Origin of the sequence: Arthrobacter sp. AG258 (genome assembly GCF_004364695.1) — a bacterium.
GTDB lineage: Bacteria > Actinomycetota > Actinomycetes > Actinomycetales > Micrococcaceae > Arthrobacter.
This window is the reverse complement of sequence record NZ_SOBI01000004.1, coordinates 56,520-114,190: the sequence shown is the minus strand read 5'-3', so window position 1 is coordinate 114,190 and position 57,671 is coordinate 56,520. Positions and strand designations below refer to the sequence as shown.

General features: G+C 66.7%; 49 protein-coding genes (2 of these 49 cut by a window edge). 12 read left to right on the top strand and 37 right to left on the bottom strand.

The window, feature by feature from the left end:
• The 17 genes from DFO47_RS09715 to DFO47_RS09635 form a co-directional block, all read right to left on the bottom strand.
• On the bottom strand, positions 1-289 hold the 5' portion of the coding sequence (locus DFO47_RS09715; RefSeq protein WP_018761261.1) for an RNA polymerase-binding protein RbpA. The gene continues 107 nt to the left of window position 1, outside the view; only the first 289 of its 396 coding nucleotides appear in the window; its start codon is at positions 287-289; the stop codon falls past the left edge of the window.
• A gap of 136 nt (positions 290-425) precedes the next feature.
• Positions 426-683, bottom strand: a complete 258-nt coding sequence (gene secG, locus DFO47_RS09710; protein WP_018761260.1) for a preprotein translocase subunit SecG — start codon at positions 681-683, stop codon at positions 426-428.
• A gap of 48 nt (positions 684-731) precedes the next feature.
• Positions 732-1,547, bottom strand: a complete 816-nt coding sequence (gene tpiA / locus DFO47_RS09705) for a triose-phosphate isomerase (RefSeq protein ID WP_133831520.1) — start codon at positions 1,545-1,547, stop codon at positions 732-734.
• A 102-nt stretch (positions 1,548-1,649) separates the two neighbouring features.
• Positions 1,650-2,876 (bottom strand): phosphoglycerate kinase, encoded by a 1,227-nt coding sequence (locus tag DFO47_RS09700; RefSeq protein ID WP_018761258.1) that lies wholly within the window; start codon positions 2,874-2,876, stop codon positions 1,650-1,652.
• 10 nt (positions 2,877-2,886) lie between these two features.
• Positions 2,887-3,897: a type I glyceraldehyde-3-phosphate dehydrogenase gene (gene gap, locus DFO47_RS09695; protein ID WP_018761257.1), complete on the bottom strand. Its 1,011-nt coding sequence runs from the start codon at positions 3,895-3,897 to the stop codon at positions 2,887-2,889.
• A 259-nt stretch (positions 3,898-4,156) separates the two neighbouring features.
• Positions 4,157-4,783 carry a superoxide dismutase gene (locus DFO47_RS09690; RefSeq protein WP_026264449.1) on the bottom strand — a complete coding sequence of 209 codons (627 nt, stop codon included), beginning with the start codon at positions 4,781-4,783 and terminating at the stop codon, positions 4,157-4,159.
• A gap of 99 nt (positions 4,784-4,882) precedes the next feature.
• Positions 4,883-5,863, bottom strand: coding sequence for a DNA-binding protein WhiA (whiA, locus tag DFO47_RS09685; protein WP_015937022.1), 981 nt, complete (start codon positions 5,861-5,863; stop codon positions 4,883-4,885).
• Between the two features lie 9 nt (positions 5,864-5,872).
• On the bottom strand, positions 5,873-6,889 hold the full coding sequence (gene yvcK, locus DFO47_RS09680) for a uridine diphosphate-N-acetylglucosamine-binding protein YvcK (protein ID WP_133831519.1): 1,017 nt from the start codon (positions 6,887-6,889) through the stop codon (positions 5,873-5,875).
• Positions 6,889-7,812: an RNase adapter RapZ gene (rapZ, locus tag DFO47_RS09675; RefSeq protein ID WP_018761254.1), complete on the bottom strand. Its 924-nt coding sequence runs from the start codon at positions 7,810-7,812 to the stop codon at positions 6,889-6,891. The genes yvcK and rapZ overlap by 1 nt, the downstream gene beginning before the upstream one ends.
• 68 nt (positions 7,813-7,880) lie before the next feature.
• A complete protein-coding gene (gene uvrC / locus DFO47_RS09670) occupies positions 7,881-9,881 on the bottom strand; it encodes an excinuclease ABC subunit UvrC (protein WP_018761253.1) in 2,001 nt (666 codons plus the stop codon).
• A gap of 44 nt (positions 9,882-9,925) precedes the next feature.
• Positions 9,926-10,594, bottom strand: a complete 669-nt coding sequence (locus tag DFO47_RS09665) for a lysophospholipid acyltransferase family protein (protein ID WP_026264445.1) — start codon at positions 10,592-10,594, stop codon at positions 9,926-9,928.
• On the bottom strand, positions 10,581-11,297 hold the full coding sequence (locus tag DFO47_RS09660; RefSeq protein WP_026264444.1) for an HAD hydrolase-like protein: 717 nt from the start codon (positions 11,295-11,297) through the stop codon (positions 10,581-10,583). Before DFO47_RS09660 ends, DFO47_RS09665 begins: the two co-directional genes overlap by 14 nt.
• A gap of 82 nt (positions 11,298-11,379) precedes the next feature.
• Positions 11,380-14,304, bottom strand: a complete 2,925-nt coding sequence (gene uvrA / locus DFO47_RS09655) for an excinuclease ABC subunit UvrA (protein WP_109044632.1) — start codon at positions 14,302-14,304, stop codon at positions 11,380-11,382.
• A gap of 47 nt (positions 14,305-14,351) precedes the next feature.
• The gene (locus tag DFO47_RS09650; RefSeq protein ID WP_018761249.1) at positions 14,352-14,732 is read right to left on the bottom strand and encodes a GntR family transcriptional regulator; all 381 of its coding nucleotides are present in this window, start codon (positions 14,730-14,732) and stop codon (positions 14,352-14,354) included.
• Positions 14,729-16,540, bottom strand: coding sequence for an ABC transporter ATP-binding protein (locus tag DFO47_RS09645; RefSeq protein ID WP_018761248.1), 1,812 nt, complete (start codon positions 16,538-16,540; stop codon positions 14,729-14,731). The genes DFO47_RS09650 and DFO47_RS09645 overlap by 4 nt, the downstream gene beginning before the upstream one ends.
• Positions 16,537-18,324 carry an ABC transporter ATP-binding protein gene (locus DFO47_RS09640; RefSeq protein WP_166651704.1) on the bottom strand — a complete coding sequence of 596 codons (1,788 nt, stop codon included), beginning with the start codon at positions 18,322-18,324 and terminating at the stop codon, positions 16,537-16,539. The genes DFO47_RS09645 and DFO47_RS09640 overlap by 4 nt, the downstream gene beginning before the upstream one ends.
• A 137-nt stretch (positions 18,325-18,461) precedes the next feature.
• Positions 18,462-19,241: a trans-aconitate 2-methyltransferase gene (locus DFO47_RS09635; RefSeq protein ID WP_133831517.1), complete on the bottom strand. Its 780-nt coding sequence runs from the start codon at positions 19,239-19,241 to the stop codon at positions 18,462-18,464.
• 96 nt (positions 19,242-19,337) lie between these two features.
• Between DFO47_RS09635 and DFO47_RS09630 the strand changes: the two genes are divergently transcribed.
• From DFO47_RS09630 to DFO47_RS09620, 3 genes are all read left to right on the top strand, one after another.
• A complete protein-coding gene (locus tag DFO47_RS09630) occupies positions 19,338-21,881 on the top strand; it encodes a DEAD/DEAH box helicase (RefSeq protein WP_133831516.1) in 2,544 nt (847 codons plus the stop codon).
• Positions 21,882-21,907: 26 nt separating this feature from the next.
• The gene (locus DFO47_RS09625; RefSeq protein ID WP_018761244.1) at positions 21,908-22,423 is read left to right on the top strand and encodes a GNAT family N-acetyltransferase; all 516 of its coding nucleotides are present in this window, start codon (positions 21,908-21,910) and stop codon (positions 22,421-22,423) included.
• A 61-nt stretch (positions 22,424-22,484) separates the two neighbouring features.
• The gene (locus tag DFO47_RS09620) at positions 22,485-23,768 is read left to right on the top strand and encodes an alpha/beta fold hydrolase (protein WP_133831515.1); all 1,284 of its coding nucleotides are present in this window, start codon (positions 22,485-22,487) and stop codon (positions 23,766-23,768) included.
• Here DFO47_RS09620 and DFO47_RS09615 read toward each other — a convergent pair.
• A complete protein-coding gene (locus DFO47_RS09615; protein ID WP_133831514.1) occupies positions 23,754-25,097 on the bottom strand; it encodes an MFS transporter in 1,344 nt (447 codons plus the stop codon). The two genes, DFO47_RS09620 and DFO47_RS09615, sit on opposite strands and share 15 nt — an antisense overlap.
• Before the next feature lie 97 nt (positions 25,098-25,194).
• Positions 25,195-26,223 (bottom strand): TerC family protein, encoded by a 1,029-nt coding sequence (locus DFO47_RS09610; protein WP_109044638.1) that lies wholly within the window; start codon positions 26,221-26,223, stop codon positions 25,195-25,197.
• A 294-nt stretch (positions 26,224-26,517) separates the two neighbouring features.
• On the opposite strand from DFO47_RS09610, the gene DFO47_RS09605 reads away from it, so the two are divergent.
• On the top strand, positions 26,518-27,837 hold the full coding sequence (locus tag DFO47_RS09605) for an extracellular solute-binding protein (protein ID WP_243835429.1): 1,320 nt from the start codon (positions 26,518-26,520) through the stop codon (positions 27,835-27,837).
• A 129-nt stretch (positions 27,838-27,966) separates the two neighbouring features.
• Here DFO47_RS09605 and uvrB read toward each other — a convergent pair whose 3' ends face one another.
• Together uvrB and coaE are read right to left on the bottom strand one after the other, a co-directional pair.
• Positions 27,967-30,066, bottom strand: a complete 2,100-nt coding sequence (gene uvrB, locus DFO47_RS09600) for an excinuclease ABC subunit UvrB (protein ID WP_018761239.1) — start codon at positions 30,064-30,066, stop codon at positions 27,967-27,969.
• Between the two features lie 80 nt (positions 30,067-30,146).
• Positions 30,147-31,361 (bottom strand): dephospho-CoA kinase, encoded by a 1,215-nt coding sequence (gene coaE / locus DFO47_RS09595; RefSeq protein WP_133831513.1) that lies wholly within the window; start codon positions 31,359-31,361, stop codon positions 30,147-30,149.
• Between the two features lie 105 nt (positions 31,362-31,466).
• Between coaE and DFO47_RS09590 the strand changes: the two genes are divergently transcribed.
• Positions 31,467-32,156, top strand: a complete 690-nt coding sequence (locus DFO47_RS09590) for a YigZ family protein (protein WP_026264436.1) — start codon at positions 31,467-31,469, stop codon at positions 32,154-32,156.
• Positions 32,140-32,640 (top strand): GNAT family N-acetyltransferase, encoded by a 501-nt coding sequence (locus tag DFO47_RS09585; RefSeq protein ID WP_133831511.1) that lies wholly within the window; start codon positions 32,140-32,142, stop codon positions 32,638-32,640. The genes DFO47_RS09590 and DFO47_RS09585 overlap by 17 nt, the downstream gene beginning before the upstream one ends.
• A gap of 121 nt (positions 32,641-32,761) precedes the next feature.
• On the opposite strand, the gene rpsA is transcribed toward DFO47_RS09585, so the two are convergent.
• The 3 genes from rpsA to polA form a co-directional block, all read right to left on the bottom strand.
• Positions 32,762-34,237 carry a 30S ribosomal protein S1 gene (rpsA, locus tag DFO47_RS09580; RefSeq protein WP_018761235.1) on the bottom strand — a complete coding sequence of 492 codons (1,476 nt, stop codon included), beginning with the start codon at positions 34,235-34,237 and terminating at the stop codon, positions 32,762-32,764.
• A 232-nt stretch (positions 34,238-34,469) separates the two neighbouring features.
• Positions 34,470-35,768, bottom strand: a complete 1,299-nt coding sequence (locus DFO47_RS09575; protein WP_133831510.1) for a GNAT family N-acetyltransferase — start codon at positions 35,766-35,768, stop codon at positions 34,470-34,472.
• Positions 35,769-35,844: 76 nt separating this feature from the next.
• Positions 35,845-38,685, bottom strand: coding sequence for a DNA polymerase I (gene polA / locus DFO47_RS09570; RefSeq protein WP_133831509.1), 2,841 nt, complete (start codon positions 38,683-38,685; stop codon positions 35,845-35,847).
• Positions 38,686-38,704: 19 nt separating this feature from the next.
• Between polA and DFO47_RS09565 the strand changes: the two genes are divergently transcribed.
• Positions 38,705-39,169: a hotdog fold thioesterase gene (locus DFO47_RS09565; RefSeq protein WP_018761232.1), complete on the top strand. Its 465-nt coding sequence runs from the start codon at positions 38,705-38,707 to the stop codon at positions 39,167-39,169.
• 1 nt (position 39,170) lies between these two features.
• On the opposite strand, the gene DFO47_RS09560 is transcribed toward DFO47_RS09565, so the two are convergent.
• From DFO47_RS09560 to DFO47_RS09540, 5 genes are all read right to left on the bottom strand, one after another.
• Complete coding sequence (locus DFO47_RS09560) at positions 39,171-39,737, bottom strand: dihydrofolate reductase family protein (RefSeq protein WP_133831508.1); 567 nt, start codon at positions 39,735-39,737, stop codon at positions 39,171-39,173.
• Between the two features lie 61 nt (positions 39,738-39,798).
• Entirely contained in the window at positions 39,799-40,020 is a 222-nt protein-coding gene (locus DFO47_RS09555; RefSeq protein WP_018761230.1) for a hypothetical protein, read from the bottom strand.
• Positions 40,017-41,282: an inorganic phosphate transporter gene (locus DFO47_RS09550; RefSeq protein ID WP_018761229.1), complete on the bottom strand. Its 1,266-nt coding sequence runs from the start codon at positions 41,280-41,282 to the stop codon at positions 40,017-40,019. Before DFO47_RS09550 ends, DFO47_RS09555 begins: the two co-directional genes overlap by 4 nt.
• A 256-nt stretch (positions 41,283-41,538) precedes the next feature.
• Positions 41,539-42,225 (bottom strand): hypothetical protein, encoded by a 687-nt coding sequence (locus DFO47_RS09545; protein ID WP_051083433.1) that lies wholly within the window; start codon positions 42,223-42,225, stop codon positions 41,539-41,541.
• A 121-nt stretch (positions 42,226-42,346) separates the two neighbouring features.
• The gene (locus DFO47_RS09540; RefSeq protein WP_018761227.1) at positions 42,347-42,778 is read right to left on the bottom strand and encodes a VOC family protein; all 432 of its coding nucleotides are present in this window, start codon (positions 42,776-42,778) and stop codon (positions 42,347-42,349) included.
• Between the two features lie 174 nt (positions 42,779-42,952).
• Between DFO47_RS09540 and DFO47_RS09535 the strand changes: the two genes are divergently transcribed.
• Entirely contained in the window at positions 42,953-43,573 is a 621-nt protein-coding gene (locus DFO47_RS09535) for an L-threonylcarbamoyladenylate synthase (RefSeq protein WP_133831507.1), read from the top strand.
• Between the two features lie 107 nt (positions 43,574-43,680).
• Here DFO47_RS09535 and ligD read toward each other — a convergent pair whose 3' ends face one another.
• Positions 43,681-44,718 carry a non-homologous end-joining DNA ligase gene (gene ligD / locus DFO47_RS09530; RefSeq protein ID WP_026264433.1) on the bottom strand — a complete coding sequence of 346 codons (1,038 nt, stop codon included), beginning with the start codon at positions 44,716-44,718 and terminating at the stop codon, positions 43,681-43,683.
• 68 nt (positions 44,719-44,786) lie between these two features.
• Between ligD and DFO47_RS09525 the strand changes: the two genes are divergently transcribed.
• Complete coding sequence (locus DFO47_RS09525) at positions 44,787-45,464, top strand: alpha/beta family hydrolase (protein WP_133831506.1); 678 nt, start codon at positions 44,787-44,789, stop codon at positions 45,462-45,464.
• A gap of 77 nt (positions 45,465-45,541) precedes the next feature.
• On the opposite strand, the gene hrpB is transcribed toward DFO47_RS09525, so the two are convergent.
• From hrpB to ribA, 6 genes are all read right to left on the bottom strand, one after another.
• Positions 45,542-48,139: an ATP-dependent helicase HrpB gene (hrpB, locus tag DFO47_RS09520; RefSeq protein WP_133831505.1), complete on the bottom strand. Its 2,598-nt coding sequence runs from the start codon at positions 48,137-48,139 to the stop codon at positions 45,542-45,544.
• A gap of 43 nt (positions 48,140-48,182) precedes the next feature.
• A complete protein-coding gene (locus DFO47_RS09515; RefSeq protein ID WP_243835428.1) occupies positions 48,183-48,716 on the bottom strand; it encodes a hypothetical protein in 534 nt (177 codons plus the stop codon).
• 28 nt (positions 48,717-48,744) lie between these two features.
• The gene (locus DFO47_RS09510; protein ID WP_018761221.1) at positions 48,745-49,047 is read right to left on the bottom strand and encodes a hypothetical protein; all 303 of its coding nucleotides are present in this window, start codon (positions 49,045-49,047) and stop codon (positions 48,745-48,747) included.
• 130 nt (positions 49,048-49,177) lie between these two features.
• Positions 49,178-49,693: a flavin reductase family protein gene (locus DFO47_RS09505; RefSeq protein WP_109044648.1), complete on the bottom strand. Its 516-nt coding sequence runs from the start codon at positions 49,691-49,693 to the stop codon at positions 49,178-49,180.
• Positions 49,694-49,903: 210 nt separating this feature from the next.
• On the bottom strand, positions 49,904-50,842 hold the full coding sequence (locus tag DFO47_RS09500) for a 5'-3' exonuclease (protein WP_208294391.1): 939 nt from the start codon (positions 50,840-50,842) through the stop codon (positions 49,904-49,906).
• 60 nt (positions 50,843-50,902) lie between these two features.
• Positions 50,903-52,759, bottom strand: a complete 1,857-nt coding sequence (gene ribA / locus DFO47_RS09495) for a GTP cyclohydrolase II RibA (RefSeq protein WP_133831502.1) — start codon at positions 52,757-52,759, stop codon at positions 50,903-50,905.
• A 265-nt stretch (positions 52,760-53,024) separates the two neighbouring features.
• Between ribA and DFO47_RS09490 the strand changes: the two genes are divergently transcribed.
• On the top strand, positions 53,025-54,317 hold the full coding sequence (locus DFO47_RS09490) for a BNR-4 repeat-containing protein (protein WP_133831501.1): 1,293 nt from the start codon (positions 53,025-53,027) through the stop codon (positions 54,315-54,317).
• A 130-nt stretch (positions 54,318-54,447) separates the two neighbouring features.
• Positions 54,448-55,377, top strand: coding sequence for a sugar phosphate isomerase/epimerase family protein (locus DFO47_RS09485; protein WP_133831500.1), 930 nt, complete (start codon positions 54,448-54,450; stop codon positions 55,375-55,377).
• A gap of 79 nt (positions 55,378-55,456) precedes the next feature.
• On the opposite strand, the gene DFO47_RS09480 is transcribed toward DFO47_RS09485, so the two are convergent.
• On the bottom strand, positions 55,457-55,690 hold the full coding sequence (locus DFO47_RS09480; RefSeq protein WP_018761214.1) for a hypothetical protein: 234 nt from the start codon (positions 55,688-55,690) through the stop codon (positions 55,457-55,459).
• A 245-nt stretch (positions 55,691-55,935) separates the two neighbouring features.
• Here DFO47_RS09480 and fdh point away from each other — a divergent pair, with 245 nt between their 5' ends.
• Positions 55,936-57,671, top strand: the 5' portion of a protein-coding gene (fdh, locus tag DFO47_RS09475) for a formate dehydrogenase (protein WP_133831499.1). 1,507 nt of this gene lie beyond the right edge of the window; 1,736 of the gene's 3,243 nt are visible here — the first part of the coding sequence; it begins with the start codon at positions 55,936-55,938; its stop codon lies off the right edge, out of view.

Here is a 57,671-nt window from a genome sequence, read left to right as displayed (position 1 = left end):
CGTATTCCAGGTGGCTTTTGTATCCGTCGTCGAACGGATCAGCCAAGGCGGCCGCCTGGCCGTCACGGGAGGCGGGACCCCCGCAGCGGCGGCAGTCCCAGGTCACGGGAATCTGGTCCTCGGGGAGCTTAAGGAAGACTGGCTGGGTCTCGTGTCCCTTCGCGCACCAGTAGGACACCCGGATGCGAGGGAGGGGCTGGGCGGAAGAATCGGTGGACTGCAGGCTCGATCCGGACCCTGCCGTCACCCCGGCGCGGGTCCCCCGAAAGCCCGATGCTGGATGGACCATGACATCTCCTGCCTCGAAGCGGATGGCCGGTTTCGGCAGCTTAAACGCAACTGTGGCCGCCGGTAAACCGACAGCCACAGTTTAGATGCCCGATCCGGGCAGCGGGAGGGCCTCTGGACCCTAGTCAGCGGGACCCTTAGGAGTCGCCACCGCCGCTGAACCGCATAATCAGGCCGAGGGCAATGATTACCACGCCCCACGTAACGCCCAAGACGATGGTGAAACGGTTGAGGTTTCGTTCGGCTACCCCGGAGGAGCTAAGGCCCGAGCTCATGCCGCCGCCGAACATATCGGAAAGCCCGCCGCCGCGACCCTTGTGCAAGAGGATCAGCAGCGTCAGCAGGAGGCTGGTGATGCCCAGGAGGATCTGCAGGATGACATGAAGAACGTCCACGACGGCCTTTCGGAAGTTGGGATGGCGGGAGTTTGTACTGGCGCCGGACTAGTCCGTGACCAGGTGGCTCTCGAACCTGACAATATTAGCAAACTCGGCAGGATCAAGGCTGGCACCGCCCACCAGGACCCCGTCCACGTCGCGCTCCTGCAGGATGGCGGCGGCGTTGTTGGCCTTGACCGAACCGCCGTACAGCAGGCGGGTCTTGGCGGCAACGTCCGCACCGAAGAGGTTGCCGAGCTCCGCCCGGATCGCAGCGCACATTTCCTGCGCATCCTCGGGGCCCGCGACCTCGCCGGTGCCAATCGCCCAGACGGGCTCGTAGGCGACCACCAGTTCGGCGGCCTGGTCGTTGGTGAGCCCTGCAACTCCGGCGCGGAGCTGCTGGAGCGTGTGTTCCACATGGGTTCCCGCCTGGCGGATTTCCAGGCCCTCCCCGACGCACAGGACCGGAGTGACCCCATGCTTGAAAGCCGCCTTGACCTTGGCGTTCAGGACGTCGTCGGACTCGTTGTGGATGGTACGGCGTTCGCTGTGGCCCACCAGGACGTAGGTGCAGCCAAGCTTGGCGAGGAATTGGCCGGAGATGTCGCCGGTGTAGGCTCCGGAGTCGAACTGGGAAAGGTCCTGGCCGCCGTAGGCCACCTGCAGGTCATCGCCCTGGACCAGAGTCTGGACGCCGCGGAGGTCCGTGAATGGCGGGAAAACGGCAACCTCGACCCGGCTGTAGTCGTGCTTGGCATCGGAGAGGGTCCAGGCCAGCTTCTGCAGGAGGGTGATGCCCTGCACGTGGTCCATGTTCATTTTCCAGTTGCCCGCGATGAAGGGCTTGCGGTCGAAGGCGCCGTTCGTTGACGTAGTCACGTGATCTCCATAAAAGTCTTGATATGTGTGCGGCCGGCAGGCTGCCGCGGGCAACCTGCCGGCCGGAGGACTGTCCAGTCCGATACTGCTGTGGCAGTTGTGCTACCGGTCCAGGACGCTGAGGCCGGGAAGCTCCTTGCCTTCAAGGTATTCCAGGCTTGCACCGCCGCCAGTGGAAATATGGCCGAACTGGTCGTCTGCGAATCCCAGCGTACGCACCGCAGCCGCGGAGTCACCGCCGCCCACGACGGTGAAACCCCCGGTTTCCGTCAGCGCCTGCGCGATGGCGCGGGTGCCGGCGGAGAACGCCTCGAATTCGAAGACGCCCATAGGTCCGTTCCAGAAGACCGTGCGGGCTCCCTTGATGCGCTCCGCGAACGCGGCAGCGGTGTTGGGGCCGATATCCAGGCCGATGCCGCTGGCACCGAAGCTGCTGCCTTCGATGGCCTCCGCCGGCACCGTTTCGTGCGCGGCGTCGGCAGCAAACTTCTCTGCCACCACGACGTCCGTGGGCACGACAAACTCGGTACCCGCATCCGCGGCCCGCTTGAGGTAGTCCTGGACCACGGGGATCTGGTCTTCCTCCAGGAGGCTGGAGCCCACCTTGTGACCGGACGCTGCCAGGAAGGTGAACAGCATGCCGCCGCCCACCAGGATGGTGTCGGCTTTGCCAAGCAGGTTGTCGATGACCGCAAGCTTGTCGGAGACCTTGGAACCGCCGAGCACCACGACGTAGGGACGCTGGGTGTCGGTGGTCAGCTTCCGAAGGACTTCCACCTCCGTACGGACCAGGTCGCCCTGGTATGACGGCAACCGGGTGGCGACGTCATAGACGCTGGCGTGCTTGCGGTGGACGGCGCCGAAGGCATCGTCCACGTAAGCGCCGTTGTCGCCGGTGAGTGCCACGAGTTCGTCGGCGAAGGCGCCGCGTTCGGCGTCGTCCTTGCTGGTCTCCCGGGAGTCGAAGCGGACGTTCTCCAGGACCAGCACTTCGCCGTCCTGCAGGGCGGCAGCAGCCTCCTTGGCGGCACCACCCACGGTGTCAGCTGCCAGGGTGACCTTGAAGTCCGCCAGCTCGGCGAGGCGGTCCACGGCGGGGCGAAGGGAATACTTGTCCTCCGGGGCGCCCTTGGGGCGTCCGAGGTGGGCTGTTACCAGCACGCGGGCACCGGCGTCCGTGAGCTTTGACAGCACTGGAAGTGAGGCCTTGATGCGGCCGTCGTCAGTGACTGTAGAGCCGTCGAGCGGCACATTCAGGTCACTTCGAACCAGAATGTACCGCCCGCGGACACCTTCAGCGATCAGTTCGTTGAGGGTGTGAGATGTCATGTGTCTAACCCTAGCCCAGCTTGGATGCCACGAGCTCCGTGAGGTCGACGAGGCGGTTGGAGTAGCCCCATTCGTTGTCATACCAGGAAACAACCTTGACCTGGTTGCCGATGACCTTGGTCAGGCCGGCGTCGAAGATCGAGGACGCAGGGTCGCCAACGATGTCGGAGGAGACGATGGGCTCGTCCGTGTAGGTCAGGAAGCCCTGCAGTTCCTCGGACTCCGAGGCGCGCTTGAGGGCGGCGTTGACTTCCTCCACGGTGGTCTCGCGGGAGACGGTGACGGTGAGGTCGGTGGCGGAGCCGGTGGGCACAGGGACGCGGATGGCGTAACCGTCCAGCTTGCCCTTGAGCTCGGGGAGGACAAGGCCGATTGCCTTTGCGGCGCCGGTGGAGGTGGGGACCATGTTGATCGCGGCAGCACGCGCACGGCGCAGGTCCTTGTGCGGGCCGTCCTGCAGGTTCTGGTCCGCGGTGTAGGCGTGAACGGTGGTCATGAGCCCACGCTCAATGCCGAATTCGTCGTTGACCACCTTGGCCAGCGGGCCGAGGCAGTTGGTGGTGCAGGAGGCGTTGGAGATGATGTTGTGCGTGGCGTTGTCGTAGAGCTTGTCGTTGACGCCCATCACGATGGTGATGTCCTCGTCCGAGGCCGGAGCTGAGATCAGGACCTTCTTGGCGCCTGCATCGATGTGCTTCTGGGCGTCTGCTGCCTTGGTGAAGAACCCGGTGGATTCGATCACGATGTCCACGCCCAGTTCGCCCCAGGGGAGCTTGGCGGGATCGCGTTCGGCCAGGACCTTGACGACGTTGCCGTTGACGACGATGTTGCCGTCCTTGACCTCGATGGTCTCCTTCAGGCGTCCGCCGACGGAGTCGTACTTGAACAGGTGGGCCAGGGCTTCGGGGCTGGTGAGGTCGTTGACGGCAACGATCTCCAGGTCCGCGCCTTGTGCAAGTGCTGCGCGGAAGTAGTTGCGGCCAATGCGGCCGAAGCCGTTGATACCAATACGGGTCGTCACTTTTACAGTCTCCTTGGTGCTTTGAGAAGCACTACTAGTTGAGCGGGCGTTCAAGCCAACTAACAGATCCCGCACGCCATTGGGCAGAGATGATTAACACGGAGGGCGACCAGCCTCATTGCTGAAGGCTAACCGCCTTCCGTGACCCATCTTACGTTTAACTGGGTCCGCCCCCGCAAGTGCGGGGGCGGACCATCCACATCCCGGCCGGTTTAAGTCAGAATGTGAAGTTTGTTACATCGATGTATAACGCAGCTCACTACGGGAGGGTGATGAGTCCCGTGGCGTTGGCGCGTGCAGCCTCGAAGCGCTGGGCGACGTCGGCCCAGTTGACGATGTTCCAGAATGCCTTGACGTAGTCGGCCTTGACGTTGACGTAGTCCAGGTAGAAGGCGTGCTCCCACATGTCCAGCATCAGCAGCGGCGTGGTGCCCAAGGCAACGTTCCCCTGCTGGTCGTACAGCTGCTCGATGACCAGGTTTCCACCGATGGGTTCGTAGGCCAGGAAGCCCCAGCCCGAGCCCTGCAGGCCCAGTGCCGCGGCGCTGAACTGGGCGCGGAACGCATCGAAGGAACCGAACGCGTCGTCGATGGCAGCTGCCAGCTCGCCTTCGGGCTTGTCGCCGCCGTCCGGGGACAGGTTGTTCCAGAAGACCGAGTGGTTGATGTGGCCGCCGGTGTGGAACGCGAGGTCCTTGGAGAGACGGTTGATGTTGGCGAAGTCGCCCTTTTCCCGTGCTTCGGCAAGCTGGGCCAGTGCGTTGTTGGCGCCGGTGACATAGGCTGCGTGGTGCTTGCTGTGGTGCAGCTCCATGATCCGCGCAGAGATGTGCGGCTCAAGGGCGGCGTAGTCGTACTTGAGTTCGGGCAATACGTACTCAGTCACAAAATCCTCCAATATCGTGGACACGCGGTCCGGTTGGTGACTCTCGGATTGTGCATCCGGGCGTCTGGCGCCCGGAATCTTTTTGATTCTATGGGGCGCTTACTCGTCCAGCATTTCCGGCGTCACATTGGCGTCGGTTCCGGGAATGCCCAGGTCAAGGGCGCGTTTGTCCGCCATGGCCAGGAGCCGGCGGATCCGGCCGGCAATCGCGTCCTTGGTCATCACGGGGTCGGCCAGCCGGCCCAGTTCGTCCAGGCTCGCCTGTTTGTGCGCCACCCGCAGTTCCCCGGCGTATTTCAGGTGGTCCGGAACGTCGTCGCCGAGGATCTCCAGGGCCCGGTCCACCCGGGCGCCTGCGGCCACCGCGGCCTGCGCGGAACGGCGCAGGTTGGCGTCGTCGAAGTTGGCGAGCCGGTTGGCCGTGGCACGGACTTCCTTGCGCATGCGGCGTTCTTCCCAGACCATCAACGCGTCGTGGGCGCCCATCCTGGTCAGCAGCGCCGCGATGGTGTCGCCGTCGCGGATGACCACGCGGTCCACTCCCCTGACCTCACGCGCCTTGGCCTGGATGTCCAGGCGGCGGGCCGCCCCGACCAGGGCGAGGGCCGATTCGGGCCCCGGGCAGGTGACCTCCAGCGAGGACGACCGTCCCGGTTCCGTCAGTGAGCCGTGGGCCAGGAACGCCCCGCGCCATACGGCTTCGGCATCGGCCGCCGAGCCGTTGACGACGGCGGACGGCAGCCCCCGCACCGGGCGGCCCCGGCCGTCCAGCAGGCCGGTCTGCCGGGCCAGTGCTTCGCCGTCGCGGACCACGCGGACCACGTAGCGGCTGGCGCGGCGCAGTCCACCGGCCGAGACCACGATGATTTCGCTCTGGTGTCCGTAGACTTCGGCGATGGCGGCGCGGAGCCGGCGGGCCGTGGACGCCAGGTCCACTTCCGCTTCGATGACGATCCGGCCGGAGATGATGTGCAGTCCCCCGGCGAACCGGAGCATGGCGGAGACTTCCGCCTTGCGCACTGATGACTTCTTGATGTCCAGACGGGACAGTTCTTCTTTGACTGATGCTGTCAGTGCCATGGCACCTTCCTAACTGTTCCCAAAAATGTCCTGGTACGCCGTGGCCAGCCGCAGTGGCTCGTGGACTGGGCGGCGTCCCGACGCCCCTACTTTACCCAAGACCACCTCCGCTCCAATCATGGCGGCGGCCTTCTCGAACTCCTGCCGGTCGGGTACTGAAGCGGGATCGGCGAGGACCACGTCCACGCTGAACTCCGGAGCGTAGCGCCGGAGGACGTGGAGATGGTCGGCGGCGCTCATGCCCGACGTTTCTTTGGTATCGGTGGCAAGGTTCATGGTCAGGCAGCGCTTGGCCGGCGTGCTGCACAGTGCCTGGAGCATCTCGGGCAGCAGCAGGTGCGGCAGGACCGAGGTGTACCAGGACCCCGGGCCCAGGACCACCCAGTCCGCCAGCTCGATCGCCGTCAGGGCCTCCGTGCAGGCCGGCGCCGATTTCGGCAGGAGCCGGACTTCTTCGAGCGACCCGGCGACGGCGCAGCGCGCTTGCCCGTGGATGGTCTCCAGCCCCGTTCCGCCGCCGGGGGTGGTGACGCGGACGTCGCCTTCGATCGTGAGCGGGACGGTGGACATGGGCAGCACCTGGCCACGGGCGCCCAGCAGCGCACCGGCCCACTTAAGTCCGGCGACGGCGTCGCCCAGCAGTTCCCACAGGGTGACGATCAGCAGGTTGCCCATGGCGTGTTCATCGAGGGAACCGCCCGGGCCTTTGCCGGCGCGGAACCGGTGCTGCATGACGTCGCGCCAGGTGCGGCCCCAGTCGGTGTCGTCGCACAGGGCGGACAGGGCCATGCGGAGGTCGCCGGGCGGGAGCACGCCGTACTCCTCGCGCAGGCGCCCGGACGAGCCGCCGTCGTCCGCCACGGTGACAATTGCGGTGAGCTCGGAGGTGAGCAGGCGCAGGGCCGACAGGGAGGCCGCGAGGCCGTGTCCGCCGCCCAGTGCTACAACGTTGGGGCCCTTGTCCTGGCCGGGCGACGTACCGCCGGCCGGTGGGACCAGGGGCAGGGCGCCGGTGAAAAGGGCCATTATTCGCGGCCCAGATCCCGGTGCGCGGTGGTCACGGTGACGCGCGGGTACTGGGCGAGCTTCTTGGAAAGTTCGACGGCGACCGCGACGGAGCGGTGCTTGCCGCCGGTGCAGCCAACGGCGATGGTGGCGTAGTGCTTGTTTTCCCGCCGGTATCCTTCCAACACGGGCTCCAGCGCGAGGACGTAGCGGTCCACGAAGTTCTTGACCCCTTCTGCCTCAAGCACGTAGTCACTGACGTCCTTGTCCAGGCCGGTCAGGGGGCGCAGCTGGGGCACCCAGTGCGGGTTGGGAATGAACCGCACGTCGGCCACGTAGTTGGCGTCCACCGGGAGGCCGTACTTGAAGCCGAAGCTCATGACGTTCAGGCGCAGGGCCACGGGACCGGTTTCGCTGAACAGCTCCGTAATGGCCGTGGCGAGTCCGTGGACGTTGTAATTGGAGGTATCGAGCACGACGTCGGAGCTGTCGCGCAGCTCCTGCAGCAGCTCGCGTTCCGCGGCGATGCCGTCAAGGATACGGCCCCCGCCCTGGAGCGGGTGGGGGCGGCGGCCCTGTTCGAAGCGCCGGACCAGGACGTTGTCGCTGGCGTCCAGGAACAGCACCCGGAAGGTGACCCCGCTGGCGGCGAGTGCGCCCAGTGCGGACCGGATGTCGGCGAAGAGTCCCTTGCTGCGGACATCGATGACCACCGCGAGCCGGGGAATGGACTGGGGAGCGTGCGAGACGAGTTCGGCCAGGGTGCCGAGCATCTGCGGCGGCAGGTTCTCCACGACATACCAGCCGTGGTCCTCCAACGCGTCGGCGGCGGTGCTCCGCCCGGCGCCGGACATTCCGGTGACCACCAGCAGCTCCGCTTCGAGCGGCTTGACTGTCTCCAGCCCGTCCTGCCCGTCCTCGGATCCCGCCGTCGTGTCTGCCATGAAGTCCGCCCCGTTTCGTTGTTGTGCCAGGGGCCGCCGCAGTGGCGCCGCCCCGTCACTTACCCTAGCTAAGTTTCAATGATTTCGCCGGTGGCCATGTTAATTGCCGGGACGGACACGGCGTCGTCCGTGCCGGTGGCGAAGTGGTTCACGATGGCGCCGGCCAGGGCGGGTCCGATCCCCTTGGCTTCGGAGAGCTCTTCCACGGTGGCGGCCTTGACGCCCTTGACCGAACCGAAATGCGCCAGCAGGGCCTTCCGTTTGGACGCGCCCAGGCCCGGGACGGCGTCAAGCGCGGAGACGGTCATGGCCTTGCCGCGCTTTTGCCGGTGAAAGGTGATGGCAAAGCGGTGGGCCTCGTCACGGATCCGCTGCAGCAGGTACAGGCCTTGGGAAGTCCGGGGCAGGATCACCGGAAAATCGCTGTCCGGCAGCCATACTTCCTCCAGCCGCTTGGCCAGGCCCACCACGTAGACGTCATCGATGCCCAGCTCGGCCAGGGCGCGCGCTGCCGCGTTCACCTGCGGCTGGCCGCCGTCCACCACCACAAGGTTCGGCGGGTAGGCGAATTTGGCCTTGGGCGCCGGCGTGGTGGTGTCCAGCACTGCGTCCCCGGCCACAGGGTCTTTCCCATCCGCGGCAAGGAGGGATTCATCCACCTGCGCGGACTTGTCCTGCAGGTAATGGCGGAAACGCCGGGTCAGGACGTCATGCATGGCCGCCGTGTCGTCGGAGGCGGCAGGCCCGGTGATGGAGAACTTGCGGTAATCGGACTTCTTGGGCAGGCCGTCCTCCACCACCACCATGGAGGCCACCACGTTGGTCCCTTGGACGTGCGAAACGTCGAAGCATTCGATCCGGAGCAGCGGAACGGGCAGGTCAAGGGCTTCCTGCAGTTCCTGGAGTGCCTGCGACCTGACGGTGATGTCACCGGCACGCCGGGTTTTGTGGAGCTTGAGCGCGTGCTCGGCATTTTCTCGCACAGTGGACATCAGCGCCGCCTTGTCTCCGCGCTGCGGGACGCGGATGTCCACTTTGGCCCCGCGGATGCCGCCAAGCCAGGTGGCGAGGTCCTCCGCGTTGCTGGGTGCGACAGGGACCAGGACCTCGCGCGGCAGCCTGCCGTGGGTCTCGCCGTCTTCGCCGTAGACCTGCTGGAGCAGGTGCTCCACGAGGTCCGGGGTGGTGAAGTCCTCCACCTTTTCCACCACCCAGCCGCGTTGCCCGCGGATCCGGCCGCCCCGGACGTGGAACACCTGGACTGCGGCTTCGAGCTCGTCCTCGTGCAGGGCGAAGACGTCGGCGTCGGTGTCTTCGGACAGCACCACGGCGTTGCGTTCGAAGACTTTGCGCAGGGCGGCGATGTCGTCGCGCAGCCGCGCGGCGTGTTCGTAGTCCAGTTTCGCCACGGCGTCGGCCATCTGCTTTTCCAACTTGTTGATGAACCGTTTGGCTTCGCCGCCCATGAAGGCGCAGAAGTCGTCGGCCAGCGCCCTGTGGTCGTCCGGCGAGATCCGGCCCACGCAAGGTGCGGAACATTTGTCGATGTAGCCCAGCAGGCACGGGCGGCCGCTGGCTTCGGCCCGTTTGAAGACGCCGGCACTGCAGCTGCGCACAGGGAAGACGCGCAGCAGGGTGTCCATGGTTTCGCGGATGGCACCGGCGGTGTAGGGCCCGAAGTAGCGGGTACCCTTCCGCTTGTCCCCGCGCATGACCTGGACCCTGGGGTATTTTTCGCCCATGGTGACGGCGAGGTAGGGGTAGGTCTTGTCGTCCCGGAACACGACATTGAACCGGGGCTTGAATTCCTTGATCCAGGTGTACTCAAGCTGCAGCGATTCCAGTTCGCTGCCCACCACGGTCCACTCGACGCTGCTGGCCGCGTGGACCATGGCGTAGGTTTTCGGCAACAGGCCCGCCGGGTTGGCAAAGTATGAGTTCAGGCGGGACCGGAGGCTCTTCGCCTTTCCCACGTAAATCACCCGCCCATGCGGGTCACGGAACCGGTAGACGCCCGGGTTGGTGGGGATTTCACCGGTTTTGGGCCGGTAACTTGCTGGATTTGCCACCTATCAAGTCTACTAAGGCGCGCCGGGCATCTGCGCCAGCACGGCTACTCGGCGGACTTGCTCTGGTTGTAGCTGGTGGAGCGCTCCTGGCCGGTCAGGGCAGCGATCGCGTCCATGATCCGGTCCGTGACCTCACGGCGCGCGGGCAGCGAGTGGTCCGGGCCGGTCTTATCGAAGTACAGCGGCTCCCCCACCTTCATGGTGAAATGCTGTGGCCTGACACCCTTTTCGCCGGCCCGCTGGAGTTTTTCGGTCCCGATCAGGCCCACCGGAATGACCGGTGCCCCGGTGGTCAGCGCGAGCCAGCCGACGCCGGTGCGTCCGCGGTACAGGATGCCGTCGCGGGACCGGGTGCCCTCAGGGTAGATGCCGATGCCGCGGCCGGACTCAAGGATGTCCAGGAGTGTCTTGAGCGCCTGGACGCTGGCTGCCTGTTCGCCGCGCTCCACGGGGATGGAACCCACTGATTCGAAGAAGGCCTTCATGACCTTGCCTTTGACGCCTCCGGTGGTGAAGTACTCGGCCTTGGCGAAGAACGCGACCGGGCGGGGCATCAGCGCCTGGACGATCACACTGTCAAAGAACGACAGGTGGTTGGGGGCCACGATGAAAGGGCCGTCCGAGGGGACATTGTCCAGGCCGACGACGGTGGGGCGGCAGGTGCCGGAGATGAGGTTCCGCGTCGTCCAGCGGACGGCATCAAACATTTCCATTGTTGCTCACCCCGCTCATGGCCGCGGTGTGGACGGCTTGCAGCCGTTCGATGACTGTGACCAGTTCCTCACCAGTGCTGACGACGGCGACCGACCCGGCCTCTTCAAGTTCGCCGTCTGGCGCGAATCCCCAGGCCACGCCAATACAGTCCAGGCCGTTGGCAATCGCTCCCGAAACGTCCTGTGCCCGGTCCCCCACCATGATGGCGTGTTCGGTATCCAGGTCCCGCAGGGCTGCGGCAATGATCTGGGTCTTGCCCAGCGGAACGCCGTCCACGGCAGCTTCGTCGTCGGCGGACCCGTGGATGCCGTGGAAGAAGCCGTCGATGCCGTGGTGTGCCAGTACGGTGTGCGCAAGGCGCTGCGGCTTCTGGGTGGCCACGGCAACGGGCCGTCCGGCCGCTGCGAAGGATTCGAGGATTTCCTGGATTCCGGGGTAGAGCCTGCTCTGGGCGATTCCGGTGGAGACGTAGTGTTCCCGGTAGCGGCGGACCACCTCTTCAAGGCGGTCCGCCGGCACCTTCGCTACGTTGAGCAGTGAGTCGCTCAATTTGGGGCCGATCATCGCATCCAGCAGGTCCTGGGCGGGAACCGGCAGCCCCAGCCCGCGGAGGGCCGATGCAATGCCTTCTGTTATTCCACCGGCCGGGTCGACAAGAGTGCCGTCCAGGTCAAAGATCACGGGCACTGTTGTTGAAGTCACCGGGTTAGTTTCTCACGACAGCGCGAGTGCCTGAAACTCGCATTCCCGTACAGGAATATTTCCGGACGGATTCCGCTGCTGGTCAGCCCAGTATTTCTGCCAGGAACTTCCCCGTATGGCTGGTGCTGGACTTGGCGACCTGCTCCGGCGTTCCCGCCGCGACGATCTGGCCCCCACCCGAACCGCCGTCGGGCCCGAGGTCCACGAGCCAGTCCGCACTCTTGATCACGTCCAGGTTGTGCTCGATGGTGATCACCGTGTTGCCCTTGTCCACCAGCCCTTGGAGGACCATGAGGAGCTTGCGGATGTCCTCAAAGTGCAGCCCCGTGGTGGGCTCGTCCAGGACGTAGATGCTGCGCCCGTTGGACCGCTTCTGCAGCTCGGCCGCGAGTTTGACGCGCTGCGCTTCACCGCCGGACAACGTGGTGGCGGGCTGGCCCAGCCGCACGTAGCCCAGTCCGACATCCACCAGGGTGTTCAGGTGGCGGGCGATGGGCGAGAATGCCGCGAAGAATTCGGCGCCCTCCTCGATGGGCATGTTGAGGACGTCAGCGATGGTCTTGCCCTTGTAGTGGACTTCCAGCGTTTCCCGGTTGTAACGGGCACCGTGGCAGACCTCGCAGGGGACGTACACGTCAGGCAGGAAGTTCATTTCGATTTTCAGCGTGCCGTCACCGGAGCATGCTTCGCAGCGGCCGCCCTTGACGTTGAAGGAGAACCGGCCCGGCAGGTAGCCGCGAACCTTGGCTTCGGTGGTCTCCGCGAAGAGCTTGCGGATGTTGTCGAACACTCCCGTGTACGTGGCCGGGTTGGATCGGGGGGTGCGGCCGATGGGGCTCTGGTCCACGTGGACCACCTTGTCGAGGTGCTCGAGGCCCTGAACGGTCTTGTGCCGGCCAGCCACCTGCTTGGCGCCGTTGAGCTTGTTGGCGAGCACCTTGTAGAGGATTTCGTTCACGAGCGTGGACTTACCGGAACCGCTCACGCCGGTCACCGCAGTAAAGAGTCCCAGCGGGAAGGCGGCGTCGACGTTGACGAGATTGTTCTCCCGGGCACCCACCACTTTGATTTCGCGCTTTTTGTCGTACTTCCGGCGCTTTTTGGGCACGGCGATGGCCTTGCGGCCGGACAGGTAGTCGCCGGTCAGCGATTGCTTGTTTTCCAGCAGCTCCTTGTAGGTTCCGGAGTGCACCACCTGGCCGCCGTGTTCTCCTGCGCCCGGTCCGATGTCCACGATCCAGTCAGCCACGTGGATGGTGTCCTCGTCATGCTCAACCACGATGAGGGTGTTGCCCATGTCGCGGAGCCGGGTGAGGGTTTCGATGAGCCGGCGGTTGTCGCGCTGGTGCAGGCCGATGGAGGGCTCGTCCAGGACGTACAGCACGCCCACCAGGCCGGACCCGATCTGGGTGGCGAGCCTGATGCGCTGTGCTTCGCCGCCGGAGAGGGTGGCTGAGGGGCGCTCGAGGTTAAGGTATTCGAGGCCCACGTCCAGCAGGAAGGTAAGCCGCGCCTGGATCTCCTTGAGGACCTGGTGCGCGATCTGCGCTTCACGTCCGGTGAGGACCAGGGTGTTCAGGAACTCCGCACAGTCCCGCATGGGCAGTGCCGCTACTTCGGCGATGGACTTGCCGTTGATGAGGACCGAGAGCGAGGCCGGGTTGAGCCGGGCACCGTTGCAGGAAGGGCATGGGACCTGGCGCATGTATTCTTCGTAGCGGTCGCGGGCCCAGTCGGAATCGGTCTCGCCATGCTTGCGGTGGACGTACTGGATGGCACCCTCGAAGCCGGTGCTGTATTTGCGTTCCCGGCCGAACCGGTTCCGGTACTGCACCACCACCTTGTGGTCCTTGCCGTGCAGGATGGTCTGGCGGACGTCCTTGCCGAGCTTCTCCCACGGCGTGGCCATGGAGAAGCCCACTTCCTTGGCGAGGCCTTCCAGGAGACGGTTCCAGTATTCGGTGGTGGCGGTTCCCAGGGACCATGGCGCGATGGCGCCTTCGGAGAGCGAGAGTTCCGGGTTGGGAACGATCAGTTCCTCGTCCACCTCCAGCCGGGTACCGATGCCGCTGCAGGCCGCGCAGGCACCGAAGGGGTTGTTGAAGGAGAACGAGCGGGGCTCGATCTCGTCGATGGCCAGCGGGTGTTCGTTGGGGCAGGCGAGGTTCTCGGAGAAAGCCCGGATCCGTCCGGGATCGTCGGCGTCAAGATCCACGAACTCGGCCAGGACGCGGCCTTCCGCCAGCCCCAGGGCCGTCTCGATGGAGTCGGTGAGCCGCTGGCTGATGCCTTCCTTGACCACGAGGCGGTCCACCACTACCTCGATGGTGTGCTTGAACTGCTTGCCCAGCTTGGGCGGATCGCTCAACTGGACCAGGTTGCCGTCCACCCGCGCACGGGAGTAGCCCTTGGCGCTGAGCTCTTTGAAAAGGTCAACGAACTCGCCCTTGCGGCCGCGCACCACCGGCGCCAGGACCTGGAATCGGGTTCCGTCTGCGAGTTCCAGGAGCTGGTCCACAATCTGCTGCGGCGTCTGCTTGGATACCGGCTCACCGCACACGGGGCAGTGCGGCCTGCCGACACGTGCCCACAACAGGCGCATGTAGTCGTAGATTTCGGTGATGGTGCCCACGGTGGACCGCGGGTTCTTGCTGGTGGACTTCTGGTCGATGGAGACCGCGGGAGACAGCCCTTCGATGAAGTCGACATCGGGTTTGTCCACCTGGCCCAGGAACTGGCGCGCGTAGGCGGAGAGCGATTCGACGTAGCGGCGCTGGCCTTCGGCAAAGATGGTGTCGAACGCCAGGGACGACTTTCCGGATCCGGAGAGGCCTGTGAAGACAATCATGGCGTCACGGGGCAGGTCCAGGTCCACGTTGCGCAGGTTGTGCTCCCGCGCGCCCTTCACGACGAGCCTGGAGAGGTCCGGCCGCTGCGGGACGGCAGCGGGGGCGGCGGTGAAGGAGGAGGCGGGGGCAGAGGTTTCTTCAGCTACGGCTTTAGGCACCCCATAATGCTAATCGAAAACTTCTTCGAACATGCGCGGTTCCGCCCTCAGGGAACATCGTAGGCGGCCGCCAGCAGCTTGACGGCCTCCGCGAAGCTGGCCCCCTGCGCCTTGGCCACGTCCGCGTACGCCGCCGCGGCGGCGGCCAACCCGCCGAGCCTCTCATCCCGCGCCGAAACCACCGTGCCGTTCCGCCCGCGGGTGGCTACAATCCCCGCGGCTTCGAGCTCCTTGTAAGCCCTGGCCACGGTGTGCGGGGCGACGTCGAGCTTTTCCGCCAGGGCACGCACGGCCGGGAGCCTGGTGCCCGGGGCAAGCGCGCCGTTGTCAGCAAGGTGGATGACCTGCAGCCGCAGTTGCTCGAACAGCGCCACGGTGCTGGCGGGATTCGGCCGCCAGGCGCCGGGGAAGTCCGCGGGGGCGCTCACAGGCCACCCTCCAGGACACCGGCGCGGCCGTCACGGGCGGCGAACTGTGCGTTGTAGAGCGCGGCGTAGTAGCTGTTGGCGGCCAGGAGGCTCTCGTGCGTTCCCTGCTCAACGATGCGTCCATGGTCCATGACCAGAATTAGATCAGCGTTCCGGACCGTGGACAAACGGTGGGCGATGATGAAACTGGTCCGGCCGTTCCGGAGCCGTTGCATCGCCTGGCGGATCAGGAGCTCGGTCCTGGAATCCACCGAGCTGGTGGCCTCGTCCAGGACCAGCACCGAGCGTCCGGCCAGCTGCGCCCTGGCTATCGTGATGAGCTGCCGCTGTCCTTGGCTGAGGGGCTCGCCGCCGTTTTCCAGTACGGTGCCGTAGCCGTGGGGCAGGGAACGGATGAAACGGTCGGCATGGGTGGCCTCCGCGGCGGCGACGACGGCGTGGTCCGAAGCCTCCGGAAGGCCATAGGCGATATTTTCCCGGATGGTCCCGGCGAACAGCCAGGCATCCTGCGGAACCACGCCGAACCGGGAGCGCAGCTGGTCGCGCGGAACGGAGGAGATGTCCTGCCCGCCAATGGAGATCCGGCCCGAGGAAGGCTCGAGGAAACGCATCAGCAGGTTCACCACGGTGCTCTTGCCGGCACCGGTGTGTCCCACGATGGCCACCGCCTGCCCCGGATCAACCGTGAAGGTGAGGTCGCGGACCGCGGGGACCGAACCCGGGTAGCGGTACGTGACACCATCGAAAACGATGCGGCCGGCAACCGGCCCGGCCGGTGCCGTGCCGGCCGGTTCCGGGGGGTCCTCCACCGCGTCCAGGAGTGCGAAGACTCTTCCAGCCGACGCCGCACAGGACTGCATGACGCTGAGCAGGCCGCCAATCTGCCCCACAGGCTGGGTGAACAGCCGGCTGAACTGGATGAACGCCTGGACCCCGCCAATGGTCATGGACCCGGACAGGATCTGCAGGGCTCCCACGACCGCCACCGCAATGTAGTTGAGGTTGGACATCAGGACCATCAGCGGCTGGACCACGCCCGCGGAAAACTGGGCTTTGCGGCCGGCCCGGGCCAGCCGTGCGTTGCTCTGGCCGAACACTCCCGCAGCCTGCTCCTGCCAGCCAAAGGCCTTGACCACCTCGTGGCCGCTGATGAATTCCTCCACGTGCGCGTTGAGCTCGCCGGTCTCCTTCCATTGGCTGGCGAAATGCTCCTGCGAGCGGCGCGCCACCAGCACGGTGATCCACGTCGAGACCGGGACGGTGGCAACGGCAATGGCGGCGAGCAGCGGCGAGATCCACAGCATCATGGCCAGCGAGCCGCACAGCATGAGGACGGAGACGATCAGTTGCGTCAAGACCTGGTTCAGGGCCTGGGCAATGTTGTCGATGTCGTTCGTGGCGCGGCTGAGGACGTCGCCCCGGGACCGCTCCCGGAAGTAGGTGGACGGCAGGCGGTGCAGCTTGTCCTCCACCGAGGCGCGGAGCCTGAACATGAGGCCCTGGACGGCACGGGCCGTCAGCGCCCCCTGGATCCAGTTGAACAGTGAGGCGAGCACGTACATGCCGGCTACAACCGCGAGCAGGGTGCCGAGGCGCTGGTCCAGGCTGCCTTGGGCGACGCCGTCCACCACCAGGTCCGTGGCGTCACCAAGATACTTGGGAGCGGCAACGTTGAGGCCGGCGAAGGCGCACGTGGCGCCGACGGCGCCCAGGACCCGCAGCCGGAAAGGGCGGAGGAGGCCAAGGAGCCTCGCCGCGGTGGGCCGGAAGGAGTGGGCAGCAGCCACGGCTTCGCCGGCCGCCGTCACAGGGGGCCGTCCAGCGCGAGCTGGGACTCGGCGATTTCCCGGTAGGTGGCCGAGTCCTGCAACAGCTCCGTATGCGTTCCCTGGGCGGCGAGCCGGCCGTCGTCGAGCACCAGGATGAGGTCCGCGTCCTCGACGGCGGACAGGCGTTCAGCAACCACGACCACCGTGGCGGCCGCCAAAACCTGGTCCAGCGCCAGCCTCAGCCTGGTGTCGGTGCGGTAGTCGAGGGCGGAGAAGCTGTCGTCGAAAAGGTAGAGGGGCGCCTGGCGCAACAGTGCCCGGGCAATGCACAGCCTCTGGCGCTGCCAGCCCGACAGGCTTGCGCCGCCCTGCCCCACCGGCGTGGCAAGACCCAACGGGAGGTCGCGCATGAACCGCATGGTCTGCGCCGTCTCCAGGGCCGCCCACAGTTCCTCGTCGGTGGCCTCCGGCGCACCCAGCCGCAGGTTATCCGCAATGGTTCCGGTGAAGAGGTGGGAGTGCTGCGGCACGATCCCCATGGCTCCGCGCAAAAGGTCCAGGGGCATGTCCCGGACGTCGCGGCCGCCCACGGTGATGTGGCCTTCCGTGGGGTCGAGGAACCGCGGAATCAGGTTCAGCAGCGTCGACTTCCCGCTTCCCGTTGAGCCGACGATCGCCAAGGTGGTACCCGGTGCTGCGGTAAAGCTGATGTCTGCGAGCACCGGCGCTTCAGCTCCCGGGTAGCAGAAGCCAACCCCATGGAACTGGAGGAGGCCCGGCCCGGGTGCCGGTGCGCCCGCATCCGTACTCCGGCCGCCCGGCCTGGCTGGTCCATTACCGGCGCCGGGAATCCGGGCCGCCGCGTCGCGGACCGACGGCTCGGTGTCCAGGACAGCCTGGATGCGTTCGGCGCAGGCAGCCGCGCGCGGCGCCGTCATGAGGACGTACATGGCCATCATGATGGCCAGCAGGATCTGCATGATGTAGGCGATGAAGGCGGTGAGGGCGCCGAGGTTCATCAGGCCGTCCTGGATGCGGTGCCCGCCGAACCAGACCACGGCGACCGAACTGATGTTGACCACCAGCATGATCATCGGCAGCATCCCCGCCACCAGCAGCGCAGACTGCAGGTTGTTCGCGGTCAGTCCGGCGTTGGCCCGGGCAAACCGCCGTGCTTCGTAATCCTGGCGGACGAAGGCGCGGATAACATCCACGCCGATGATTTGTTCGCGCAGGATTCCGCCCGAGCGGTCCAGCAGGTCCTGGCCCTCCCGGTAGAGCGGAATCAGGCGGCGCACGATCAGGTACATGATCAGCAGGAGCAGCGGAACGATGACGATCACCACCACGGACAGCGCCACGTCCTGCTGCACGGCCAGGACGATTCCCCCGACGCCCATGGCGGGTCCGGCAAAGAGCATGGTGAAAACCAGGACGGCGAATGCCTGGATTTGCTGGGTGTCGTTGGTGGCACGCGTGGTCAGGCTTTGGGTTCCGAACAGAGCCACGTCCTGTGACGACAACGACTGGATCCGGGCAAAGACTTCCGCCCGCAGCCGGCGCCCGATCCGCATGGCCACCACTGCTCCCAGGTAGCCTGCCCCGATGGCGGACGCCGCCTGTACCACGGCGATGACGGCCATCGCCGCGCCCAGCCTGGATATGGCGGCCGTATCCCCGGCCACAATGCCATCGTCAATGATCGCCGCGTTCACTGTTGGCAGAAGCAGGTTGGCCGCTGCCTGGACCAACTGGAGCAGCACGATGGCCCACACCTGGGCTTGCTGTCCAGCGAGTTGCCGCCTGATGAGACCGACCAGCAAAATACCCCCCGTAGATGCACCCGGTCGAAGCGGGCCGGCGACTCGACCCTAAACCACAGACCACATTGTAAGCCAGATCACTTTTCGCCGCTGTCACGCCTTGTGACCAATGCATCAAACAAGAGTCGTCGCCCGTTTCAGCCGTCCCTGCGCCCGACGGCGAAGATCCTGCGGAACGGGAAGACGGTGCCGTGGGGTCCCCGCGGATAGGCGTCACGCAGTGCTGCGGCGTATTCGGCTTCGAAGCGCTTGGCGTCATCCTCCGCCAACGCGGCCAGGACGGGACGCAGCCCCGTGCCCCGAACCCACTCAAGGACCGGGTCCGGCCCGGGAAGGACCTGCTGGTAGCTGGTTTCCCACGCGTCCGCGGCGTACCCGGCCTCGAGCATGATCCCAAGGTAGTCCCCCGGCTCCCCCACGGACTCCCCGCCACGCAATACCCCGCCAAGCTTGTCGGCCCACGGGGCTGAGGACGCCAGTTCCCGCATCAGTGCGTGCGAGGGAGCGTCGAAATTTCCGGGAACCTGCAGGGCGAACCACGCACCCGGGCCGAGCGCCGCGAGCCATCCCCGCAGCATGTCCTGATGGCCGGGGACCCACTGCAGGGCGGCGTTGCTGACCACGACGTCCGTGTCCGGCGAGGGCGTCCAGTCGGCGATGTCGGCCTGTTCGAACCGCAACGACGGGTGCTCCTGCGCGAGGCGTGCAGCCTTGGCCAGCATTTCCGCGGAGGAGTCCACGCCCACCACGTCGGCCCCGGGCCAGCGGTCGCTGAGCGTCGCCGTCAGGTTGCCCGGCCCGCAGCCCAGGTCAACCACCTTGGCAGGGTGTCCGGCAAGGATCCGGGCGGTGAGGTCGAAGAAGGGCCGGTTCCGGTAATCGCCGAATTGGACGTACTTGACGGGGTCCCATTTCATGAGGTTCTCCAGGTTCTGCTGCGCACACGGCCAGGCCGAGCCTAACCCGGCCATGGGCGGGAGCACGGACATGACGTGGCACTAAGGTGGAAGTCAATGAAACTCCTTGACCAGCTGACCGATCTGTCCGTCCCCAACCAGGCCTCCGCCGTCGACCCGGACGGCCTCTACACCCTGTTCGTGGAGTGGACGGAAAGCCGGGGGCTCGCGCTCTACCCGGCGCAGGATGAGGCAATCATGGAGCTGGCCACCGGGGCGAACGTCATCCTGGCCACGCCCACCGGATCCGGCAAGTCCCTGGTGGCCATCGCAGCGCACTTCCAGGCGGTGGCCCAGGGCAGGCGCAGCTATTACACGGCGCCCATCAAGGCCCTCGTATCGGAAAAGTTCTTTGCGCTCTGCGACATCTTCGGCGCGGAGAACGTGGGGATGATTACCGGCGACTCCGGCGTGAACCAGGACGCCCCCATCATTTGCTGCACGGCCGAGATCCTCGCCAACATCGCCCTGCGCGAGGGCTCCGCGGCAGAACTGGGCGCCGTGATCATGGATGAATTCCACTTCTACTCGGACCCGCAGCGCGGCTGGGCCTGGCAGGTGCCGCTGCTGGAGCTTCCGCAGGCACAGTTCCTGCTGATGTCAGCAACGCTGGGGGACGTGACCCGCTTCGAGGAAGGCCTGACGTCCTTGACGGGCCGGCCCACCACCACCGTGAGCTCGGCGGAGCGGCCCATCCCGCTGCACTACTACTACCACCAGAGCCCGGTCCACGAAACGCTTGAAGAGTTGCTGTCCACCAAACAGGCGCCGGTCTATGTGGTGCACTTCAGCCAGCTCGAAGCGATCGACCGGGCCCAGAACCTGATGAGCATCAACGTGTGCACCCGGGAGGAGAAGGACAAGATCGCCGAGCTGATTGCCAACTTCCGGTTCGCCGCCGGGTTCGGGAAGACACTGAACAGGCTGGTCCGCCACGGAATCGGCGTGCACCACGCCGGCATGCTGCCCAAGTACCGCCGGCTGGTGGAGCAGCTGGCTCAAGCAGGGCTGCTGAAGGTTATCTGCGGCACGGACACCCTGGGCGTCGGCATCAACGTCCCCATCAGGACAGTGCTCCTCACCGCCCTCAGCAAGTACGACGGCGTCCGGACCCGGCTGCTCAACTCACGCGAGTTCCACCAGATTGCCGGCCGCGCCGGACGGGCAGGGTACGACACCGCCGGGACCGTGGTGGTGCAGGCACCCGAGCACGTCATCGAGAACGTGAAGGCGATGGCGAAGGCCACCGCCAAGTTCGGCGATGACCAGAAGAAGCTGCGCCAGGTGGTGAAGAAGAAGCCGCCTGAAGGTTTCGTCTCGTGGGGCGAGCCGACGTTCAAACGGCTGGTGGAATCCGTGCCGGACCCGCTGACGTCGAGTTTCACCGTCACCCACGCCATGCTGATGAACCTGATGGAGCGGCCCGGGGACCCGTTTGCCGCTGCCAGGAGGCTGCTGACCGAAAACCACGAGCCACGGTCGTCCCAGCTGCGGCTGATGAAGAAGGCGCTGGGGATTTATCGGGAACTCCTGGCCGCCGAGGTGGTGGAACGCATCCCGCCGGAAGAACAGGGACCTGACGGCCGCACCGTGCGGCTGACCGTCCACCTGCAGCCGAACTTCGCCTTGAACCAGCCGCTCTCCCCGTTCGCCCTCGCGGCGCTGGACCTCCTCGACCCGGAGTCGCCGTCGTACGCCCTGGACGCTGTGTCCGTGATTGAGGCGACCTTGGAGAAACCGCGGCAGATCCTCTCCGCGCAGCAGAAGAAGGCCCGCGGCGAAGCGGTGGCCGCCATGAAGGCGGACGGTATCGACTACGACCAGCGGATGGCCATGCTGGACGAGGTCACCTACCCGCAACCTCTCGCGGAGATCCTGGGCGAGGCCTTCGAGGTGTACCGGAAGGCTGCACCGTGGGTGGGCGACTTCGAGCTCGCGCCGAAGTCGGTGGTCCGCGATATGTACGAGCGCGCCATGAATTTCGGCGAATTCGTGCAGTTCTACGGTCTGGCCCGTTCCGAAGGGATCGTGCTGCGCTACCTGGCCGATGCCTTCAAAGCGCTCCGCCAGACCGTGCCCCAGGACATGCTGCGGGAAGACCTTGAGGACCTGACCGCCTGGCTCGGCGAGCTGGTGCGGCAGGTGGATTCCAGCCTCCTGGACGAGTGGGAGGAACTGGCCTCCGGCGCGGCGCCCACGCCGCACGACGCGCCACCGCCTGCCCCGCCGTCGTTGACCTCCAACATCCGCGCGTTCCGGGTGATGGTGCGCAACGAGATGTTCCGCCGCGTGGAACTGTTCGCCGACGAGGACGCCGCCGCGCTGGGTGAACTCGACGCCGGATCCGGGTGGGGTGCCGAGCGCTGGGAAGACGCGCTGGACGACTACTTCGACGAACACGACGACATCGGTACGGGCCCGGACGCCCGCGGGCCGGGCCTGCTCATCATCACCGAGGAGCGCGGCACGTGGAAAGTCCGCCAGATCTTCGACGACCCGGCAGGCAACCACGACTGGGGGATCTCGGCCGAGGTGGACCTGGCCGAGTCGGACGACACCGGGACCGCCGTGGTCAGGGTGACGGACGTGAACCAGCTCTGACGCGGGACCGGCGGTAAGCTCGAGCAATGAGTGTTATCCGCCCCGCCACCCCGCACGACGTTCCCGCCATTCTCCGGATGATCCACGAACTGGCCGATTACGAGAAGGAACCGGACGCCGTCCGGAACACTCCCGAACTGCTGGAGCGGGCCTTGTTCGGCGACAACCCAAGCGTGTTCGCGGCCATGGCTGAGAACACGGCCGGTGAAGTGCAGGGTTTCGCCCTTTGGTTCCTGAACTATTCCACCTGGGAGGGCGTGCACGGGATCTACCTGGAGGACCTCTACGTCAGCCCCGGAGCGCGGGGCGAAGGACACGGCAAGGCGCTGCTGCAGCACTTGGCCGGGATTGCCGTCGAGAACGGCTACGCGCGGGTGGAATGGAGCGTGCTGGACTGGAACGAGCCGTCCATCAACTTCTACCGCCGCGTCGGCGCCGTCCCCATGGACGGATGGTCAACCTTCCGGCTCACCGGCCAGGCACTGGACCGGTTCGGCCGGGCGCAGTCCGGCACCTCCGTCCCCGCAGCCGCGCGTGGCTGAGCGGCACAGCGCGGCACTTGCCGCCAGGCATCGCGTTGGCGCCAGCCACGCCTTCCGGGGTATGCGGACCGTCGAACACTGGTTCACCGTCCCCCTGGACCACTTCGCTCCAGATGATCCTTCCGCCCCGGCGGCTGAGACCATCACCGTTTTCGCCCGCGAATACGTCTCCGCCGCGCACAGCGAGGAGGCGGCGGCCGCGCTGCCCTGGCTCCTCTTCCTTCAGGGCGGTCCTGGCGGCCGCGGCAACAGGTGGGCTTCCCTGGGCGGCTGGGGGAAGGCTGCGGCGGCAGAGTTCCGCATCCTGATGCTGGACCAGCGGGGTACGGGCCTGTCCACCCCCATCGACCGGCATACGCTGCCGGCGCGGGGGGATGCGGCCGCACAGGCTGCCTACCTGGAGCACTTCCGGGCCGATTCGATCGTGGCGGACGCGGAACTGATCCGTGCCGCCCTCGAATCAGCGCCCTGGACCATCTACGGCCAAAGCTACGGCGGCTTTTGCGCCCTGACCTATCTCTCCTTCGCGCCGGAAGGACTCCGCGAAGCACTCATCACCGGTGGCCTGGCGCCGCTCGCCGGCAGCGCCGACGACGTCTACCGTGCCACGTTCCAGCGCGTCGCCGCCCGGAACGGGGAATACTTCGGCTGGTACCCCGAGGACCGGGAGACGGTGGAACGGATCGCCCGGCACCTGCGGTCCACGACCGAGATCATGCCCGACGGCGCGCCCCTCACCGTGGAGCGGTTCCAGATGGCCGGGTCATTCCTGGGCGGCAACACGCGGGTGGACAGCCTCCACTATCTCCTGGAAGATGCCTTCGTCGCCGCTCCCGGTGGACCCCGCCTGTCCGATGCCTTCCTGGAACAGCTCCAGGCCGTCGTCTCCCGCCGCTCCAACCCGCTGTATGCGCTCATGCACGAATCCATCTATGGCCAGGGGCAGGCGACCAACTGGTCCGCGTGGCGGATGCTGGGTGAAAACCCCTGGTTCAGGCCCGACGCCGAGCCGCTGCTCCTGACCGGCGAGATGGTGTACCCGTGGTACTTCGAGCAGGATCCCGCCTTGCAGCCGCTCCGGGACGTGGCCGAACTGCTGGCAGCCAAGCGGGACTGGAAGCCGCTGTACGACTCGCGGGCGCTGGCTGCCAATACCGTTCCCGTGGCAGCGGCCGTCTACACCGACGACATCTACGTTGCCCGGGACCTCTCCCTTCGGACGGCGGCAGCCGTCCGCGGACTGCAGGTGTGGGAGACCGCCGATTTCCATCACGATGGAATCGCCGACGACGGCGAGCGGATCTTTGCCCGCCTGCTGGGGATGGCGCGTTCAGGCGGCCGCTGACCGGCGGCGTGAGGCGCGGGCGAGAATGGCCGCCGCCAGCACCGCGGCACCGATGGCGGCACCGATGAGGTTCAGGCCGAGGTAGCCGGCGGCGCCCAGGACGAGCCCCGACACCGCACCGCCTGCCGCTCCGGCAGCGCCCATCAGCATGTCCGAGACGCCCTGCACCGCGACCCGGGCGTCGCGTCCCACGCTTTCGGCCAGCAGCGTGGACCCGGAGATGGTCGCAGCCGACCAGCCAACGCCCAACAGGACAAGGCCTGCCGCAACAGCGGGGGTGGAAGACTGTCCAAGGCCTGCGACCACCACCGCCGCGACCAACACTGCGAAACCGATCACGATGGTCTCGATCCGGCCGGCCCTGTCCGTCAGCCAGCCCATGACCGGCGACAGGGCGAACATCCCGGCGATGTGCAGCGAGATGGTGAAGCCAATGATCACCAGCACGTCCCCCTCGGCGACGTGCCCTGGGTGGAACGCAGGCCCTTCCACCAGGTGCTGCAGATGCAGCGGCGTCATGGACATCACGCCCACCATCACTGCGTGGGCGGCGACGACGGCCGTCACCGCCAGGACAGCCGTCCGGGAGTCCCTGATGGCATGGAGCCCGCGGATGAGTGAACCGCCGGAACGCCCGGCCGCCACAGCGTCCGGGCGTGCCGGGTCATGGTCTTGGGCGGTGTTGGCTCCCGCAGCCGCGAGCTGGCGTGCCAGCAACAGCGGGTCGGGGCGAAGCCCGGCGAACATCAGCACGGAGGCAATCAGCAATCCCGCCGCGGCGATGACGAATGGTCCGGCCACCGGCGGCAGGCCCAGTGCCGTGCCCACCACCGTTCCGGGCTGGATGAGGTTTGGCCCCGTCACGGCGCCGACAGTCACGGCCCAGACCACCGTCGACAGCGCCCTCCCCCGGTGTTCGGGGGCTGCAAGGTCCACGGCGGCGAACCGTGCCTGCAGGGTGGCCGCAGTGCCGACGCCGATGCCTGCGGCACCCAGGACCAGGAGGATAAAGAGCCCGGACACGACGGCCAGGACCATAAGAAGCGCACCTGCCAAGGCCGCTGAAAGACCCGCCACCTGGCCCGCCCTGCGCCCTCGGTGGTCGGCCAACGACGCCAGCGGAAGGGCGGCTGCCGCGGCCCCCAGCGTCATGACCGTTGCCACGGCCCCCGCCCACGCGCTGGAACCGGACAATTCCACGGCCAGGATGGAACCGATCGACACGGTTGCCCCGGTGCCGATGCCGCCGAAGACCTGGGCTGTCCCCAGGAGCACAACGGTGCGCCGCTGCACCTGGCGCACGCGCTGGTCCGCTGCTGTGCTGGCCATGATCCGAGCATAGTCCTGCGCTGCCGCCTGATGCAGGGGCTTAAACAGGTAATCCCGGCCGGGCCGGGATTACCTGTTGCAGAGGTGCAGCGGACGCCTAGTCGACGTCGCTGTGGCTCTTCCGGGCGTCTTCCTCGAGCCGCGGATCGATCGCCGCCGCCTTGGCCTTGGAGCTCAGCAGGCTGGCCACCACGGCAACGATGATGGTGCCCACGATGACTGCCAACGACACGAAGGTCGGAATCTCGGGTGCCCACTCGATGTGGCGTCCGCCGTTGATGAAGGGCAATTCGTTGACGTGCATGGCGTGCAGGACGAGCTTGACGCCGATGAACGCCAGGATGAAGGAGAGTGCGTGCTTGAGGTAGATCAGCCGGTTCATCAGGCCGCCGAGGAGGAAGTACAGCTGACGCAACCCCATCAGGGCGAACAGGTTGGCGGTGAAGACGATGAAGGGGCTTTGGGTGAGGCCGAAGATCGCCGGAATGGAGTCCACGGCGAACAGGAGGTCCGTGAGGCCGATGGTGATGAAGACGATCACCATCGGGGTGAACACCTTCTTGCCGTTCACCGTGGTCCGCAGCTTGCCGCCGTCGAACTTCTCCGACATGGGGATGACTTTGCGGATCCTGGCGATCAGGGGGTTCTCGCGGTCTTCTTCCTCTTCGCCTTCGTCCTGGGCCTGCTTCCAGGCCGTCCACAGCAGGAATGCGCCGAAGATGTAGAACACCCAGCTGAACTGTTCAATGACAATGGCGCCGAGCAGGATGAAGATGCCGCGCAGGATGAGCGCGATGATGATCCCCACCATCAGCACTTCCTGCTGGTATTTCCGCGGTACGGAGAACCTGGCCATGATGATGATGAAGACGAACAGGTTGTCGATGCTGAGGCTGTATTCCGTGACCCAGCCCGCGACGAACTGGCTGCCGAACTCGGGGCCGGTAAAGGCGAACATCGCTCCGGCGAAGGCCATGGCCAGTGCGACATAGAAGGCAACCCACAGGCCGGCTTCCTTCATGGAGGGTTCATGGGGCCGGCGGACCACCAGGAGGAGGTCCGTCAGGAGGATCAGGCCAAGGATGACAAATGAGCCAACCTCGAACCACACGGGCAAGTCGAGCACAGGGACAGCCTTTCGCAGGGTACACAAAATGGTGTAAGTCTCTCCGGCCTGCCAGTGCACTTGGTGCTGAAGCGGCGGCCCGCTACGCCCGGCGGGGCAACCATGCCCTGCGTGTTGACGATCGTAGCGCTTTGGGATACTCCCCTACGTGCCTTCAACTCTACCCCAGCAACGCCGTTGGATAACGGTTTCCCGGAACCATTGACCCCCGGCAGACGCTGCTGTCATAATCACATCCAGTGAGAAAGCGGTTTCTCGCCCCATCTGTTAGACCCCTCCAGAAAGTCACGGTCAATGAAGACTTCGCTTCGCACCAGCACGATGGTCAAGTCGCTCGCAGCTGCGGCCACCCTTGCCTTGCTTGCCACCGGCTGTTCTCCCTCCTCAGCCGGCGACAGCGGCGGGAACGTCACGGTCCGCTTCACGTGGTGGGGCAACGACCTTCGCAACAAAGAAACCCAACAGGTGATCGACGCGTTCCAGGCCTCCCACCCCAACATCAAGATCCAGGCCGAGCCCGGAGTGTGGAGCAGCTACTGGGACAAACTGGCCACAACCACCGCCGCCAATGATTCCCCCGACGTGATCCAGATGGACCAGGCCTATATCGCTGAGTATGGCGGCCGGGGCGCCCTCCTGGACCTGTCCAAGCAAAGCAATATCGACACCTCCAAGATCGACCAGGACGCCCTTGACTCAGGCCAGGTCAGCGGTAAGCAGTTTGGCCTCAGCACCGGGCAGAACGCCAAGGCCGTCATGATCAACGCCAAGATGTTCCAGGACTACGGTGTGCCCATCCCGGACGACAAGACCTGGACGTGGGCTGACTACACCAGGACCGCCGCCCAGATCGCAAAGGCCGCTGCCAAGGCGGGCCAAACCAACTACGGCAGCTCCTACTCGCTGACGGACTCCGACCTGAACACGTGGGCGATGCAGCACGGCGAATCGCTCTACTCGGCGGACGGCGGCCTCGGCTTCAAGGAAAGCACCGCCACGTCCTTCTTCCAGAACCTCGTGGACCTGCGCAACGCCGGGGCTGCCCCGCCGGCCAACATTGCCACCGAGGACATCAGCGCCCCGGTGGAACAGACCCTCTTCGCCACCGGCAAGACTGCGATGTCGTGGTGGTGGACCAACCAGGTCAATGCGCTTCAGTCGGCGCTGAAGACCGACGTCAAGATCCTGCGCGCGCCCAGTTCCACAGGCAGCGCGAAGGACAACGGAATGTCCTACAAACCTTCCATGTTCTGGTCCGTGTCTTCGCGCAGCAAGCATCCCAAGGAAGCTGCTGAGGTGGTCAACTACATGCTCAACAACCTGGACTCAGCCAAGACCATCCTGACCGAGCGCGGCTTCCCCACGAACTCAGAAGTCCAGGCGGCAATCGACCCGCTGCTGACCCCGGCGGACAAGTCCGCGGCGGCATTCCTGAAGGACATCAAGCCTGACCTGCAGAGCGGCCCGCCGGTGCCCCCAACCGGCTCCTCCGGGGTTCAGGCGCTGATCCAGCGGTACTGCACGGACGTCTTGTTCGACCGGAAGTCCCCCGCTGACGCAGCCAAGGGCCTGATGGACGAAGCAAAGGGAATGATCGACTCGGCCAGGAAGTGAAACCCCGGCACCACCTGCGTTAACGACGGCGGGCACCTCCCCACGGAGGTGCCCGCCGTTCCGTGGGCAGCCCATCCAGTCCTCCGGGCAGCCCATCCCGTCCTCCGGGCAGGCCTGGAACGAGACCGCCTAGGCGTGGCCGGCGGCCTGCATCTGGCGCAGTTCTTTCTTCAGTTCGCTGACCTCGTCGCGGATCCGCGCCGCCACTTCGAACTGCAGTTCGGCGGCGGCTCCGTGCATCTGTTCGGTAAGCTGCTCGATTAGTCCCACCAGGTCCTCGGCCGGAGCTGCCGCCAAACCATCCGCACGGACCTGGGCCGCACCCTTGGCTCCGGACTTGGCCCGCTTGGCGCCCTTGGCGAGCCGGTTGTTCTTGAGCAGTTCCTCGGTGTCGGCATCTTCCTTGGCCAACTGGTCCGTGATGTCGGCGATCTTCTTGCGCAACGGCTGGGGATCGACGCCATGGTCTTTGTTGTAGGCGACCTGGATGGCGCGGCGGCGGTTGGTTTCGTCGATGGCGAGGGCCATGGAGTCGGTGATCCGGTCCGCGTACATGTGCACCTGGCCCGAGACATTGCGGGCTGCACGGCCGATGGTCTGGATCAGCGACGTGGACGAACGCAGGAACCCTTCCTTGTCCGCATCCAGGATGCTGACCAGGGACACCTCTGGCAGGTCAAGGCCCTCACGGAGGAGGTTGATGCCCACCAGGACATCGAAGGAGCCCATCCGAAGCTCGCGCAGGAGTTCCACTCGGCGCAGGGTATCGACGTCCGAGTGCAGGTACTCCACTTTCACGCCGTGACCCAGCAGGTAGTCTGTGAGGTCCTCCGCCATACGTTTGGTCAGCGTGGTCACCAGGACGCGTTCGTCCTTCTCTACCCGGGTCTTGATCTCACCGAGGAGGTCATCGATCTGTCCCTTGGTGGGCTTGACCACCACCTCGGGATCCACCAGCCCGGTGGGACGGATGATCTGCTGGACGAATCCGTCCGCCTTGCCAAGTTCGTACTTGCCCGGGGTGGCCGAAAGGTAGACGGTCTGGCCCACCCGCTGGAGGAACTCGTCCCATTTCAGCGGCCGGTTGTCCATGGCGGACGGAAGGCGGAAGCCAAAGTCCACAAGGTTCCGCTTACGGGACATGTCGCCCTCGTACATGGCGCCGATCTGCGGAATGGTTACATGGGACTCGTCCACCACCAGCAGGAAGTCGTCCGGGAAGTAGTCCAGGAGGCAGTGCGGGGCGGTCCCCGGTTCCCGGCCGTCGATATGGGCGGAGTAGTTTTCGATGCCGTTGCAGAAGCCCATCTGCTGCATCATTTCGAGGTCGTACGTGGTCCGCATCCGCAGCCGCTGGGCTTCGACGAGCTTGTTTTGGCTTTCCAGCACCTTCAGCCGGTCCGCGAGTTCATCCTCGATCCGCTTGATGGCCCGCGCCATCCGCTCCGGCCCAGCCACATAGTGCGATGCCGGGAAGACGTACATCTCTTCCTCGTCGCGGATGACCTCACCGGTCAACGGGTGGAGGGTGTGGATGTTCTCGATTTCGTCGCCGAAGAACTCGATCCGGATGGCCAGTTCCTCATACATCGGAATGATTTCCACGGTGTCCCCGCGGACCCGGAAGGTGCCGCGGTGGAAGTCGACGTCGTTGCGCGCGTACTGCATGGAAACAAACTTGCGCAGGAGGTCGTCCCGGTTCATTTCTGCACCCTTGCGCAGGGTGACCATGCCGGAGATGTATTCCTCCGGAGTTCCCAGGCCGTAGATGCAGGACACGGTGGCCACCACGATCACGTCCCGGCGGGTCAGCAGCGCGTTGGTGGCGGAGTGCCGGAGCCGTTCCACTTCCTCGTTAATGGAGGAATCCTTCTCGATGAAGGTGTCCGTCTGCGCCACGTAGGCTTCGGGCTGGTAGTAGTCGTAGTAGGAGACGAAGTACTCCACCGCGTTGTTGGGCAGCAGTTCGCGGAATTCGTTGGCGAGCTGGGCGGCAAGGGTCTTGTTCTGGACCATCACCAGGGTTGGCCGCTGGACCTGCTCAATGAGCCACGCGGTGGTGGCGCTTTTGCCGGTACCGGTGGCGCCGAGGAGCACCACGTCCTTCTCCCCGTTGTTGATGCGTTCGGTCAGCTCCGCGATGGCGGCCGGCTGGTCACCCGCGGGCTTGAATTCGCTGATGACTTCAAAGGGCGCTACAACACGGTTGATCTCCTGCGCAAGGCTCATGGATCTAATTTACAGCCGGGCACCGACAATGAAGCGTCCAATCCGTTACGGGCGAACAAGCGCCGGGACGGGGCGGCCGTTCACGACGCGTACGACGGCGGCGCCCACCCGGCTGTCCGGGCCCATGCGGACATCGCCGGCCAGGCAACGTCGGTGAACCACGGTTCCTTCGCCTCAGCGTAGGATCCGGTTCCGGCGGAGTCGGAAAAGCGGCGGGCGAGGTCCGCCTTGTGCGCCTGGTAGAGCGCAAGCGCGGAAGGATCGTTCCGCAGCCAGTCCCGGAACATCAGCGCATATCGCCATCCGGCCGAGCCGGCCGGCCGCACATGCACGTTCACCGCCCGGCCCGGATCCGCGTTGGCGTGGAATCGTTTGAGCCATGACGCGGGATCCGGCGTACCGGGTTTCGGCGTGTCCGATTCGATCCCCCGCACCGCCGGGTATCCGGCAGCGGCCAGGAGCGGCGCGATCGCAGCTGCGGCCGCCATGTCAGGCACGGCCACCTGGAGGTCGATGACGTCCTTGGCAGCCAGGCCGGGGACGGCGGTGGAGCCTATGTGGTCCACCGCCAGGATGGCGTCAGGGGCGGCCGCCCTCAGCCGCGCCGCGATCAGCGCGGCCTGCCGGGACCAGTCCCGGCTGTGCGGGGCAAGGACCGGCCCGCCGGTACGCGGGGCCCGGGTCCCGGCGGCCAGGTTGCGGGCGTAAGGCTGCAACCGCTGTTCCCAGAGCCGGTCCACCTGGTCCAGGAGCTGCTCCACGGTGCCGGAGTTGTCCAAGACGACGTCGGCGGCTGCCAGGCGTTGCTCGCGGGTGGCCTGGGCGGCCATCCGTGAACGCGCCGCTTCCGGGGTCATCCCCCGCAGCGCCTGCATGCGCTGCAGCCGAACGTCATCGGGAGCGTCCACCACCACGACAAGGTGGAAGCTGCTCCCCTGCCCGGTCTCGACCAGCAGGGGAATGTCCTGGACCACGACGGCGTCATCCGGTGCCGCTGCCGTCAGCTCGGCCGCGCGGGCCCGCACCAGGGGGTGGACGATGGCGTTCAGGGCCGCCAGGCGCTCCGGCTGGCCGAACACCGCTTCGCCGAGGCGCGCGCGGTCAAGCCGCCCGTCGCCGTCGAGCATGTCCGCGCCGAACCCGGCAGCGATCTGTTCCAGGCCTTGGGTCCCGGGCTCCACAACCTCCCGGGCCAGTGCATCCGCATCCACCAGGATCGCGCCGCGCTCCTTCAGCCGGGCCGCCACCACCGATTTTCCTGAGGCGATTCCGCCCGTCAAGCCGATTTTCAACACCCTCCCACCCTACTGAACCGCGTGTGAAGCCGGCGTCCGTGGCGTCACGGAATGTCCACCGAACCCCGAAAAGCGCCGGTTCCCGCCGCCGCTAGACTGGGCCGGGTGCAAGCGCAAGACAGCAGGACCACTACTTACACCACGTTGGCGGCCGGCCATGACGTCCGGCACGAGCTGGAGATCAAGCGGTCCAGGTTCATCACCGTCCTCCGCAGGGCCGGAACGGAGGAGGACGCCCGGGAACTGGCTGCCGGGCTTCGCCGCGAGTTCCACGATGCCCGGCACCACTGCTCCGCGTTCGTCATCGGCCCGGACCGCAGCATCCAGCGCTCCAGCGACGACGGCGAGCCCGCGGGCACCGCAGGGATCCCCATGCTCGAAGCGCTGGTCAAAAGGGAAACGGCACCCGGGGTGGCCGACCTCAGCGACGTCAGTGCCGTCGTCGTGCGCTATTTCGGCGGAGTGCTGCTGGGCGCGGGCGGCCTGGTCCGCGCCTACTCGGAATCTGTCTCCGCGGCACTGGAACAGGCACCGCTGATCCGGCGCAGCAGGCTGCGGATCTGCTGGACGGCGGTGCCGCACGCCGGGGCCGGCCGGCTGGAGAACGACCTGCGCGCCGCCGGCCTGGTAATGGCGGAAACGTCCTACCAGGACCGCCTCACGGTCCTGCGCATCGCCGTACCCGACCATGCCGATGCCATTGCGGCAGCAACTGAACGGATCCAGCAGCTCACCGCAGGCTCCGCTGCGCTGACTCCCGAAGGAACGGAGTGGGTTGATGAACGCCTTGCCTGAGGTCACCATCGTGGATGTGGACCGGGCTGTCGCGGACCAGCTGCTCGAACTGGCCAAACGTGATGCCTCCCCTGACGAAGTAGCTCCCCCGCTCGGCGGCCCCGGCTGGAACCTTGAGCGCACCGCCTGGTTCTTCAGCTACCACCACGCGGCAGCCGCCGGCCTTGACGGCCCCGCGGCGGAGAAATCCTGGGCCGTGTTCAGCGGCGGTGACATAGCCGGTTCCGTCCGGCTCAAACGGGAAGCCCACACCGATGTGCTTTCGGCCGAAACCGGCATCTGGCTGGGACGGAGCTTTCGCTCCCGCGGGGTCGCCCGCGCCGCCCTGGCGCTGGTCCTTGAGGAGGCCCGCATGGCGGGCCTGCACCGCGTCACTGCCCGCACTTTGGCCGGTAACCTCAAAGCCCAGCGGCTCCTCGAGGCGGCCGGCGCCGTTCTGACGCCCGACGACGATGGAACGGTCCACGCCGTCGTCCACCTGTGAGGGCGGGAGGCGCTGTCGCCGCAGCAGCGCCCAGGACCCGCAGCAACGAGAACAGGCCCCCTGCCAGAGGCAGGGGGCCTGTTCTCGTTGGTGCCGGGATGAACCCCGGCACCGGTGGCAATTAGTTGCCGGTCAGCTTCTCGCGGAGAGCAGCAAGTGCCTCGTCCGAGGCCAGGGTGCCGGCACCGGTGTCGGTGGCAGCAGGCTCGGAGGAGTAGCTGGTAGCGCCGGAATCGCTGTCACCGGACGTTGCAGCTGCAGCGTCGTCGGCAGCGTGCTGGGCAACCTGCTTCTTGTGTGCTTCCCAGCGGGTCTGGGCGTCAGCGTACTGCTGTTCCCAGGCGGCGCGCTGGTTCTCGTAGCCCTCGAGCCATTCGTTGGACTCGGGGTCGAAGCCCTCGGGGTACTTGTAGTTGCCCTCTTCGTCGTACTCTGCGGCCATGCCGTACAGGGCGGGATCGAATTCGGTGCTGTCGGCGTCGACGCCCTCGTTGGCCTGCTTGAGGGACAGCGAGATGCGGCGGCGCTCGAGGTCGATGTCGATGACCTTGACGAACAGTTCGTCGCCAACGGAGACAACCTGCTCGGCCAGCTCAACGTGGCGCACGGCGAGCTCGGAGATGTGGACCAGGCCTTCGATGCCGTCTTCGACGCGGACGAACGCACCGAACGGAACCAGCTTGGTGACCTTACCCGGGACAACCTGGCCCAGGGCGTGGGTACGGGCGAAGGTCTGCCACGGATCTTCCTGCGTAGCCTTGAGCGACAGGGAGACACGCTCGCGGTCCAGGTCCACCTCGAGGACCTCGACGGTGACTTCCTGGCCAACCTCGACAACCTCGGACGGGTGGTCGATGTGCTTCCAGGACAGCTCGGAAACGTGAACCAGGCCGTCGACGCCGCCCAGGTCCACGAAGGCACCGAAGTTGACGATGGAGGACACGACGCCGGGACGGACCTGGCCCTTTTCGAGCTTGTTGAGGAAGGTGGAGCGGACCTCGGACTGGGTCTGCTCGAGCCATGCACGGCGGGACAGCACAACGTTGTTGCGGTTCTTGTCCAGCTCGATGATCTTGGCTTCGATCTGCTGACCGATGTACGGAGCCAGGTCGCGCACGCGGCGCATTTCGACCAGGGATGCGGGCAGGAAGCCGCGCAGGCCGATGTCGAGGATAAGACCACCCTTGACGACCTCGATGACGGTACCGGTGACGACGCCGTCTTCTTCCTTGACCTTCTCGATGTCGCCCCAGGCACGCTCGTACTGAGCGCGCTTCTTGGAGAGGATCAGGCGGCCTTCTTTGTCTTCCTTGGTGAGCACCAGGGCTTCGACCTGATCGCCGACGGAGACGACGTCTCCGGGATCAACGTCGTGCTTGATGGACAGCTCGCGGGAGGGGATGACACCTTCGGTCTTGTAACCGATGTCGAGCAGGACTTCATCGCGGTCGACCTTGACGACGGTACCTTCGACGAGGTCTCCGTCGTTGAAGTACTTGATGGTGGCGTCGACTGCTGCGAGGAAGTCCTCAGCGGTACCGATGTCGTTAATTGCGACTACGGGGGTACCGGGCTTCTCGGTGGAGGTGATGGTCATGTAGTAGGGGCTCCGTTGTGGATAGTTAGTCGGTCAGGCAAACCGGCGCGCCCGCGTTATGGAACGCAGGCGCGATTCACGGCGAATCCGACGGATCCTCCGGGTCATCCTGATTTTGTGGATTACTTTCAATGCGGCCTGGGACCGCAAGGACGTGCACGTGGTACACGCCTAGTCATTCTAGTCGGTGCCGGCAACGCGGGTCAAAGCGGCCGGGACCGGGGACGGGGACTCAGAAGTGGGTCAGGCAGTGCGTCGCCCGTTCCACCGCAAACATCTGCCGGGCCTCGAGGGCGGCGCCCGGCCGTGGCTCGCCGATGGCGCCGGCAGCCTTCAGGGTCACCGGGCACACAGCACCGAGGAAGATCGAGGACAGCGCGGAGACGCCCAGTTCGAGGTCGGCGGCGGTGCCTTCGGGCAGGCGTTCGACGCCGGCCTGGCCGCCCTCCACGGTCAGCGCAAAAATCCCCGGCGTGAGGCCGAGCGGATCGTCGACTTTGAGGACCAGCCGGCCATCGGCCGGGTAGTGGCGCGCAGCGAGGGCTTGTGGAACGTCGAGGATCCTGAGCCAGAGCATGTCGCGGCTGTCCGAGGCGTCGATGCAGCGCGGGTCAGCCAGGGCCCAGGCAAGGGGATCATCCACCGGCGCCTCGTTCCAGGTGACCCGCTCCACGAGGTCGATGGCTGCCAGGTACTGCCAGAGTTCGAGGTAGGCATGGTCGGTGGCGGCGACAAGGTCCACCACTTCCACCGTGTAGGGGGTGGTGTCCCAGCCAAGGAACTTGTAGGAGACATAGCCGTCGATGGTTGCGTCCGGGCCGTAGTGCAGCGCCACCTTGATGGCGGGATCTTCCTTGCCGTCGCGTCCCAGCGACCCGGAGGCCAGGTGCCGGTACCATTCCTGCCGGCCGAGGGACCCTGGCGTGTGCCGGTGGACGCGTTCGAACACGGCGGGGGCCACGTCCAACAGGGTTTTGGGGTCCGCCACTTCCACGGCGCCCGTGGCCGTGTGCCGCAGGGCAAACCGGGCCGTGGTGTCCACTTTCACGGTGCGCTCAAGGCTTGCCACGCCGTAGCCGAACCTGCCGTAGATACTGCCCTCCGAGGCCGTCAGCGCTGCCATGGCGATGCCGTCGTCCTTGGCGGCCTGGAGGTCTTCGGTCATCATGCGGCGCAGGAGGCCGCGCCGGCGGTGCGATGTACGGACGGTCACGGCCGTAACCATCTGCGTTTCCAGCATGCGGCCGAAGCCAATGTTCAGGGTTTTGCGGAAGGTCCCGAAGGTGGCAACGGGTACCTCGGCAGGCAGCGAGGAGGGGGCCACGGGACCGGTCTGGTAAACCCCGGTGAAGATCCGGCCGTCGACCTCATAGGTGGCAAGGGACCGCTCCCGGTGCTCGGGGGTGCGGGTGGAGTCGTGGAAACCGAACCCGACGGCCTTGGCCCAGGTTTCGGCCTCCGCGTACCCTTCGTTGCCTTTGGACACGGCGGGAAAGCGCCGGATTTCATAGTTTACGCTCAGATCACCCATTTACCCGAGCCTAGCCAATGAATCCGGCGCTTGACCAGCACAAACACGCCGGCCGTCTGCTGGACCGGCAGGAAGCCTAGTGGCCGGCGTCGTACCAGCTGGGGCCGACGCCGATCTGCACTTCCAGGGGCACGCTGAGGTCGGCGGCGGCTGCCATCTGCTCGGTGACCAGCTTTTCCACGGCGGCCCGCTCCCCCGCCGCCACCTCGAGGACGAGTTCGTCATGGACCTGGAGCAGCATCCTGGACTTCAGCCCCTGGGCCTTGAGCTCGTCATGCACACCGAGCATGGCGCGCTTGATGATGTCCGCAGCGGAGCCTTGGATGGGGCTGTTCAGGGCAATGCGTTCGGCGTTTTCGCGCAGCTGGCGATCCGTGCTGGTGAGATCGGGGAGGTAGCGGCGGCGGCCTTCGATGGTGGCCGTGTAACCATCCACCCGGGCCTGGTCCACCACGCCCCGCAGGTAGTCGCGGACGGCGCCGAAGCGGTCGAAGTAGTCCTTCATCAGGGTCCGGGCCTCGTCCACGGAGATCTCCAGCTGCTTGGACAGGCCGAAGGAGGTCAGCCCGTAGGCCAGCCCGTAGGACATGGCCTTGACCTTGGAGCGCATGGCGCTGGTGACCTGGTCCGTGGGCACGTGGAAGATGTTCGAGCCGACGAAGCGGTGCAGGTCCTCGCCGTCCTTGTACGCCTGGATCAGCCCTTCGTCGCCGGACAGGTGCGCCATGATGCGCATTTCGATCTGCGAGTAGTCCGCGGACAGCAGGCATTCGTAGCCGTCGCTGACCACGAAGATGCCGCGCACGCGGCGGCCTTCCTCGCTGCGGATGGGGATGTTCTGCAGGTTGGGGTTGTTCGAGGAGATGCGGCCGGTTGCCGCGACGTTCTGGGCGTAGGTGGTGTGGATGCGGCCGTCCTCTGCCACCGATTTCTTCAGCGACTCGAGCATTTGGCGCAGCTTGGCGGCCTCGCGGTGGGCCATGAGCTGGACCAGGAACTCGTGCCCGGTTTTTTCCAGGAGGTTCTTCAGCGATGCCGCGTCCGTGGTGTAACCGGACTTGATCTTCTTGGTTTTGGGCAGCTGCAGTTCGTCGAACAGTACCGTCTGGAGTTGCTTGGGCGAGCCCAGGTTGACCTCGTGCCCGATGGCGGCAAACGCCTGTTCCTGGGCCTGGTCGATCACCCGCGCCAAATCGGCGAGCTGTTCGTCCATTTTGTCCATGTCGATCGCGATGCCGGCGAGTTCCATGTCCGCGAGGACGCGGCCCACCGGCAGCTCAAGGGTGGACAGCAGGTCTTCGGCCTTGCGCTCCTTGAGTTCATCCTCGAAGAAGCGGCTGAGGGCGAGGACGACGGCGCCGGCCTGGACCAGGGCATCGGCGGCGGCGGTGTCCTCGCCGTCGAACGACAGCTCCAATTGCCCGGCCTTGGCCGTGGCAGCGGGGATTCCCACGTTGAGGTGGTGCTGGGCCAGTTCGGCGAGCTCGTAGGTGCGCCGGTCCGGCTCGATCAGGTAGCCGGAAATGGAGGTGTCGTCCACCACGCCCTCCAGCTTGAGGCCACGGGCGGAGAGTGCCTTCAGCGCGGCTTTGAAGCCGTGTATCACCTTGGCCGCCTCCGGGTCCCGGAGCCACCCGGCCAGGACGTTCTCTGTCTCCGCGTCCTGGCCGGTGAGGTCGATGTAGACGGCGGCGTCACCACGGACGATCGCCAGCGCCGCGGCGTCCTCGCCGATCCGTCCGGGCACGAGGTCGACGGCGAGGGCCGAGCGGTGGCCCACTCCCGCGGCCAGGAAGGCGGCAAGTTCAGAGGCATCCGCGGGAGTGCTGTACTCCGGGGTGTCGATGCTGTCCCGTTCCGCTGCCGGGGTGTCGGCGTCGCCGTAGAGGGCGAAGAGGCGGCCGCGGATGGCCTTGAATTCGAGCTGGTCGAAAAGGTCCTCAAGGACGGCCTGGTCGGGCCGCGGCTGGTAGAGGTCGTCGAGCGTGACCGGCAGGTCGAGGTCGGTGTGGAGCTGGTTCAGCCTGCGGTTGCGCTTGACGGCGTCCACATTCCCGCGCAGGGCGTCACCTACCTTGCCGCCGATGGAGTCGATGTTTTCCAGCACCCCTTCGAGGCCGCCGTAGAGGTTGATCCACTTGGCTGCCGTCTTGGGCCCGACACCGGGCACGCCGGGCAGGTTATCCGCCGTCTCGCCCACCAGGGCGGCGAGGTCGGAGTAGCGGGACGGGCTCACGAAGTACTTGGCCTCGATGGCCGCGGCGTCCATCCGGGGAATGTCGCTGACGCCCTTCTTGGGATAGAGGACGAAGACGTTGTCCGTGATCAGCTGGAAGGCGTCCCGGTCGCCGGAAACGAGGAGGACCTCGAAGCCGGCCTTTTCGCCCATGGCGGCAAGGGTTGCGAGGATGTCGTCGGCCTCGTAACCGGGCATCTTGATGGTCTTGATCCCCCAGGCTTCCATCACCTGCCCGATGAGGTCGATCTGCCCGCTCATCTCGCGGGGTGTCTCGTTGCGGCCGCCCTTGTACTCGCTGTACTCGGCCTTGCGGTGCGTGGATTCGTCCGAGACGTCGAAAGCAACGGCGATGTGCGTGGGCTGCTGTTCCTTGATCAGGTTGATCAGCATGGACGTAAACCCGTGGATGGCGTTGGTGTGCTGGCCGTTGGCGGTGGAGAACTTGTCCGCCGGAAGGGCGAAGAACGCCCGGAAAGCCATGGAGTGCCCGTCAAGCACCAGGAGGCGCGGCTGGCCGGTGATGGGGACAACGGGGGCAACGGTAGCGGAAACCGACCCGCCGGCAGCAGGGGAAGCGTCACTGGCTCCCGGGTCCTGGGGGGTGGAAGCAGGCTGCGCCGAGGGCTCTTCCTCCAAGACCTGGGACGGGAAAGGGGCCGGTTTGGTTGTTTCACTCACAGGTGCCAGCCTAGTTGCCATGACAGACAATTTCACGCCGGGCCCCTTCGCCGAAGAGCTGGCAGCGGCCGGAATCCCCGACCATATGCACGGCTGGCTGGGCGCGTTTGGCGTCGGCGCACTCGTGGTCAAAATGGGGATCCATTTCCTGGAGATGAGCCCGGAACGGACAGTCGCCACCATGCCGGTGGAGGGCAACACGCAGGTCGCGGGAATCCTCCACGGCGGCGCCCACGTGGTGCTGGCGGAAACCCTCGGTTCGTTCGCCGCCGGAATGCACGCGGGTCCGGGAAGGCACGCCGTCGGCATCGAGGTCAACGCCACCCATCACCGTTCGATTGCGCAGGGGCTGGTTACGGGTACGTGCACCGCGATCCATTTGGGCCGCACGCTCACCACCCATGAGGTGGTCATGACCGACGCCCGGGGGCGGCGGCTGTCATCTGCCCGGATCACCAACATGCTCCGGGACAACGCCGGCTGAATCAGGCAGCGCCGGGCGGTTTGGTTTGCGCGGCCAGCAGGTAGCGCAATTCAACGATCCCCCTGCCGAGGGTGCGGGAGGCGGCCAGTTCGAGCGGGGCCGTCGGCCCCTTCAGCGGCAGCAGCCGCTTTCCCTCCCCCAGCACCACCGGAATCAGGGAGAGGATGATCTCATCCAGCAGCCCGGCGTCGGCAAACTGGGCGGCCAGGTTGCCGCCGCCCACCACCCAGATGTTCCGGCCCTGCGCGGATTTCCGGAAGTCAGTTATGAATTCGGCCACGTCGCCGCGGACGAAGGTGACGTCGGCCCCTTCGGCGACCGCGTACTCATGGTGCGTGAAGACGTACGTCGGAGTGCCCGCGTAGGGCCACGTGCCGGCGTCGTGCTCCTGCAGCCAGGCGTACGTCTCCCCGCCCATGACGATGCACCCCACCCCGGCCATGAACGCGTCGTAGCTTTCCGCCCCGCCCTCGAATCCGTCGAACTGCAGGAGCCAGCCGAGGTCGTCCGTTGAGGTGGCGATGAATCCGTCCAGGGAGGCGGCTACGAAGTACTGGATGCGCGGCATGGGCCCAGCCTAGCCAACCCCGGCCGTGCTGCCCATGGTCGGGTCCAGCCGGAGGAACCCGCTACTTGGTGAAGTAGGGGATGATCAGGTACAGCCCGAAGAGCACGGCCACGCCACACAGGGAGAAGCACAGGTAGGCCACCGAGCGCTTGATCCCCGGGGAGGGTTGCTGGGCGTCGGCGGCGATTGCCGTAAACCTGACGCCCAGCGAGTAGAGCGTAACCACCAGTGCGGCGGAAATGAGCGTGGTGCCTGCGACGGTCAGGAGTTCCAACCACTTCATCGCTGATTCTCCTTCGGGGTGTTGGCAGCAGCGCCATTGTCAGCCTTGGCCTGTTCCTTGGCCTGTTCCTTCGCTTTGGCCCGGGCGCGGGCCATGGCCTTTTTCTTGGCGAAGCGGACCGCCTGGCCGGCCTCCTCGACCTCGACCGCATTTTGGTGGCCCACGGAAGACTTGCGCGAGTAGAAGAACATGAACAGCACCGCGCCGCTGCCGGCCACGGCAGCAATCAGCACGCCCACCGCGCCGGTCTTGACCAGCAGGGCAGTCAGGGCACCGACAATTCCCGCTGCCGGCAAGGTGAAGAGCCAGCCGAGTGCGATCTTGCCCACCATGTTCCAGCGGACGGTGGTACCGCGGCGTCCCATTCCGGAGCCGATGACCGAGCCGGACGCCACCTGGGTGGTGGAGAGGGCGAAGCCAAGATGGGAGGAGGCGAGGATCGCGGAGGCGGTGCTGGTCTCGGCCGCGAAGCCCTGCGCGGGCTTGACCTCCGTCAGGCCGGAGCCCATGGTGCGGATAATGCGCCAGCCGCCGGCGTAGGTACCGATCGCAATGGCCAGGGCGCAAGCTGTGATCACCCAGAGTTGCGGGCCCGAACCGGGAGCCTGGCTGCCCGCGGCGATCAACACCAGGGTGATGATGCCCATGGTTTTCTGGGCATCATTGGTGCCGTGGGCGAGGGCTACCAGGCTGGAGGTGAAAATCTGGCCGGTGCGGAAACCGCCGCGCTTCTGGGTGAGCTTGCTGCCGGTCTCGGGATCGTGGCGGGCGGTGAGCGCATAAGCAAGCCGGGTGCAGACGTAGGCCGCGAGCCCGGCGATAACCGGGGCGAAGACAGCGGGAAGGATGACCTTCTGGAGCAGGCTCTCGAAGTTGACGGAACTGAACCCTGCACCGACAACGGCGGCACCAATCAGGCCGCCGAAGAGTGCGTGCGATGAGCTGGATGGCAGCCCCTTGAGCCAGGTGACCATGTTCCACAGGACGGCCCCCATCAGGCCGGCGAAGATAATCTCCGGGGTAATCTGCACGCCACCGGATCCTTCGCGGATGATTCCACCCGACACCGTCTTGGCCACTTCGGTGGACAGGAAAGCGCCCACAAGGTTCAGGACGGCCGCCAAAGCCACCGCTGTCCGTGGCTTGATGGCGCCCGTTGCGATGGGTGTGGCCATGGCGTTCGCGGTGTCGTGGAACCCGTTCGTGAAGTCGAAAAATAGTGCCAGTGCGATGACCAGCGCCACCATGAAGGTGATATCCACCTGTTGCCCAATCTGCAGAGTCGACGTTCAGCAGTTTCTCCTACCAGGCTGCCTTGCACAGCATAGTTCACCAGCTGTTTGCGTGGAATGACTTGCGGTGGGGGCCGGGGCCGGCGGGAAACCTTATCGATCGTACGCGTCCCCGGCATGAGGACAAAACAGTGGCGGGCGCCGCCAACGGGTGTCCGCCGGCGTTGGTCCGCCTCGTTTCCACGCCATCGCGGCGGGGACCGGGGCTGTCTCCTGTCGCGCGGCTTCAGCCCTGGTGGAACTGCGCGGAACGGGGCGGCGCATCCAGTTCCGGCGCGATTTTCTCTTCGATCGCGGCGACGGTTACATCGGGCAGGACAATCAGGCCGTCCAGTTCGCGGCGGGCCCGTTTGTAAGCGGCCTGGCGTTCGGCGGGTGTGGCGGCCTGGTTTTCCGCGATCATCAGGAGTTTCCGTGCCGTGGCAAGCCGTTCGCGCTCGGGACCGCTGAACCTGCTGTCCCTGATCCGCTTTGCTTCCCGTTCCGCGACGTCGAGCGCCACCGCAAAGTTGTTGACTGCCTGCCGGTACGACTCAAGTCCGGTCACGGAAGTCAGGTCCGCGGCAGATGCCGGCCGCTTGCCGTCTGCTTCCCGTTTGGCTCGCAGGAAGGCGACCGTGAGCGGCTCACGGACGTCGGTCATCAGCGGAAAGTCGATGAGCTTGCCGACATCGAGTTCGTACTCGAGCCACCGTTTGTTGGTGGTGTCATGGGCATCCATCAGCGCCTGCACCTCTGCCAGGGAGGCGCTCTCGACTTCACGTGCCTGGTTCTTCAGGTTGTACAGTTCAACCCGGCGCCGGTGGCGCCGTTCGGCGGCACGCCGCCAGCCGCCGGCCCAGCGGCCGGCGAAAGCCATCAGCGGGAAAACCAGCCACCATTTGTCGGAAAGAAATTCCATGAGGGGACTCACCCCTCCATCCTCGCAGCACGGCGGGCCCGCCTCAAGGAGTGGGCAGGGTGGATTCGTCCGGGTCGCGGCAGGAACTGCAGTGGCCGGCCGTCCCCGCCACGTAGGCCCGGGCAGGTTGCGGTCAGGGAGCCTGCGTGGCTTGCGCGCCGTTGACGTTGACCAGCCAGGACACTCCGAAACGGTCCACGCACATGCCGAAAACGTCGCCCCACGGCGCTTTTTCCATGGGGACCGTGACCGCGCCGCCCTCACCGCTGAGCTTCTCGAAGTAGCCCCGGAGCTCCCCTTCGTCGTCCCCGCTCAGGGACACCGAGATCGATGAACCCGGGTGGTATTCCATACTGTTCGGGGTGTCGGCACCCATGAGCACCAGGCCTTGGGTGGTGGTGAGCATGCCGTGCATGATCTTCTCGGCTTCGGCAGGATCGTCGCTGGCCTGGAAGTCGGCGAACGTGCTCAGCGTCAGTTCGCCGCCAAAGACAGACTGGTAGAAGTTCATTGCCTCACGGGCGTTGTCCCGGAAGCTCAGGTAGGGGTTGAGGATGGTGGGCATAGCGGGGTCTCCTTAACATGGCCGGAACGGGTGCAGAAACCATCCTGCCCGATCCGGCGCCGGCCCGGTAGGGGATGCCTCCCCTGTTCATCCCGTGTTTGAGCGGTCGAAAAGGCAGCCTCAACGTGCCCCGGGTGATGGTGCGGTGCGGCCCAGGGAACGTAGGCTCGGGTGATGGCCAGATTCTTTGATGTTCATCCGCACGACCCCCAGCCGCGCGCCATTGCGCAGGCAGTCAAAATCATTCGCGACGGCGGACTGATCGCCTACCCCACGGACTCCTGCTATGCCTTGGGAGCCCAGATGGGCAACAAGGATGCCTTGGACCGGATCCGAAGCATCCGCCACCTGGATGACAAGCACCATTTCACCCTCGTGTGCCGGGATTTCGCCCAGCTGGGCCAGTTCGTGAACATTGGGAACGATGTCTTCCGCAGCATCAAGGCCGTCACTCCGGGCAGCTACACGTTCATCCTTCCTGCCACCAAGGAGGTTCCGAAGCGGCTGCTCCACCCGAAGAAGAAAACGGTGGGGGTGCGCATTCCGGACAACCGGGTGGTCCAGGCATTGCTCGCCGAACTTGGTGAGCCCCTGCTCTCGAGCACGCTCCTGCTGCCGGATGAGGACGAACCGCTGACCGTCGGCTGGGAAATCAAGGAGCGGCTGGACCACCAGGTGGATGCGGTGATCGACGCCGGAGACTGCGGCGCCGAGCCCACCACTGTGGTCGACTTCTCCAGCGGGGTGGCCGAGGTGGTCCGGCGCGGCATGGGCGACCCGTCCCGCTTCGAATAGCCTCGCCGCACCTGCGTTGGCGTGGCACTGTGGCGGCGCCGCCGTCGTACTGTCCGACGACGACGGCGGCGCCACAGGGCCTACGTGCCCGTCGTGTCGGGCCCGGGTCAGTCGTTGTTGGCGTCGGCCGGCTTTCTTGCCCGGCTGGGCTGCACCCTGGGCGGTTCGCCCGGCATCTTGGGGTAGTCCGGCGGGAAGGGCATCTCCCCGAGTCCGTCCTTGCAGTCCCGGTCCCACCATTCCAGGAGCGTGTCGATGGTGCCGGGCTTGGCGCTGAAGTCAGCCCAGGGATCTCCCACCGTCTTCAAGCGTTCCGGCACCGTCAGGATGGTGAAGTTCTTTGGATCCGCTTTTTCCAGTTCCGCCCAGGTGAGGGGGCAGGACACGGGGGCGTGCGGGAGGGCCCGCGGGCTGTAGGCGCCGGCGATGGTACGGTCCCGGTTGGCCTGGTTGTAGTCGAGGAACACCCGGCGGCCGCGTTCTTCCTTCCACCAGGCCGTGGTCACCTTGTCCGGGATCCGGCGCTCCACCTCCCGGGCGGCGGCGATGACGGCGTGCCGGACATCAAGGAACTCGCGGTTTGGCTCGATGGGAGCGTAGACGTGCAGGCCGCGGTTTCCGGAGGTCTTGACGAAGCCGGTGAGCCCTGCCTCCGCAAGGACGTCCTTGAGCACCAGGGCAGCGGGGACGGCGTCGCCGAAATCTGTCCCGGGCTGCGGGTCGAGGTCGATGCGGAGTTGGTCCGGATTGTCGGTGTTTTCCGCCCGGGACGGCCAGGGGTGGAAGACCACGGTGTTCATCTGGACGGCCCAGACGGCAGCTGCCGGTTCGTCAAGGACCAGTTGGGGATGGGACCTGGCGCTGGGGTACACCACCTTGACGGACCTGACGAAGTCCGGCGTGCCCTTTGGCGGGTTCTTTGAGAAGAACATCTCGCCTTCGATGTTGTCCGAGTACCGCTGGAGGGACACGGGCCGGTCCCCGTTGGCGGCAATGAAGGCCTCCCCCACGTCGCAGATATACCTGGCGAGGTCCAACTTGGTCAGGCCCAGGTCCGGCCAGAGGACGCGGCTGGGGCTGGAGATGCGCATTTCGCGCTCGCCGTTGGGACCTTGGACGGTGATGGTGGTCTGTTCGCTCGCCATGGGGACAACGTACACCCGGCCGCCGGCAGACACCGGCATATGCGGCCGCCCTCGGGCATGATGGATCCATGCCCCACCCCGACCATCAGCTCGTCATCGCTGCAGGTGACGCCACGTTTTCGGCCATCTACGCGCGCCCGCACCAACCCACCGCAACAGTGGTGGTGACGCACGGCGCAGGAGCCGGGATGGACCACCCGTTCCTGCGCGGATTCACGGACGCCCTTAACGGCCTGGGCCTGGCCACCCTGCGCTTCAATTTTCCGTACCGGGAGGCAGGGCGGAAGTTCCCCGACCGCCCTCCGGCTGCCATCGCCGCCTGGCGGGCCGCCATGGACACAGCCCGCGCCCAGGCGAAGGCCAACGGCGACAGCGGCCCCGTCTGGGCGGCGGGCAAGTCATTCGGCGGCAGGATGGCATCCATGGCCGTTGCCGACGGCATGGCCGCCCAGGGCCTGGTGTACCTGGGCTACCCGCTGCATGCCCCCGGCAAACCGGAGAAACTCCGGGACGGGCACCTGTACGGGATCACGGTGCCGATGCTGTTCCTGCAGGGAACGCGCGACACGTTTGCCACCCCCCACATTTTGACGGACGTCGTGGCCCGGATCGGCTCCAATGCGGTCCTGGAGTGGGTGGAGGGCGGTGACCACTCCTTTGCCGTGGCGGGAAACAAGCGCCCCACCGACGAGGTGGGTGCGTCGCTGGCGCTTCCAGTGGCCCGGTTCATCGCCGCGCACGCTTAGGGCGCCTGGCAGCGTCGCCCGTTCATCTGATACCTCACGGGCAGGCCGCGGGTGCTGCCCGCCGCCCCCTAACGGCCCTATGTGCGTGGCTTGGCGCGTGCGCTCGCCGGGGCTGACCACGGATCCTCCGGCCAGGGGTGCTTGGGGTAGCGGCCGCGCATTTCGGTACGCACCTGGGCATATGGGCCGGACCAGAAAGAGGTCAGGTCGTCCGTGACGGCCAGGGGGCGGCGTGCCGGGGACAGCAGGTGGAAGAGCACCGGAACCCGTCCGCCGGCAAGCCGGGGTGATTCAGCCAGCCCGAAGCATTCCTGGAGTTTCACCGCCACCACGGGCGCCGCGCCGTCGTCGCCAGGCTCCGGGTACTCGATCCGGACCCGCGAACCGCTGGGCACTTCAAGCCATTCCGGAGCGAGCTCGTCGAGCCTGGCGGCCTCGGGCCACGGGAGCAGCCCGCGCAGCGCCCCGGCCAGGTCGAGGGAATCCAGCGGCGCCCCCGCGGCGAGGGCTTCCAACCCGGTTCCCAGCCACTCTTCCAGCCGGGCCAGCAGGGCCGTATCCGAGACATCGGGCCACGGCTCCCCTGCCTGGCGGTGCAGGAAAGCGAGCCGGCTCCGGAAGGAGGCCGCCGCCGTCGGCCAGGAAAGGGCTGCCAGCCCGCCCGCCTGGAAAGCGGCTGCCACCGCGGCCCTGCCTTGGGCGGCCGTGGGACGCACCGGTGTCGAGGCAAGTACGACCGCCCCCAGCCGCTTGGTCCTGCGGGCCGTCAGCCGCCCTCCGCTGAAGCGCGTGTCCACGGTTTCAGCCAGCAGGTGCGCGGCCGCAGTTTCGGCCATGGTGGCGGACAAGGGTGCCGCGGCGCGGATCACGGCACCGGTTCCGGCCGCGTCCCGGCCACCGGCCCGCGAAACGTCGGCCACGGCCAGCCATTCGTGGCCTGAGAGGGTACTGCCGCCGGGGAGGCCCGCCCGGGTGCCCGACGTGAACAGGTACTGCCCCGACCCCTCGCTGCCGGGGACGCGGCGTGCCACGCGGTCGGGATAGGCGAGGGCGACGACGGCGCCCACAGCTTCGCCCCGGCCCGGGGGCAACACCGCGGGGGCATGGCGGTCCGGCTGCCGGCGGGCCAGGGACGCCAGGCGTTTGGTTTCCTCGGCCCAACGCCGGCCGGCAGGCCCGGGATCTGCCCGCAGCTGGGCCAGGAGCCGGGGAAGGTCCGCCCCGGGCGCGCGGTGGTCCCCGGAGAGCGCAGCCACCACCTCGGCGGCCAGCCGGGTCCCGGCGGATGCGGCACCTTCAAGCAACGCCCGGGCCAGCCGGGGGTCGGCGGGTACGGCCGCGAGCAGCCGGCCTTCGGCCGTCACGTGGCCGTCGTCGGTTACGGCGCCGAGCTCCCGCAGGACCTCGACGGCGTCATCCATGGCCTGGCGGGGCGGCACGTCCGGCAGAGGCAAGCCCTTCCCGCCGGGCGAGCCCCAGCAGGCCAGGGTCAACGCCGCGCTGGTCAGGTCCGCCACGTTGATCTCCGGCGTGACGTGCGCCGGCGCGGCACCGTAGGCCTGCTGGCTGTAACAGCGGACCACGGTGCCCGGGCCTTGCCGGGCCGCGCGTCCTGCGCGTTGCTCAGCGGATGCCCGGGAACAGGAAACGGTGACAAGCCCGCTCATTCCGCGGCCCGCATCGCGCCTGGGCTCCCGGGCCAGGCCGGAATCGATGACCAACCGCACGCCGGGCACGGTCAGGGACGACTCGGCAAGGTCCGTGGAGACGACGATCCGTGGGCCGTCCCCGGGGTGCCGGCCGGACACGGCCCTGTCCTGTTCGGCCGCACCAATCCGGCCGTGCAGTTCCAGGACATCCACGCTGCTGCCCAGCCTGCCGCGCAGGGCCGCGGCCACGTGCGAGACCTCCCGGGCTCCCGGAACGAAGACCAGGGCGTCCACGGAGCTGTCTGCCGCGGCGTGGGCCTCCGCAGCCGTGGCGGCCACTTCGTCAAGGAAAGCGCGCGTCACTCCCCCGGCGTCAAGGCGCGGCGCTTGTGCCGGGAGCCACTGCACCTCGAGCGGGTAATGCACCGCCGGGCAGTCCACCACGGGGACCGGGCGGCCGGATGTGCCCAGCAGCGCAGCGAACCTGGGTGCGTCGAGGGTGGCTGACATGGCGACGACGGCAAGGTCACCGCGCAGCTCGCGGACCTCGGCGAGCATCCCGACCAGGAGGTCGGTTTCGAGGCCGCGTTCGTGCACCTCGTCCAGGACGACGGCGGCCGTCCCGTCCAGGCCCGGGTCCGCCAGGAGCCGGCGCAGGAGGATGCCGGGGGTGACGAACTCAATCCGGGTGTCCGGGCCTGCCCGGCGTTCGCCGCGGACCGTGTAGCCCACCCGCCCGGCAGCCGGGCTGCCAACAAGTTCCGAGAGCCGCCGGGCTGCTGCGCGGGCTGCGACGCGCCGCGGCTGGGTGACGACGACGCGGCCCGAGGTGCCCACAAGGTTGGCCAGCAGGGGCGGGACGAGGGTGGTCTTTCCGGTTCCCGGCGGGGCCTGCACCACGGCGGCGGCCCCGGGGCCGGTTTCCAGTGCCTGCCGCAGCCGGGGAACGGAGGCTGCGAAGGCAAGGCCGGCGCCAATGGCGCGGAGGTCAAAGCCGTCGTCGGCTTGGCCTGCAGGAGGAATCATCCATCTATTCTCCCCTGACCGGGACGAGTTCTTTGGCGCCCGGTCAGGGCTTGCCTTGGCCTTTGGCCTTGCCCTTGGCTTCCTTCGCCGCATTCGAACGCCCCGCGCCCGGCGGATCGGCGGCGGGCACCGGTTCAGGCGCCACGGCCGGTTCGGCCGGTTCGGCCGGAACGCTTCCAGCCTCACCCGGTGCTGCGGACAGCTCGCCGCCGGCCGGAGCAGCCTGTGGTGCCTCGGGGGGCGCAACTGCCGCGACCTTTGCTGCGATGTCGGCCCGGACGGAGGCCAGTGCGCTGTGGATGCCGTTGTACCGCTCGGGTGAAAGCCGCCCGTCCGCCGCCGCCTCGCCGAGGTCTTTCTCCAGTGCCTCAAGGGCTGACAAAGCGCCGTCCATCCTGTTTTCGGCCGCCGCCTGGCTGATGCCCAGCACCCGGACCTGGAAGCCCCGCAGCACGCCCTGGTCGGTGCGCCCGGGACCGATGCCCGCAGCGCCGGCAACCAGTATGGCCGCGACGGCAACGCACACGAGGATCAGGGCACGCGTTCTGCGGCGCCGCCGGCTGCCGGGCTCTGTCACGCGGTCATTGTCCGTGTCGCGTCCGGCTTCAGGCCGCATGCCGGCCACGGAGCGGGACGACGGAGGGTGCGCGCTGGGGCAGGGCGGTAACGGTGGCGGGGTCCGCGTGCTCCTGGGCTGCCGGCGTCCTCCGCGAGCCGAAAGTCGACCGCGCCAGGAAGTGGCGGACCGCGGTGCGGATCCAGGTGGTGAGGAACAAGCCGATCCCCATCCCGAGGAGCACGTGTCCGGCAACGTAATGTTGCCCGGCTCCCGGGCCCCCTTCGGCTGCCATCGCCACGCCGCCGGCGGTCAACATCACTGACAGGGCCGTTCCTGAGATAACGCCCATGGCTCCTGCTCCATCCCATTTAGTCAGCACGCTTACTGGTATTGCTCAGCAAGCTTACTACTTGGCGGGGCTGATTCAAGAGCCGGGGGTTGACGCCGGGACGGTGGGCCGGCCGACAAACCGGCCCCGGTCAGCCTGCAGCTTCGAGCAGGCGTTCGACCGGCGAGATCCCTGCATAGCGTCCCTTGAAAAACAACAGCGGCTCAGCGTCCACCCGGGCATCCAGGTGCCGTACCGCGGCCACCACGATGGTGTGGTCACCGCCGTCGTATTCCGCGTGCAGTTCGCAGTCGAGCCAAGCCAGGGCGTCATCCAGGACGGGATTGCCCAAGGGCGACGACGTGTGGCTGACTCCGGCGAACTTGTCCGACCCGGAGCGGGCGAACTGACCTGCGAGGTGCTGGTGTTCAGCCGGGAGGATGTTGATGGCGAAGGTGCCCGCACTGCGGAGCACAGGCCAGGTGGTGGACGTACGCGCCGGGCTGAACGTGACGAGCGCCGGGTCAAGGGACAGGGACGCGAACGACTGGCACGTAAAGCCTGCCGGGCCTTGTGGCGTGGAGCTTGTGATTACCGTCAATCCGCTGGCAAAAGTTCCAAAGATATCCCGAAGCCGGCGTGGAGCGAGATCTGATGTGGCGGTCATAATGTGGCCTCTCGTTTGGATCGTTACCTCACCAAACCATCAGCGGATTGCACGTTCAAACCGCCTGAAATGAGCCGACGCCTGCCGCAACGAAACGTCACGGCCGTACACCCGGCGTCATCCAAACCTCGCTCCGGGACGTCCAGCATGTCCCGGTTTTACGCAATAAACAGTCATCCCGGACCCGGCCGGCAGCACCGGCGTCGTCCGTCAGGCTTGCTGGTCCAGTGCGGCGAGCAGCCGGCGGACCGAGCCTCCGAGGTTCCAGTCCCCGGCCGCCTGCTCAAGCTCGGCGCGCCGACTGCCGGTCACGGGCCGGAGCCGGGCCCCCGCCTCGTCCAGGGTGGGCAGCTCCAGGTTGCGGACCAGGCGCACGACGGCGGGGGCGGCTTCCAGGTATTCGGCGGCGGCGTCCAGCCTGGCCCGGACCGGGCCGGATACCCCGCCGCCGGGCTCATCGGCTGCTGCCAGCAATCGTTCCAGGGTGCCGTACTTCAGGAGCAGTGACGACGCTGTCTTCTCACCGATCCCGGCAACGCCCGGCAGTCCGTCCGAGGCGTCCCCGCGCAGGGTGGCGTAATCGGCATACTGCTGCGGCAGGACCTTGTATTTGGCCACCACGGTTTCCTCCGTGACCACCTCCAGGTTCTTCATGCCGCGCGCGGTGTAGATCACCCGGACGCCGCGTTCGTCGTCGCAAACCTGGAACAAGTCCCGATCTCCTGTGACTACGTCCACCGGGAAGGCGGCGTGGCTGGCATAGGTGCCCACGACGTCGTCGGCCTCATGGTCTGCGGCCCCCACAATGGCAATGCCGGCGAGCTCAAGGGTCCGGCGGATCATGGGCAATTGGGCCTCAAGGCCCTCGGGGACCACCTCGATGTCGGTCCCGCCCGGTACCGCCTTCGCCACCCGGTGTGCCTTGTACGTGGGGATCAGGTCAACCCGCCACTGGGGCCGCCAGTCGTTGTCCCAGCACGCCACCAGATGGGTGGCCTGGTAGTCGGTGGTGAGCCGCGCGATCATGTCCAGCAGGCCGCGGACAGCGTTTACCGGCGTACCGTCCGGCCGCCGGATGCTGTCCGGAAGGCCGTAGAAGGCACGAAAGTACAGGGAAGCAGTGTCAAGCAGCATCAGGCGCTGGGGCATACCTGATCCTGACACGGATTTCCCGCCTGCGGCTGCACCGGGCAACCGACGCCGCGCTGCCTAGAAGGACAGCATGGTGAATTCCATGCCCAGCAGGCCGCGGCCCGCCTGCTCCAGGATGGGGTCGAGGCCCAGGGTGGGGTGGCTCAGGAGCACGCCGACGTCGCGCTGGATCCGCTGCAGCGGATGGGACAGGCGGTGGGCACTGGCGCCCGATCCGGCGACGGCTAGCCGGACCGCCTTCTGGGCGGCTTCCGCGCTTAGGGCCAGCGACAGCCGGAACGAGGCCCGCTCCCGCGCGGCAGGCCCACTGGGCGCCGACCCGTCCCCCGGCAGCAGGGACAGTGCCGCCTGCCAGTGCAGTTGGGCGGTGGCCACCAGCCCGGACGCCTTGGCGTAGCGGGTTTGCGCCGGGACATAGTCTGCCTGCCGGGTGATGGTGCCGTTCTTTTCCTTCCGGCGCAGCAGCTGGTCCCGGAACAGCTCCAGGGCATACTCTGCGGAGCCAAGTGCCGCCGCCGGGGCCACCAGGTTGAGCAAGGTTGACATCGGCGCAGAGATCAGTGGTTCGGAGTGGAGCTCGGCGCCGGGATTGTCGGGGCCGCTGAGCACGGCCCAGTCCATGACCCGGTCCGCCGGAACGATGAGCGAGTCCGCGCGGAGGTCGTTGCTGCCGGTTCCCCTGAGCCCGTCCGTATGCCACGCGTCCACCAGTTCCAGGTCGGTGAGCGGAACCAGCGCCTGCAACCGGATGCCGTCGTGCTGCACCGCCAACAGGACCCATTGCGAGTGCATGATGCCCGAAGCGAAGCTCCAGTGGCCCGAAACCGCATATCCGCCCGGTACCTTCCGCGCCGAACCAACCGGGGCACTGGTTGCGGCGGCGAGCGGCATCACGCCGCCGCAAAAAACGTCGTCCTGCACCTTCCGGGGCCAGCGTGCCAGCATCCAGGCGTGCTCCGCCAGGTGCCCGGCGGTCCAGGCCGTGGAGGCGCAACCCCGTGCGAGGCCCCTGATGGCTTCCCCGTACGTCTGTGCGCCCAGGCCATACCCGCCGACACCCGCGGGCGCCAGGAGACGGAAGATGCCGGCGGCCCCCAGGTCCCGCATCGTCCCCTCCGGGAGCCGGCGCAGCTGCTCGGCCTCCTCCGCCCTGGCGCGCAGGGCGGGGATCAGGGCTTCCACGCGGCCCAGCATGTCCGCGTGACCGGGGGCGCGGCCCGAGCCTTCCGGGGCGGCGCGGACGACGGCGGCCTGGCCGAGCTCCAGCGTATGTCCGGTCCGGTCCCGCTTGGCGGCGAGGTAGCGGGAGTTGGCCTCGGAGAGGTGGACACCGGTGGGGATCTTTTCGGCGGCGGCGATGCCGAGTGCGGCCAGCTGCGAAGCTTTGTCGGGATTGTTGCTCAACAGCCTCACCGACGTGGCGCCCAGGGCATTGAGCATCTGGGCTGCCGCCGTATAGTCGCGTTCATCCTCGCCGTGGCCGAGGGCAAGGTTGGCGTCATAGGTGTCAAGGCCCTGGTCCTGCAGGGCGTAGGCATCGAGTTTGGGGTAAAGGCCAATGCCGCGGCCTTCCTGGCGGAGGTAGAGCAGGAAGCCTCCGGAGGCAGCAATGCGTTCCACGGCTTCCCGGAGCTGCGGTCCGCAGTCGCAGCGCTCGCTGCCAAAGACGTCCCCTGTCATGCATTCGCTGTGCAGCCGGACCAGGGGCGCCGTTGCGCCGCCGAGGAGGGCCTGCTCCCAGTTACCCAGGGCCAGCAGCAGGTGTTCGCGGCCGTCCACCAAGCCATGGAACGTCATGACGACGGCGGTCGTGGCGTAGCCGTCGACGAACCGGAGCGGGACGCTGACCTGGCTGCGGACGGTGGCCGCGGGCAGGGCGGACGAATGCGGTGCGGAATGGGCAATTGCTGTCATTGCGGGCCTCGGCGATCATCATAAATGGTTGAAGATTAAAGTAAGGGTATCCCGCATTAGTTCAAGCTTCAAGCATTGTGTCCGGATAAGTCGGGGCTGCCTGAACGTTCGAATCCGACCGGTTTTGGCCACACCCTTGACCACCGCATCCGGGCGCGCCGATACTTCCATATGGTCCAACCACACAGCCCATGACGGCTCCGTGGCCGACGCCAGGCGGCGCACCCACGGGTGGAACCCACCCCACAACGAGAGCAGGATTCCGATGCCCGGCATGCAGACCACCATCAATGACAACGGCGCATGGTGCTGGTTCCAGGACGAGCGCGCCCTGGTGGACCCGGCCAACAACACGCTGCTGGTGGGCTCCGTGGCAGCCCCCGGGGGCGCCGGGGGCGACAGGCGGGGCGGAAACATCGAGGTTGCCGTACTTGACCTTGCTACCGGTGACAGCCAGGTCCACGTTGTCCACACAAGGCTGGAGCCGGACGACCACAACGCCCCGGCGCTCCTGATCAGGCCCGATGGCCGCTACCTGGCGATGTATGCCAAACACAAAACGGACAACTACTCCCGCTGGCGGATCTCCACCCGGCCACATGACGCCTCCGAATGGGGCCCGGAGGAACACTTCGACTGGACGGAGCTGGCCGGCGGCCGCGGCGCGACCTACTCGAACCTGCACCGGCTCGCTGCCGAGTCCCGGGTGTACAACTTTGTCCGTGCCATCAACGACGACCCCAGCCTTCTGGTGTCAGGAGATGACGGCACCACATGGCGATTCGGCGGAAAACTCTTCACCCGCCCCAAGATCGGCTACGTCAACGGCTACACCCGATACTGCGGAAACGGGACGGACCGCATTGACCTCATCACCACCGACCACCACCCGCGGGACTTCAACAACAGCATCTACCACGGCTACATCCGCGACGACGCCCTGCACGACGCCCGGGGCCAGGTGGTCAGCAAGCCGCTGATCGGCTCGCCGGGGATCAACCAGGCTGCACTGACCACAGTGTTCGCGGCGGGAACGGACATTGACGGCGACATCCTTACCCACGGCTGGACCGTGGACCTGCGCCGCCAGGGGCAGGACCTGGCCGCCATCATCAGCTGCCGCGCCAACGACGTCAACGGCCCGCTGCAGCGGGAGCAGCCGCTCGACGTCGATGATCACCGGCTGCTGTACGCCCGGTTCGACGGGAGGCAGTGGAACCTGCACCCGCTGGCGGCCGCCGGCCCGGCCCTGCTGCCGCACGAGCAGGACTATACGGGCCTGGGCGCGCTGGACCCGCATGACCTCAACCAGGTGTACATCTCCACTCCCATCGACCCGCGGACCGGGCAGGCCACCGGCCACTACGAGATCTACCGGGGCAGGACGCGGGACGGCGGCGCCACCTTTGGCTGGGAAGCGGTCACAGAAGGCTCCGCAGTGGACAACCTCCGGCCCATGGTGCCGCCCGGGGATCCCTCCACCCACGCTGTCTGCTGGTTCCGCGGCAGCATGACCTCGTCCCAGGACTATGCGACAGACGTGGTGGTCCTGCATTGATGCCGGGCGCCCGGACCACCCGGGACCCGGTGACCGAGTGTGATCGAACCGGCGCCGGCCGTTGACCCCGCCGCACCCCGTGCGCCAGTGTTGAAACGTTATTAGCGACTGCGAACGGCCAGGACGACGAATGCACCACCCAGCGGAGCTCGAACCAACACTGACGGTGTCAACACTGGGGGCGCCCGGCGAAAGCCTGGACACGGTCCTGTCCTGGTTGGTGGCGCACGGTGCACGGGGAGTGGAGCTGCGGCTTGGCCCCGGCCAGATCGCCGCCCCGGCCATGACCCGGCGCGAACGCTCCGAACTCCGGTCCCGGATCGAAGATTCAGGCCTGGCCGTCACCGGGGTGGCCAGCTACATCAGGGTCGCGGAACCAATTGCCGATGAACTGGTGGTGGGAGCACTCGAAGCGGCGCTGATCCTGGCGCATGATCTCGGCGCGCCGGCCGTCAGGGTATTCCCGGGAGCCCCCGTCCACCCCTGCGGATACGACAGGGTTCCCGAAACCATCCAAGCCAGGCAGGAAGCCAACGCCCTGGCAGCCGGCCGGCTGACCGCCGTCGCACGCTTTGCCCGGGATCTGGGAACGTACCCGGCGCTTGAAACGCACGATTCACACCCCCGCGGCAGCGACATCGCCGCCATCCTGGACATGGTGGATGGGCCCGCAGGCGCCGTCTGGGACCTCATGCATCCGTGGCGGGTGGGCGAGACCCTCGGCGAAACGTGGCGGGCCCTGCAGCCCTGGCTCACCGGCGGAGCGGGCAGCGTCCAGGTCAAGGACGCCCGGTTGCCCGCCAGCCGGACCCCGGCCTTTGTCGGCACAGGCACCCTCCCGGTCGATGCCTTTGCCGGGCTGCTCCGGGACGCCGGCTACGCCGGTCCCGTCTGCCTGGAGTGGGAGAAGGCGTGGCACCCCGACGCACCGCCACTGGACGAGGCACTCGGATCCGCGGTGCGGTGGTTCCGGCGCCACTGGCCTGCGCGGCCAGGAGCCGACACCGCCGCACCTTTTCAGCCCCAGCCCTTCCCTGGAGACATCATGATGGAGCCGTGACCTGAACTCACCCCTGGAACTTCCGGGGACAACAGCACCGCCAACGCCTTCACCGCGCGGCGGCTGCCCAACTCTGGATTCAGCCTGTCGTGGGCTCTTCGCCGTTGGCGACAGCTTCGATCCAATCCACGGCCCCATCAGTAAGTTGGGGACCGTCAGCTGATTCTCCAGCCCACCATTCAGGATCGGTCGAGCCGCCGGTGACGGCCATGATGTCCGTGATGACAAGGGCCGGCAAGGGCTCGCCGTTGTGCTCAATGAGCCACGTGCGTGTTTCGTCGCCTACCAGCGGCCACCAGGCGGATATCTTCATGAACGCAGTATCGCACCGACGATGGTGCGTGCCTACACTCATTCGCGGGCGCAATGTCCGGGCACCCGCGGCAATCCGATGTCGCAACTTTTCGGAGGGCAGTCCTCGGACATGTGGTCACCACCCACCGGTTGAGTCCGCTTCCACAAGCCGGTGCAGAAATGCTAAGCCCCTGTTAGCATTTTCCCCACATGCATGTGACCCGTGCCACAGGCATGTCGATTCGACGACCAAAGGGGTGCCCCATGGTGAATCCGCTGCAATGGCCAGTGCTGCGCCAACTGCTCGAGAACGATCCCACGGGCAGGCATCATGCCGTGAAGTCACCCGCCACCGAAAACCTCACGCCCCGGACCGCCACCGCAGACCACGTGGTCCCTTCGGTGTGCCCCTACTGCGCTGTGGGATGCGCCCAACGGGTCTACGTCAAAGACGGGACGGTCATCCAGATCGAGGGCGACCCGGACTCCCCGATCAGCCGGGGACGGTTGTGCCCCAAAGGCTCGGCCTCGCTGCAGCTGACCACCGGTGACTCCCGCGAAAAGTACGTTCTCTACCGCCGGCCCCACGGTACTGACTGGGAGCGGCTCGACCTTGAAACAGCCATGGACATGGTGGCCCAACGCGTGGTGGACACCCGCCGGAAGACCTGGGAATGGGAATCCGGGGGCCTCCGCACCCGCCGCAGCATGGGAATCGCCAGCTTGGGCGGCGCCACCCTGGACAACGAAGAAAACTACCTGATCAAGAAGCTGTTCACCTCCCTGGGGATCGTCCAGGTGGAGAACCAGGCGCGGGTCTGCCACAGCTCCACGGTGGCCGGCCTTGGCACGAGCTTCGGCCGGGGCGGCTCCACCACCTATCTCCAGGACCTCCAACGCGCCGACTGCATCCTGATCCAGGGATCAAACTTCGCCGAAGCACACCCCGTCGGATTCCAATGGGTCCTGGAAGCGAAGGAACGCGGGGCAAAAATCATCCACGTGGATCCCCGGTTCTCCCGCACCAGCGCCATGGCCGATACGTTTGTTCCAATCCGCGCCGGGACGGACATCGCCTTCCTGGGCGGCCTGGTCAACTGGGTCATTGGCCACGATGCGTACTTCCACGACTACGTCGTCAACTACACCAACGCCGCTACCATCCTCGGCAAGGATTTTCGCGATACCGAAGACCTCGACGGCCTCTTCTCCGGATTCAACCGGGACGATTCCTCCTATGAAACCGAAAGCTGGCAGTACGAGGGAGGCTTCGCGGCTGCGTCCTCCGGTGAACGGGACGCGGACGAGCAGGAAGGCAGCAGGCTGGGTGAATCCTCGCACGCCCAGTCCCATGGTTCCGGCGGGCCCGGCGTGGCCGGGAAGTGGCACCGCGACGAGACCTTGCAGGATCCGCGCTGCGTGTTCCAGGTCCTGCGCCGGCACTACTCGCGGTACACCCCGGAGATGGTGGAAGAGGTGTGCGGGGTACCGCAGGCCTTGTTTGAGGAGGTGGCCGAAGCGCTCACCAGCAACTCGGGCCGGGACCGGACCACGGCCTTCGCCTACGCCGTGGGCTGGACGCAGCACACCACAGGGACGCAGTACATCCGGGCCGCATCGGTTTTGCAGCTCCTGCTGGGCAACATCGGCCGGCCCGGTGGCGGGATAATGGCCCTCCGCGGGCATGCCAGCATCCAGGGCTCCAGCGACATCCCCACCCTCTTCGACCTGCTGCCCGGCTACCTGCCCATGCCGCACGCCAAGCAGCACCTGGACTTGGCCGGCTACGTCGAGGCGGACTCCGCCAAGCAGGGCTTCTGGGCCAACATGTCCGCCTACACCGTGAGCCTGCTCAAGGCCTGGTGGGGGGACGCCGCCACGGCAAGCAACGACTACTGCTTCGACTACCTTCCCCGGATCACCGGCAGCCACAGCACCTACGACACCGTCATGGCGCAGCTGGAAGGAATCTGCAAGGGCTACTTCCTCATGGGCGAAAA

Bases quoted from the DNA above. Each gene is read 5' to 3' on its own strand.
- DFO47_RS09700 (WP_018761258.1), bottom strand. From the start codon at position 2,876: ATGACATCTCACACCCTCAACGAACTGATCGCTGAAGGTGTCCGCGGG.
- whiA (WP_015937022.1), bottom strand. From the start codon at position 5,863: ATGGCACTGACAGCATCAGTCAAAGAAGAACTGTCCCGTCTGGACATC.
- yvcK (WP_133831519.1), bottom strand. From the start codon at position 6,889: ATGGCCCTTTTCACCGGCGCCCTGCCCCTGGTCCCACCGGCCGGCGGT.
- rapZ (WP_018761254.1), bottom strand. From the start codon at position 7,812: ATGGCAGACACGACGGCGGGATCCGAGGACGGGCAGGACGGGCTGGAG.
- DFO47_RS09665 (WP_026264445.1), bottom strand. From the start codon at position 10,594: ATGGAAATGTTTGATGCCGTCCGCTGGACGACGCGGAACCTCATCTCC.
- DFO47_RS09635 (WP_133831517.1), bottom strand. From the start codon at position 19,241: ATGAAATGGGACCCCGTCAAGTACGTCCAATTCGGCGATTACCGGAAC.
- DFO47_RS09630 (WP_133831516.1), top strand. From the start codon at position 19,338: ATGAAACTCCTTGACCAGCTGACCGATCTGTCCGTCCCCAACCAGGCC.
- DFO47_RS09625 (WP_018761244.1), top strand. From the start codon at position 21,908: ATGAGTGTTATCCGCCCCGCCACCCCGCACGACGTTCCCGCCATTCTC.
- DFO47_RS09620 (WP_133831515.1), top strand. From the start codon at position 22,485: ATGCGGACCGTCGAACACTGGTTCACCGTCCCCCTGGACCACTTCGCT.
- DFO47_RS09615 (WP_133831514.1), bottom strand. From the start codon at position 25,097: ATGGCCAGCACAGCAGCGGACCAGCGCGTGCGCCAGGTGCAGCGGCGC.
- DFO47_RS09605 (WP_243835429.1), top strand. From the start codon at position 26,518: ATGAAGACTTCGCTTCGCACCAGCACGATGGTCAAGTCGCTCGCAGCT.
- uvrB (WP_018761239.1), bottom strand. From the start codon at position 30,066: ATGAGCCTTGCGCAGGAGATCAACCGTGTTGTAGCGCCCTTTGAAGTC.
- DFO47_RS09585 (WP_133831511.1), top strand. From the start codon at position 32,140: ATGAACGCCTTGCCTGAGGTCACCATCGTGGATGTGGACCGGGCTGTC.
- rpsA (WP_018761235.1), bottom strand. From the start codon at position 34,237: ATGACCATCACCTCCACCGAGAAGCCCGGTACCCCCGTAGTCGCAATT.
- DFO47_RS09575 (WP_133831510.1), bottom strand. From the start codon at position 35,768: ATGGGTGATCTGAGCGTAAACTATGAAATCCGGCGCTTTCCCGCCGTG.
- DFO47_RS09565 (WP_018761232.1), top strand. From the start codon at position 38,705: ATGACAGACAATTTCACGCCGGGCCCCTTCGCCGAAGAGCTGGCAGCG.
- DFO47_RS09560 (WP_133831508.1), bottom strand. From the start codon at position 39,737: ATGCCGCGCATCCAGTACTTCGTAGCCGCCTCCCTGGACGGATTCATC.
- DFO47_RS09555 (WP_018761230.1), bottom strand. From the start codon at position 40,020: ATGAAGTGGTTGGAACTCCTGACCGTCGCAGGCACCACGCTCATTTCC.
- DFO47_RS09540 (WP_018761227.1), bottom strand. From the start codon at position 42,778: ATGCCCACCATCCTCAACCCCTACCTGAGCTTCCGGGACAACGCCCGT.
- DFO47_RS09535 (WP_133831507.1), top strand. From the start codon at position 42,953: ATGGCCAGATTCTTTGATGTTCATCCGCACGACCCCCAGCCGCGCGCC.
- ligD (WP_026264433.1), bottom strand. From the start codon at position 44,718: ATGGCGAGCGAACAGACCACCATCACCGTCCAAGGTCCCAACGGCGAG.
- DFO47_RS09525 (WP_133831506.1), top strand. From the start codon at position 44,787: ATGCCCCACCCCGACCATCAGCTCGTCATCGCTGCAGGTGACGCCACG.
- hrpB (WP_133831505.1), bottom strand. From the start codon at position 48,139: ATGATTCCTCCTGCAGGCCAAGCCGACGACGGCTTTGACCTCCGCGCC.
- DFO47_RS09510 (WP_018761221.1), bottom strand. From the start codon at position 49,047: ATGGGCGTTATCTCAGGAACGGCCCTGTCAGTGATGTTGACCGCCGGC.
- DFO47_RS09505 (WP_109044648.1), bottom strand. From the start codon at position 49,693: ATGACCGCCACATCAGATCTCGCTCCACGCCGGCTTCGGGATATCTTT.
- DFO47_RS09500 (WP_208294391.1), bottom strand. From the start codon at position 50,842: ATGCCCCAGCGCCTGATGCTGCTTGACACTGCTTCCCTGTACTTTCGT.
- ribA (WP_133831502.1), bottom strand. From the start codon at position 52,759: ATGACAGCAATTGCCCATTCCGCACCGCATTCGTCCGCCCTGCCCGCG.
- DFO47_RS09490 (WP_133831501.1), top strand. From the start codon at position 53,025: ATGCCCGGCATGCAGACCACCATCAATGACAACGGCGCATGGTGCTGG.
- DFO47_RS09485 (WP_133831500.1), top strand. From the start codon at position 54,448: ATGCACCACCCAGCGGAGCTCGAACCAACACTGACGGTGTCAACACTG.
- DFO47_RS09480 (WP_018761214.1), bottom strand. From the start codon at position 55,690: ATGAAGATATCCGCCTGGTGGCCGCTGGTAGGCGACGAAACACGCACG.